The 56840-nt window shown below is 71.4% G+C and carries 58 protein-coding genes, 2 tRNA genes, 1 other RNA gene and 1 pseudogene (1 of these 62 running past the window's edge); 24 read left to right on the top strand and 38 right to left on the bottom strand.

All coding sequences use genetic code 11. The features are described from left to right. Positions 1-469: the 3' portion of a DNA repair helicase XPB gene (locus tag Val02_RS43000; protein WP_203905127.1), read on the top strand. The gene continues 1175 nt to the left of window position 1, outside the view; 469 of the gene's 1644 nt are visible here — the last part of the coding sequence; its start codon lies beyond the left edge, outside the window; the stop codon is at positions 467-469. Positions 470-484: 15 nt separating this feature from the next. Here Val02_RS43000 and Val02_RS42995 read toward each other — a convergent pair whose 3' ends face one another. The 5 genes from Val02_RS42995 to Val02_RS42975 all read right to left on the bottom strand — a co-directional run bounded on the left by Val02_RS42995 (position 485) and on the right by Val02_RS42975 (position 6436). Further along, entirely contained in the window at positions 485-1573 is a 1089-nt protein-coding gene (locus tag Val02_RS42995; protein ID WP_203905126.1) for a DUF5925 domain-containing protein, read from the bottom strand. Positions 1574-1614: 41 nt separating this feature from the next. Further along, the gene (locus tag Val02_RS42990) at positions 1615-2202 is read right to left on the bottom strand and encodes an acyl-CoA-like ligand-binding transcription factor (RefSeq protein WP_203905125.1); all 588 of its coding nucleotides are present in this window, start codon (positions 2200-2202) and stop codon (positions 1615-1617) included. A 4-nt stretch (positions 2203-2206) separates the two neighbouring features. Next, on the bottom strand, positions 2207-3658 hold the full coding sequence (locus Val02_RS42985) for an MFS transporter (protein ID WP_203905124.1): 1452 nt from the start codon (positions 3656-3658) through the stop codon (positions 2207-2209). A gap of 432 nt (positions 3659-4090) precedes the next feature. Continuing rightward, positions 4091-5155, bottom strand: a complete 1065-nt coding sequence (locus Val02_RS42980; RefSeq protein ID WP_203905123.1) for an aspartate-semialdehyde dehydrogenase — start codon at positions 5153-5155, stop codon at positions 4091-4093. Positions 5156-5170: 15 nt separating this feature from the next. After that, entirely contained in the window at positions 5171-6436 is a 1266-nt protein-coding gene (locus Val02_RS42975; RefSeq protein WP_203905122.1) for an aspartate kinase, read from the bottom strand. 198 nt (positions 6437-6634) lie between these two features. On the opposite strand from Val02_RS42975, the gene Val02_RS42970 reads away from it, so the two are divergent. The 4 genes and pseudogenes from Val02_RS42970 to Val02_RS42955 form a co-directional block, all read left to right on the top strand. Next, positions 6635-7357, top strand: a complete 723-nt coding sequence (locus Val02_RS42970) for a hypothetical protein (RefSeq protein WP_203905121.1) — start codon at positions 6635-6637, stop codon at positions 7355-7357. Between the two features lie 180 nt (positions 7358-7537). Further along, a complete protein-coding gene (leuA, locus tag Val02_RS42965) occupies positions 7538-9283 on the top strand; it encodes a 2-isopropylmalate synthase (protein ID WP_203905120.1) in 1746 nt (581 codons plus the stop codon). Between the two features lie 72 nt (positions 9284-9355). Beyond that, complete coding sequence (locus tag Val02_RS42960; RefSeq protein ID WP_203905119.1) at positions 9356-9994, top strand: HNH endonuclease family protein; 639 nt, start codon at positions 9356-9358, stop codon at positions 9992-9994. A 2-nt stretch (positions 9995-9996) separates the two neighbouring features. Further along, a pseudogene (locus tag Val02_RS42955) lies at positions 9997-10230 on the top strand (hypothetical protein); the annotation flags it as partial. Here Val02_RS42955 and Val02_RS42950 read toward each other — a convergent pair. Further along, positions 10208-10684 (bottom strand): hypothetical protein, encoded by a 477-nt coding sequence (locus Val02_RS42950; RefSeq protein ID WP_203905117.1) that lies wholly within the window; start codon positions 10682-10684, stop codon positions 10208-10210. The pseudogene Val02_RS42955 and the gene Val02_RS42950 sit on opposite strands and share 23 nt — an antisense overlap. 21 nt (positions 10685-10705) lie before the next feature. Next, complete coding sequence (locus tag Val02_RS42945; protein ID WP_203905116.1) at positions 10706-11155, bottom strand: MarR family winged helix-turn-helix transcriptional regulator; 450 nt, start codon at positions 11153-11155, stop codon at positions 10706-10708. 95 nt (positions 11156-11250) lie between these two features. Between Val02_RS42945 and Val02_RS42940 the strand changes: the two genes are divergently transcribed. Further along, positions 11251-11655, top strand: a complete 405-nt coding sequence (locus Val02_RS42940) for a DoxX family protein (protein WP_203905115.1) — start codon at positions 11251-11253, stop codon at positions 11653-11655. A 4-nt stretch (positions 11656-11659) separates the two neighbouring features. On the opposite strand, the gene Val02_RS42935 is transcribed toward Val02_RS42940, so the two are convergent. From Val02_RS42935 to ffs, 10 genes are all read right to left on the bottom strand, one after another. After that, the gene (locus Val02_RS42935) at positions 11660-12802 is read right to left on the bottom strand and encodes an ABC transporter ATP-binding protein (RefSeq protein ID WP_203905114.1); all 1143 of its coding nucleotides are present in this window, start codon (positions 12800-12802) and stop codon (positions 11660-11662) included. Continuing rightward, positions 12799-13785 (bottom strand): ABC transporter ATP-binding protein, encoded by a 987-nt coding sequence (locus Val02_RS42930; RefSeq protein ID WP_203905113.1) that lies wholly within the window; start codon positions 13783-13785, stop codon positions 12799-12801. Before Val02_RS42930 ends, Val02_RS42935 begins: the two co-directional genes overlap by 4 nt. A gap of 12 nt (positions 13786-13797) precedes the next feature. Next, on the bottom strand, positions 13798-14763 hold the full coding sequence (locus tag Val02_RS42925) for an ABC transporter permease (RefSeq protein WP_203905112.1): 966 nt from the start codon (positions 14761-14763) through the stop codon (positions 13798-13800). Then, positions 14760-15764 (bottom strand): ABC transporter permease, encoded by a 1005-nt coding sequence (locus Val02_RS42920; protein ID WP_203905111.1) that lies wholly within the window; start codon positions 15762-15764, stop codon positions 14760-14762. Before Val02_RS42920 ends, Val02_RS42925 begins: the two co-directional genes overlap by 4 nt. Before the next feature lie 90 nt (positions 15765-15854). After that, a complete protein-coding gene (locus Val02_RS42915) occupies positions 15855-17519 on the bottom strand; it encodes an ABC transporter substrate-binding protein (protein ID WP_203905110.1) in 1665 nt (554 codons plus the stop codon). 211 nt (positions 17520-17730) lie between these two features. Continuing rightward, complete coding sequence (locus Val02_RS42910) at positions 17731-18336, bottom strand: Uma2 family endonuclease (protein ID WP_203905109.1); 606 nt, start codon at positions 18334-18336, stop codon at positions 17731-17733. Positions 18337-18437: 101 nt separating this feature from the next. After that, positions 18438-19031 carry a recombination mediator RecR gene (recR, locus tag Val02_RS42905; RefSeq protein WP_203905108.1) on the bottom strand — a complete coding sequence of 198 codons (594 nt, stop codon included), beginning with the start codon at positions 19029-19031 and terminating at the stop codon, positions 18438-18440. 7 nt (positions 19032-19038) lie between these two features. Further along, a complete protein-coding gene (locus tag Val02_RS42900; RefSeq protein WP_203905137.1) occupies positions 19039-19371 on the bottom strand; it encodes a YbaB/EbfC family nucleoid-associated protein in 333 nt (110 codons plus the stop codon). 91 nt (positions 19372-19462) lie between these two features. Next, the gene (locus Val02_RS42895) at positions 19463-22636 is read right to left on the bottom strand and encodes a DNA polymerase III subunit gamma and tau (protein ID WP_203905136.1); all 3174 of its coding nucleotides are present in this window, start codon (positions 22634-22636) and stop codon (positions 19463-19465) included. A gap of 122 nt (positions 22637-22758) precedes the next feature. Then, an RNA gene (gene ffs / locus Val02_RS42890) (signal recognition particle sRNA small type) lies at positions 22759-22849 on the bottom strand. 54 nt (positions 22850-22903) lie between these two features. On the opposite strand from ffs, the gene Val02_RS42885 reads away from it, so the two are divergent. Then, a tRNA-Ser gene (locus Val02_RS42885) sits at positions 22904-22988 on the top strand. 82 nt (positions 22989-23070) lie between these two features. On the opposite strand, the gene Val02_RS42880 is transcribed toward Val02_RS42885, so the two are convergent. Continuing rightward, a complete protein-coding gene (locus Val02_RS42880) occupies positions 23071-23364 on the bottom strand; it encodes a hypothetical protein (protein ID WP_203905107.1) in 294 nt (97 codons plus the stop codon). 427 nt (positions 23365-23791) lie between these two features. Between Val02_RS42880 and Val02_RS42875 the strand changes: the two genes are divergently transcribed. The 5 genes from Val02_RS42875 (at position 23792) to Val02_RS42855 (ending at position 26969) form a co-directional block, all read left to right on the top strand. After that, the gene (locus Val02_RS42875) at positions 23792-24091 is read left to right on the top strand and encodes a hypothetical protein (protein ID WP_203905106.1); all 300 of its coding nucleotides are present in this window, start codon (positions 23792-23794) and stop codon (positions 24089-24091) included. Positions 24092-24274: 183 nt separating this feature from the next. After that, positions 24275-24460: a glycosyltransferase family A protein gene (locus Val02_RS42870; RefSeq protein WP_203905105.1), complete on the top strand. Its 186-nt coding sequence runs from the start codon at positions 24275-24277 to the stop codon at positions 24458-24460. A 302-nt stretch (positions 24461-24762) separates the two neighbouring features. Then, a complete protein-coding gene (locus Val02_RS42865; RefSeq protein WP_203905104.1) occupies positions 24763-25209 on the top strand; it encodes a hypothetical protein in 447 nt (148 codons plus the stop codon). Positions 25210-25543: 334 nt separating this feature from the next. Further along, positions 25544-26176, top strand: coding sequence for a hypothetical protein (locus Val02_RS42860; RefSeq protein WP_203905103.1), 633 nt, complete (start codon positions 25544-25546; stop codon positions 26174-26176). A 79-nt stretch (positions 26177-26255) separates the two neighbouring features. Further along, complete coding sequence (locus tag Val02_RS42855) at positions 26256-26969, top strand: hypothetical protein (protein WP_203905102.1); 714 nt, start codon at positions 26256-26258, stop codon at positions 26967-26969. A 61-nt stretch (positions 26970-27030) separates the two neighbouring features. On the opposite strand, the gene Val02_RS42850 is transcribed toward Val02_RS42855, so the two are convergent. Continuing rightward, positions 27031-27120, bottom strand: a tRNA-Ser gene (locus Val02_RS42850). Positions 27121-27186: 66 nt separating this feature from the next. On the opposite strand from Val02_RS42850, the gene deoD reads away from it, so the two are divergent. The 5 genes from deoD to Val02_RS42825 are packed head-to-tail and all read left to right on the top strand — an operon-like array spanning position 27187 to position 30903. Beyond that, positions 27187-27900, top strand: a complete 714-nt coding sequence (deoD, locus tag Val02_RS42845) for a purine-nucleoside phosphorylase (protein ID WP_203905101.1) — start codon at positions 27187-27189, stop codon at positions 27898-27900. A gap of 51 nt (positions 27901-27951) precedes the next feature. Continuing rightward, complete coding sequence (locus Val02_RS42840) at positions 27952-28473, top strand: SigE family RNA polymerase sigma factor (protein ID WP_203905100.1); 522 nt, start codon at positions 27952-27954, stop codon at positions 28471-28473. Further along, positions 28470-29756, top strand: a complete 1287-nt coding sequence (locus Val02_RS42835) for a hypothetical protein (RefSeq protein WP_203905099.1) — start codon at positions 28470-28472, stop codon at positions 29754-29756. The genes Val02_RS42840 and Val02_RS42835 overlap by 4 nt, the downstream gene beginning before the upstream one ends. 53 nt (positions 29757-29809) lie before the next feature. Next, entirely contained in the window at positions 29810-30448 is a 639-nt protein-coding gene (locus Val02_RS42830; protein WP_203905098.1) for a TetR/AcrR family transcriptional regulator, read from the top strand. A gap of 2 nt (positions 30449-30450) precedes the next feature. Beyond that, on the top strand, positions 30451-30903 hold the full coding sequence (locus Val02_RS42825; protein ID WP_239153775.1) for an acyl-CoA thioesterase: 453 nt from the start codon (positions 30451-30453) through the stop codon (positions 30901-30903). Here Val02_RS42825 and Val02_RS42820 read toward each other — a convergent pair. The 4 genes from Val02_RS42820 to Val02_RS42805 all read right to left on the bottom strand — a co-directional run bounded on the left by Val02_RS42820 (position 30847) and on the right by Val02_RS42805 (position 32649). Further along, positions 30847-31338, bottom strand: a complete 492-nt coding sequence (locus tag Val02_RS42820; protein WP_275415673.1) for a nucleoside deaminase — start codon at positions 31336-31338, stop codon at positions 30847-30849. The two genes, Val02_RS42825 and Val02_RS42820, sit on opposite strands and share 57 nt — an antisense overlap. Next, positions 31335-31868 carry a tRNA adenosine deaminase-associated protein gene (locus Val02_RS42815; RefSeq protein WP_203905135.1) on the bottom strand — a complete coding sequence of 178 codons (534 nt, stop codon included), beginning with the start codon at positions 31866-31868 and terminating at the stop codon, positions 31335-31337. Before Val02_RS42815 ends, Val02_RS42820 begins: the two co-directional genes overlap by 4 nt. Positions 31869-32011: 143 nt before the next feature. Beyond that, the gene (locus Val02_RS42810; RefSeq protein WP_203905095.1) at positions 32012-32179 is read right to left on the bottom strand and encodes a hypothetical protein; all 168 of its coding nucleotides are present in this window, start codon (positions 32177-32179) and stop codon (positions 32012-32014) included. A gap of 86 nt (positions 32180-32265) precedes the next feature. Then, the gene (locus Val02_RS42805) at positions 32266-32649 is read right to left on the bottom strand and encodes a hypothetical protein (protein ID WP_239153774.1); all 384 of its coding nucleotides are present in this window, start codon (positions 32647-32649) and stop codon (positions 32266-32268) included. A 1384-nt stretch (positions 32650-34033) separates the two neighbouring features. On the opposite strand from Val02_RS42805, the gene Val02_RS42800 reads away from it, so the two are divergent. Then, a complete protein-coding gene (locus Val02_RS42800; RefSeq protein WP_203905094.1) occupies positions 34034-34291 on the top strand; it encodes a hypothetical protein in 258 nt (85 codons plus the stop codon). A gap of 124 nt (positions 34292-34415) precedes the next feature. Here Val02_RS42800 and Val02_RS42795 read toward each other — a convergent pair whose 3' ends face one another. Further along, positions 34416-35537, bottom strand: coding sequence for an NHL repeat-containing protein (locus tag Val02_RS42795; RefSeq protein WP_239153773.1), 1122 nt, complete (start codon positions 35535-35537; stop codon positions 34416-34418). A gap of 138 nt (positions 35538-35675) precedes the next feature. On the opposite strand from Val02_RS42795, the gene Val02_RS42790 reads away from it, so the two are divergent. Then, positions 35676-36680 (top strand): prephenate dehydrogenase, encoded by a 1005-nt coding sequence (locus tag Val02_RS42790; RefSeq protein WP_203905092.1) that lies wholly within the window; start codon positions 35676-35678, stop codon positions 36678-36680. Between the two features lie 134 nt (positions 36681-36814). Here Val02_RS42790 and mtnA read toward each other — a convergent pair whose 3' ends face one another. After that, positions 36815-37747, bottom strand: a complete 933-nt coding sequence (gene mtnA / locus Val02_RS42785; protein WP_203905091.1) for an S-methyl-5-thioribose-1-phosphate isomerase — start codon at positions 37745-37747, stop codon at positions 36815-36817. Between the two features lie 33 nt (positions 37748-37780). Between mtnA and Val02_RS42780 the strand changes: the two genes are divergently transcribed. Together Val02_RS42780 and Val02_RS42775 are read left to right on the top strand one after the other, a co-directional pair. Continuing rightward, complete coding sequence (locus tag Val02_RS42780; protein ID WP_203905090.1) at positions 37781-38932, top strand: PHP domain-containing protein; 1152 nt, start codon at positions 37781-37783, stop codon at positions 38930-38932. Between the two features lie 96 nt (positions 38933-39028). Further along, positions 39029-40711, top strand: coding sequence for a DUF885 domain-containing protein (locus Val02_RS42775; RefSeq protein ID WP_203905089.1), 1683 nt, complete (start codon positions 39029-39031; stop codon positions 40709-40711). Here the strand turns inward: Val02_RS42775 and Val02_RS42770 are convergent. The 13 genes from Val02_RS42770 to Val02_RS42710 form a co-directional block, all read right to left on the bottom strand. Continuing rightward, positions 40708-41295 (bottom strand): nucleotidyltransferase family protein, encoded by a 588-nt coding sequence (locus Val02_RS42770; RefSeq protein WP_203905088.1) that lies wholly within the window; start codon positions 41293-41295, stop codon positions 40708-40710. The genes Val02_RS42775 and Val02_RS42770 overlap by 4 nt on opposite strands. 35 nt (positions 41296-41330) lie before the next feature. Beyond that, positions 41331-43772 (bottom strand): trypsin-like peptidase domain-containing protein, encoded by a 2442-nt coding sequence (locus Val02_RS42765; protein ID WP_203905087.1) that lies wholly within the window; start codon positions 43770-43772, stop codon positions 41331-41333. 152 nt (positions 43773-43924) lie between these two features. Beyond that, on the bottom strand, positions 43925-44557 hold the full coding sequence (locus tag Val02_RS42760; RefSeq protein WP_203905086.1) for a hypothetical protein: 633 nt from the start codon (positions 44555-44557) through the stop codon (positions 43925-43927). A gap of 70 nt (positions 44558-44627) precedes the next feature. Beyond that, positions 44628-46478: a DUF4012 domain-containing protein gene (locus Val02_RS42755; RefSeq protein ID WP_203905085.1), complete on the bottom strand. Its 1851-nt coding sequence runs from the start codon at positions 46476-46478 to the stop codon at positions 44628-44630. Positions 46479-46495: 17 nt separating this feature from the next. Then, entirely contained in the window at positions 46496-46882 is a 387-nt protein-coding gene (locus Val02_RS42750; RefSeq protein WP_203905084.1) for a holo-ACP synthase, read from the bottom strand. Then, entirely contained in the window at positions 46872-47507 is a 636-nt protein-coding gene (locus Val02_RS42745; RefSeq protein WP_203905083.1) for an acetyltransferase, read from the bottom strand. The genes Val02_RS42750 and Val02_RS42745 overlap by 11 nt, the downstream gene beginning before the upstream one ends. Then, the gene (locus Val02_RS42740) at positions 47504-48733 is read right to left on the bottom strand and encodes an acyl-CoA reductase (protein WP_203905082.1); all 1230 of its coding nucleotides are present in this window, start codon (positions 48731-48733) and stop codon (positions 47504-47506) included. The genes Val02_RS42745 and Val02_RS42740 overlap by 4 nt, the downstream gene beginning before the upstream one ends. Next, on the bottom strand, positions 48730-49788 hold the full coding sequence (locus Val02_RS42735; RefSeq protein ID WP_373318046.1) for a LuxE/PaaK family acyltransferase: 1059 nt from the start codon (positions 49786-49788) through the stop codon (positions 48730-48732). The genes Val02_RS42740 and Val02_RS42735 overlap by 4 nt, the downstream gene beginning before the upstream one ends. Positions 49789-49793: 5 nt before the next feature. Next, the gene (locus Val02_RS42730) at positions 49794-51176 is read right to left on the bottom strand and encodes an AMP-binding protein (RefSeq protein ID WP_203905080.1); all 1383 of its coding nucleotides are present in this window, start codon (positions 51174-51176) and stop codon (positions 49794-49796) included. Continuing rightward, on the bottom strand, positions 51176-51931 hold the full coding sequence (locus Val02_RS42725) for an SDR family NAD(P)-dependent oxidoreductase (RefSeq protein WP_239153772.1): 756 nt from the start codon (positions 51929-51931) through the stop codon (positions 51176-51178). The genes Val02_RS42730 and Val02_RS42725 overlap by 1 nt, the downstream gene beginning before the upstream one ends. After that, on the bottom strand, positions 51928-52164 hold the full coding sequence (locus Val02_RS42720) for an acyl carrier protein (protein ID WP_203905079.1): 237 nt from the start codon (positions 52162-52164) through the stop codon (positions 51928-51930). The genes Val02_RS42725 and Val02_RS42720 overlap by 4 nt, the downstream gene beginning before the upstream one ends. Positions 52165-52195: 31 nt before the next feature. Further along, on the bottom strand, positions 52196-52786 hold the full coding sequence (locus Val02_RS42715; protein WP_203905078.1) for a sugar transferase: 591 nt from the start codon (positions 52784-52786) through the stop codon (positions 52196-52198). A gap of 74 nt (positions 52787-52860) precedes the next feature. Next, positions 52861-53469: an arsenate-mycothiol transferase ArsC gene (locus Val02_RS42710; RefSeq protein WP_203905077.1), complete on the bottom strand. Its 609-nt coding sequence runs from the start codon at positions 53467-53469 to the stop codon at positions 52861-52863. Positions 53470-53532: 63 nt separating this feature from the next. On the opposite strand from Val02_RS42710, the gene Val02_RS42705 reads away from it, so the two are divergent. Genes Val02_RS42705 through Val02_RS42695 form a run of 3 tightly spaced genes read left to right on the top strand, consistent with a single transcriptional unit; the run spans position 53533 to position 56832 of the window. Continuing rightward, positions 53533-54678 (top strand): aminotransferase class I/II-fold pyridoxal phosphate-dependent enzyme, encoded by a 1146-nt coding sequence (locus tag Val02_RS42705; protein ID WP_203905076.1) that lies wholly within the window; start codon positions 53533-53535, stop codon positions 54676-54678. A gap of 8 nt (positions 54679-54686) precedes the next feature. Beyond that, complete coding sequence (locus tag Val02_RS42700) at positions 54687-55724, top strand: SDR family NAD(P)-dependent oxidoreductase (RefSeq protein WP_239153771.1); 1038 nt, start codon at positions 54687-54689, stop codon at positions 55722-55724. A 28-nt stretch (positions 55725-55752) separates the two neighbouring features. Then, positions 55753-56832, top strand: coding sequence for a polysaccharide biosynthesis C-terminal domain-containing protein (locus Val02_RS42695; protein WP_203905075.1), 1080 nt, complete (start codon positions 55753-55755; stop codon positions 56830-56832). Positions 56833-56840: the final 8 nt, after the last annotated feature.

Here is a 56840-nt window from a genome sequence, read left to right as displayed (position 1 = left end):
CGCGAGGACGAAGCTCCCGGTGGTGCGGGCCCTCGTCGAGCGGCACATCGGCGACCAGGTGCTGGTGATCGGCGGCTACATCGACCAGTTGCACCAGCTCGGGGAGTATCTCGACGCGCCGATCGTGCAGGGGTCGACGACCAACAAGGAGCGCGAACGCCTCTTCGACGCGTTCCGCTCCGGGGAGCTGAAGACGCTCGTCATCTCCAAGGTGGGAAACTTCTCGATCGACCTGCCCGAGGCGGCGGTGGCGATCCAGGTGTCCGGGTCGTTCGGCTCGCGGCAGGAGGAGGCGCAGCGGCTCGGCCGGGTGCTGCGGCCGAAGGCCGACGGTCGGCAGGCGCACTTCTACACCGTGGTCGCCCGCGACACGATCGACACCGAGTACGCCGCGCACCGGCAGCGGTTCCTCGCCGAACAGGGCTACGCGTACACGATCATCGACGCGGACGACGTGCACAGCGGCTGAGGCGTTCCCCCGGATCTACAGGTACATCCCGGTCGGCTCCGGCTCGGTCTCCACGGCGACCGGGTCGGTGCCGTCGCGCAGGGCGTACAGCTCGGCGAGCGTGGCACCGAGCGGGCCCACGCCCCGGTGCGGGCCACCCAGCCAGTCCTGGGCCTGCGTGGGGCCGAGGCGGTCCAGGTGGACCTGGCCGAGGCAGCGGCCGGGCCGGGTGACGGCGGGGTGCAGTTTGGCGACGTCCTCGTTGGTGGTGATCGCCACGAGCACGTCGCGGCCCTGGCCGAGCATGCCGTCGGTGACGTTCAGCAGGCGGGAGAGCGCCTGACCGGACGAGCGCTTGGCGTCGCCCATGATCAGCTCGTCGCAGTCCTCGAGCAGCAGCAGTCGCCAGCGGCGGCGTTTGCCCTCCTCGGGGTCGTCCTCGTCGCCCAGGGCCGCCTCGGCGAGGTAGCCCGGCGTGTTGAACAGCCGTTCCGGGTCGAGCACGCAGTCGAACTGGCACCACGCGCGCCACTCCCAGGCGAGCGTGCGCAGGAGCGTGGTCTTGCCGGTGCCGGGCGGCCCGTGCAGCAGCAGGATGCGGCCGGCGATGCGTTCCCCGTCGAACGCCGCCAACCGGTCGAGCGCCGCGACCGCCTCGTGCGAGTAGTTGCGGCGGATCGCCTGCCACGGCTGGGCGGTGATGCGGCGTTCGCGGCGGCTCGGGCGATCCCCGCCCTGCCAGAACCCGACCGGCACGGACACGTCGTCGAGCGGCCGCGGCTTGGCGGCGTCCTTCGTGGACTCGGCGAGCACCCGTTCGACGATCTCCGGGTCGGTCGACGTGGCCGTGAGGTACGCGTCCCCGCTCTTCCACCGGCGAACGAGCAGTGTCCACCCCGGACCCTCGTACATGTCGGTGCGGGTGCCGTTGGAGAGGGCCACCGAGCGGATCGGGGCCGCGCCGGGCGGGTGCAGCGGGGCGTCGGGCCGCGCGTCACCGACCCGGGCCTCCCGCGCGAACGGCTGCTCGCCCTCGATGAAGCGGTGCAGGATCAGGAGGTCGAGGGCGTCCTCCGGATCATGGCTCGGCTCCAGCCGGTACGCGAAGGAAGCCGGAATGTTCACCCAACGAGAATGGTCCAGGAACCCCTGCCGCACAACGGCTTTCAGCCGGTCAACCCGTCCAGTGCGGCGAGCGCGTCGTCGACCACGTCGCGCAGGTCCCCCGGCCCGTCGTCGCCGACCCAGCCCAGGGCGCCCGCCGTCATCGCGCCGATGAGCGCACCGGCCTGGGCGCGCACCCGCGGATCGGTGGCCGGGACGCCCTGCCGCCGCCCGAGCGGCTCGGCGAGAACGTCCACGCTGGCCATGATGTTGTCGATCGCGCGCGCCCGGGCGGACGGGACGGACACGATCATCCTCAGCCGGACCTTGATCGAGGCCAGCTGCTCCTCCGGCATGTTGCCGAACACGTCGCGCATCGCCTTGCGCACGGCCGCGACCGTGGGCATGTCCGGCGGGGCGGCGAGCAGCGCGGCGGTCAGCAGCGGGTCGTGGTCGTCCTGGATGAGCAGGTCCTCCTTGGTGGGGAAGTACCGGAAGAAGGTCGCCGGCGAGATCTCCGCCGCCGCCGCGATCTGCTCGATGGTGGTCGCGTCGTAGCCCTGCTCGGTGAAGAGCCGCAGCGCGTGCTCCTGGATCGCCGCCCGAGTGCGCTGCTTCTTCAACTCCCGCAGTCCCGCCACGGCTCCCATCGTGCTACCTCGGTGCGGCGACGGCCTCCTCGGGTCGTTCCGCGTCGCGCATCCATCGCGCCGTGCCGGCGGCGCCGAGCGCGCACACCGCCGCGCAGGCGACCAGCACCGCGGCCATCGCACCGGCGTAGTCGTCCCGGATCTCCGCGGCCAGCGTCGCGTCGCCGTTCGCCAGCGCCTCGGCCATCGCCCGGGTCACCCCTTCCTTCCGATGGAACGTCACCGAGCTGAGGCTGCCCAGCAGGGCCACGCCGAGCGCGGCGCCCACCTGGCGCATGGCCAGCGTGAGGGCGGCCCCGGAGCCGCTGCGCTCGGGCGGGAGTTCGCCCATGACGGCGTCGAGCGCGGGGGCCGTCGTCAGCCCCACACCGGCCCCGGCGACGGCGAGCCATCCCGCCACGAACCCGTATCCGCTGCCGGCCCGGGTCAGTGCGCCGACGGCGAGTCCGGCGGCGAGCAGCAGCAGGCCGGCCGTCATCGGCAGGCGGGCGCCGGTTCGGGCCGCCACGCGTTCGCCCGTCTTGGCGCCGATCATGAGACCTGCCATCATCGGCAGCAGCCGCACACCGGCCGCCAACGCGTCGTGCCCGCGCACCGCCTGCAGGTACAGCGGCACCACGAACAGCAGCCCGAACATCGCGAACGCGGCGACCGTCGCCGCCGTCGAGCCCCACACGAAGCGTGGCCGGCCGAACAGGGACAGGTCGATGAGGGGCGCGCGCTGACGCCGTTCCCACGAGAGAAAAGCGACCAGGAGCAGAACGCCGAGCGGGCCCGCGACCAGGACCCGCGCGGACGTCCAGCCGGCGGCCGGGGCGGCGATGACCGCGTAGACCAGGAGCACCAGCCCGCCGGTGGACAGCAGCCCGCCGACCAGGTCGACCGGCCGCGGCCGAGGGTCGCGCGACTGCGGCACGAGCACCGCGACGGCGATGAGCGCGACCGCCACCACCGGAACGTTCACCAGGAACACCGACCCCCACCAGAAGTGCCGCAGCAGGTAGCCGCCGACGATCGGCCCCAACGGCACCCCGGCGCCCAACCCGATCGCCATGAACGCCACCGCCCTCGGCCGCTCGTCGGCGGGGAAGATCCGGGTCACGACGGCGGTGATCGTCGGCGTGAGAACGGCCGCCCCGACGCCCATCAGGCAGCGCGCGGCGATCACGGTGGCCGCACTGCCGGCGAGGCTCGCCACGACCGACGCGGCACCGAAGAGTCCCAGCCCCACCACCAGGAACGTCTTGCGCCCGTAGCGGTCGGCGAGGGCGCCGGCGGGCAGGAGCAGACCGGCGAAGACGAGCACGTAGGCGTCGATGATCCATTGAAGGTCGTCGGTGTCGGCATGGAGCGCGGCGGCGAGCGGGTCGAGGGCGACGTTGAGGATCGTCGCGTCGAAGCCGATGGTCAGCAGGCTCAGCATCAGCGCGCCGAGCGCCCACCAACGGCGCTTCATGAGAGCAACCATAATTTGATAGTAACTCTCACTAGCTACCGACAGTCAACCCCGACCGGGACACACGGAACGGACGGCAGCGCCTAAACTTCCCGACGCGCCTCGGATTTCGCTTCGATCCACCTCCTGGACCCTCACCCAAGCGGAGGGGTGAGGGTCACCCCTCGTAGGGAGGAGGTGAAGTGGATGTCAGGCGTGACCGGCCCGCGTTCTACAGAGGCCGGCATCGACATCGACTCACGACGCGGCGGATCTTCGTCGCCGTCCTGGCGGCGAAGATCGCCGGGTCAATCGTGATCGAGTCGGTGAAAAAACTGTGGCTCCACTGAGCGCTAACTCGGTAGAGCCACAAACATAGAACGGCACGATCCCCGTGACTGGTTCCGCTACCACAAGCGGGGGTCGTGTCTAAACGGGGATCATCATACCGTCTTATGCCCGGGTGGTCAGCTCCGCGGCGACGAGTTCGGCGATCTGGGCCGTGTTGAGCGCCGACCCCTTGCGCAGGTTGTCCCCCACGACGAAGAAGTCCAACGCCCGCGGATCGTCGATCGAGCGCCGCAGCCGCCCCACCCACGCCGGATCCGTCCCCACCGCGTCGATCGGCATCGGAAACTCCCCCGACTGCGGCTCGTCCACCAGGATCACGCCCGGCGCGTGCCGCAGCACCTCCCGCGCGTCCTCGCAGTCGACCTCGGTCCCGAAGACGGCGTGCACGGCGACCGAGTGACCCGTGACGACCGGCACCCGCACGCACGTGGCCGAGATCTTCAGGTCCGGCAGGCCGAGGATCTTCCGGGTCTCGTTGCGGACCTTCAGCTCCTCGGAGGACCATCCGGCGTCGCGCAGCGATCCGGCCCACGGCACCACGTTGAGCGCCAGCGGCGCCGGGAACGGCCCCAGGTCGTCGCCGATCGCCTGCCGCACGTTGCCCGAACGCGAGCCGAGCGTGCGATCGCCGGCGACCCGCTGCAACTGGTCGAGCAGCGCGTCGACACCGGCCTTGCCCGCGCCGGAGACGGACTGGTACGAGGCGATGACGAGCTCCTTGAGCCCGTACTCGTGGTGCAGCGGGGCGATGGCCACGATCATCGCGAGCGTGGTGCAGTTGGCGTTCGCGATGATGCCGCGTGGGCGGTTGCGCACCTGCTCCGGGTTGATCTCCGGGACGACCAGGGGCACGTCGCGATCCATCCGGAACGCGCCCGAGTTGTCGACGGCGATCGCCCCGTGCTGCACGGCGATCGGCGCCCACTCGGCCGACACCTCGTCCGGCACGTCGAACATGGCGACGTCGACGCCGTCGAAGACGTCCGGTGCCAGTTCGAGAACGGGAAGCTCCGCACCCCGCACGAACAGCGTCCGGCCGACGGACCGCTTCGAGGCGACCACCCGAATCTCGCCCCAGACGTTGCGCCGGGACGAGAGCAACTCGCACATGACCGTGCCGACCGCCCCGGTCGCCCCCACGACCGCGAGCGTGGGTTGATCCCCCACTACCGAATCTCCGTCCTATCGACCGGTACCCGCGTAGACCACGGCCTCCTCGTCACCCCCGAGTTCGAAGGCATCGTGCACCGCGCGGACCGCCGCGTCCAGATCGGTGTCGCGGCAGACCACCGAGACCCGGATCTCCGAAGTGGAGATCATTTCGATGTTGAGGCCGGCCTGACCGAGTGCCGCGAAGAACTTCGCCGCCACGCCCGGGTGGGAGCGCATACCGGCTCCGATCAGGGAAACCTTGCCGATGTGGTCGTCGTACAGCAGCGTCTTGAACTTGATCAGATCGGACGCCTTGTTGAGCGCGGCCATCGCCGTGGGACCGTCCGCCTTCGGCAATGTGAACGAGATGTCCGTTCGCCCGGTTCCCTCGGTAGAGACATTCTGAACGATCATGTCGAGGTTGATCTCGGCGCCGGCGACGGTCTGGAAGATCTGCGCGGCGATCCCCGGCTCGTCGGGCACACCGACGATGGTGATCTTCGCTTCGCTCCGGTCGTGCGCGACGCCGGTGATGAGTGCCTGTTCCAACGCAAGATCCTCCATCGCTCCGGTGACCATCGTGCCGGGCTTCTGCGAGTACGACGAGCGCACGTGGATCGGGATCCTCGACCGCCGGGCGTACTCGACGCACCGCAGCATGAGCACCTTGGCCCCGCAGGCGGCCATTTCGAGCATTTCCTCGTAGGTGACCTGATCGATCTTGCGTGCGTTGGGGACGATACGCGGATCCGCCGTGAACACGCCGTCGACGTCGGTGTAGATCTCGCACACGTCGGCCTTGAGCGCGGCCGCGAGCGCCACCGCGGTGGTGTCCGAACCGCCCCGCCCGAGTGTGGTGATGTCCTTGGTGTCCTGGGAGACGCCCTGGAACCCGGCGACGATCGCGATCGCGCCCTCGTCGAGCGCACCGCGCAGCCGACCCGGCGTCACGTCGATGATCCGGGCGCGCCCGTGCGCCGACGTGGTGAGCACGCCCGCCTGCGAACCCGTGTACGAGCGCGCCTCGAAGCCGAGGTTGGTGATCGCCATGGCGAGCAGCGCCATCGAGATGCGCTCGCCGGCGGTCAGCAACATGTCCAGCTCCCGACCGGGCGGAACGGGACTGACCTGCGACGCCAGGTCGAGCAGCTCGTCCGTGGTGTCCCCCATCGCGGAGACCACCACCACGACCTCGTGGCCCGCCTTGCGCGCGGCGACGATCCGCTCGGCGACGCGTTTGATCCGCTCCGCGTCGGCGACGGAAGACCCGCCGTACTTCTGGACGATGATGGCCACGAAACCTCCCGGAACTGCGACGACCTCCCGCAAACCCACGACGACCGCCCGGATCGCGGCACCGAGCGTACCGGCGGCTGGGACGGCTCGGGAGTGGCGATCCCACGATCCGGCAGTGGCCTGGCTGACAATGGGGCGGTGAACGCCCGTCTCGTCCGAATTGCATCGTGCATCTCGGTGGCCCTCTGCGGTGCCGCCATGACGGGCTGTACGCCGGACGCGGCACCCGCGGCATCGACGAGTCCCTCGCCGTCGTCGGCGACGGGCAGCGCGGAGCCGCACGCCGACCTCGCCCGCCGGGCCGCCTCGGCCAAGGACCGCCGGTACGTGGCGAGCTATACCTGGACCGGCACCGGCGGCAAGCGCGCGGTGGCCGTGACGAAGGCGGGCGACGGTTCGTGGCGGATCGACCTGCCGCCGGGCGTGTACACCAACCAGGGCGCGGTCTCCGTCGTGGGGCGCCCGGAGGGCGTCTACCAGTGCGGCGGTTCGGGTTGCGTGCGCGCCGCGCGGACGCCCGGTGCCGTGCCGTCGGGGAGCGATCCGCAGGTGCATCACGCGTTCACGGACTGGCTGGATGTGCTGACCGACCGGCACGCGGCCGTGCAGGTGGTGACCGCGGGGCTGGAGGGCGCCTCCGGCGTCTGCTTCACCGTCGAACCCACCACCGTGGCCGTGGCGCCGCCGATCACCGGGGCGACCCTCTGCTTCGACGACTCGGGGCTGCTGACCGGCGTGAAGTCGAAGTTCGGGACGTTGTTGCTGGCCGGGCCGGCGGGCGAGGCTCCCGGGACGGTGTCGCTGCCGGGGCCGCTGACCGGCGGGCAGCCGTTCGTCACGGCGCCCGTTCCGGTGGCCAGCGGGCAGGGCGGCGGGGGCCGTACCACGCCGCGCAACCCCCCGGGTACCACCCGTCGGTGATCTCGCGTAGGCTCGGTCCGTCATGAATCGGCAGGCACTCCTTCTTGTCCGCCGCGGCGAGGCCCCATCCGGCCGGCACCTCGCCGCGGGGATGTCGCGCGCCGCCTGAGCAGTACCGCCCGCGCGCACCGCTGGTCACCCTCCTTCTTCACCTTTCATGACCTCAGGAGTCTGACCACCATGACCGATGCCGCCGTATCCGCCGATCCCATCGCCCGGCAAAACCCGTCCGCGATGCCGTTCGGGCGCTACAAGCCCTACTCCGACGCGTTCCAGGTAGCGCTGCCGGACCGGCAGTGGCCCGCGCGCCACATCGAGAAAGCCCCCCGCTGGTGCGCCGTCGACCTGCGCGACGGCAACCAGGCGTTGATCGACCCGATGTCCGTCGAGCGCAAGCGGCGGATGTTCCAGCTGCTGGTGCAGATGGGCTACAAGGAGATCGAGGTCGGTTTCCCGGCCGCGAGCCAGACCGACTTCGACTTCGTCCGGACGCTGATCGAGCAGGACATGATCCCGGACGACGTGACCATCCAGGTCCTGACCCAGTGCCGGGACCATCTGATCGAACGGACCTTCGAGTCGCTGCGCGGCGCCTCCCGCGCGATCGTGCACTTCTACAACTCGACGTCGGTCCTGCAGCGCCGGGTGGTCTTCGGGCTGGACCGCGCCGGCATCACCGACATCGCCACCAGCGCCGCGCGGACCGCCGTCAAGTACGCCGAGGCGATCACGCCGGACACCGACATCTTCTACGAGTACTCGCCGGAGTCGTACACGGGCACCGAGCTGGAGTACGCGCTGGAGATCTGCTCGGCCGTCATCGACGTCATCGACCCGACCGTCGACCGGCCGCTGATCCTCAACCTGCCGGCGACCGTCGAGATGGCGACCCCCAACGTGTACGCCGACTCGATCGAGTGGATGCACCGCCACCTGCCCCGGCGCCCGTCGGTGGTGCTGTCGCTGCACCCGCACAACGACCGCGGTACCGGGGTGGCCGCCGCCGAGCTGGGGCTGCTGGCCGGAGCCGACCGGATCGAGGGTTGTCTTTTCGGGAACGGCGAACGCACCGGCAACGTCGACCTGGTGACGCTGGGGCTCAACCTGTTCAGCCAGGGCATCGACCCGCAGATCGACTTCAGCCGGATCGACGAGATCAAGCGCACCGTCGAGTACTGCAACCAGCTGCCCGTCCACGAACGCCACCCGTACGCCGGCGACCTGGTGTACACGGCGTTCTCCGGCTCCCACCAGGACGCCATCAACAAGGGGTTCGACGCGCTGCAGAAGGACGCCGACGCGGCGGGTGTGCCGGTCGAGCGGTTCGAGTGGGGGGTGCCGTACCTGCCGATCGACCCGAAGGACGTGGGCCGCAGCTACGAGGCGGTCATCCGGGTCAACTCGCAGTCCGGCAAGGGCGGCGTCGCGTACATCATGAAGACGGAGCACCAGCTCGACCTGCCGCGCCGGCTGCAGATCGAGTTCTCCCAGGTGGTGCAGCGGGTGACGGACGGCGAGGGTGGCGAGGTGCCGCCGGAGAAGATGTGGCAGGTCTTCGCCGACGAGTACCTGGCCGAACGCCGCATCGGCCTGCGCGGGTTCACCGCGAACACCGGCCCGGGCGGGGTGGAGCTCAGCGCCGACGTGGTGGTCGACGGCGAGCTGCGCACGCTCAAGGGTTCGGGCAACGGGCCGATCGACGCGTTCGTGCAGGCGCTGTCGACGGTCGGCGTGGAGGTGCGGGTGCTCGACTACGCCGAGCACGCCCTGACCGCCGGTGAGAACGCGCGGGCGGCCGCGTACGTCGAATGTTCGGTGGGTGGCGAGACCCGCTGGGGTGTCGGCGTCGACGAGAACATCGTCACCGCGTCGCTGCGGGCCATCGCCAGCGCCGTCAACCGCTCGGACGCGCCCATTTCGGAGTGATCTTCGACGCGGTCCCGGCGACATCCCGCGTGGATGTTTCCGGGACCGCGCTTCTGGGCTCATGGTTACGGTATGCGTCCCCTTGGATTACTCCTCGCGCTCACGCTGTTGCTCACGGGCTGCGAGGTTCCCCCGCCTTCCACCGACGGCACGGCCGCACCCGCTGCACCTGCGGGCGCGAGCGGCGAGCTCGACTCATTGGCCGTCGCCGCGGAGGGCTCGATGGCGGGCTATTCGCGGGAGAAGTTCCCGCACTGGATCAGCCAGGGCGATGGCTGCGACACCCGGGACACCGTCCTGAAGCGGGACGGCAAGGACGTCAAGACCACCCAGGACTGCAAGATCACGTCGGGCTCCTGGTACAGCGTGTACGACAAGAAGTCGTTCACGGATCCCGGGGATCTCGACATCGACCACACGGTGCCGCTCGCGGCGGCCTGGCGTTCCGGGGCCAAGCAGTGGACCGACGAGAAGCGCTCGGAGTTCGCCAACGATCTGACCCGGCCACAGCTCATCGCGGTTAGCGCGTCGTCGAACCGGGCAAAGGGCGACCAGACCCCCGCGCAGTGGAAGCCGACGAACACCGCCTACCACTGCGAGTACGCGCAGCGCTGGATCGCCGTGAAGGCGTTCTGGAAACTGAGCGTCACGGAGAAGGAGAAATCCGTCCTCCAGGAGATGCTGGGAACATGCCGAAAGCAGAGCTCGTAACAGACGTGACCGCCGGTCCCGGCGGGGTGATGACGGACGAGGTGGGCGTCATCACCGGCGTTCTCACGCTGCGGACCGAACTGAACAACGGCAGCGCCCTCCTCCGCGTGCAGTACAAGGACGCGGAGGAGTGGTACACGATCACCGGCAGCAAGGTGCCGCTGAAGAATCCGGCGGACCTCGACGCGCTGCACCGCGTGGCGGTGGCGCTGATCAACCGGCCGGAAGAGGAGTAGCGGCCAGGGCGTCCCGTGCCCGGGCCAGCCGCTTTCGCGACGTGTGGATCGACGTGGCCACGGTGATCAGCGGCAACGCCCACATGAGGCCGATCAGGAAGACGGTCGCGCCGCTGCCGAACTCCAGCAGCAGGCCGACCACCGCCGGCACCATCCACCCGAAGCAGCTGATCCAGAACGCGGCCGTCACGATGCGCATCGCCGCAGCGAGCCGGTCCGGTCGGCCGGGGTCGCGCAGCGCGCCGTGCCCCAGCCAGAGGGCGACGGCGTTGAGCGCGGAGGGAACGAGGCCGGCGAGGCACCCGGCCAGCAGCAGCCAGAGGATGTCGTCGGGTCCCACGGCGTAGGTCCAGGCGCAGAAGCCCAGGAAGCCCAGGAACGCCACGGGGAACACCAGCGCCCCGAACCGGTGCAGGGCGAGTGTGCTTCGGATCGCGGCGACATCTGCGTTCATGACGGCCGATGTTAGCCAGGATCATCCACAGCCGGGGCCGCCGCCGTTCTCCTCGGTGTGCCGCTCGAACGCCGCCCTGAGCAGGCCACGGAGCTGGGTCTCCTCGTCGGCGGTGAGCCGCGACAGGACGGGCGCGTCGTCGACGAGGCGGCGGCGCAGTTCGGTCCGCAGGCGGCGGCCCTCTGTCGTCAGGACGAGCTGCTTGACGCGCCGGTCCCGGGGGTCCGGCTCGCGCGTGACGAGCCCGCGGCTCTCCAGCCCGTCGGCGATGCCGGTGACGTGGGACTTGTCGCAGTGCAGGGTGGCGGCGAGATCGCGCATCGCGGCCGGCTGGTCGAGGTTGAACAGGGCGCGCGCGTGCAGTGCCGAGACGCCGAGTTCGCCGGCGACGGTGTTGAAGTTGGTCGACAGGGCGTGCGAGAGCCCCATGAGCAGGTCGATCGTCTCCTGCCGGCCGTTCGAACGGGTCACCGGTCCATGGTAACGACGGTTGACCTACTCAACCTTCTCCGCTTATGGTTGCCTCGCCAAATCGTTTACTAGCTCAACGATCGGGGGAGTAAACCATGTCTACCGACACGCGGACGCGCACCTCACCTGTGCTGAACATCGGCCTCTGGCTGCTGCAGGTACTCCTGGCCGCCGGGTTCACCATGAGCGGCATCAGCAAGCTCGTGGGTATCGAGAAGAGCGTGCAGATCTTCGAGGAGATCGGCATCGGCCAGTGGTTCCGCTACGTGGTCGGCGCGCTGGAACTGGCGGGCGCCATCGGGCTGCTCGTCCCCCGCCTCGCGGGCCTGGCGGCACTCGGCCTCGTCGGGGTGATGTCGGGCGCGGTCATCACCGACGCCTTCATCCTCGACGACGGCGATCCGACCCCCGCACTGGTCCTGCTCGTGCTGGCCGCGATCGTCGCCTGGGGCCGGCGGGACCGCACGCGCGCACTGCTTCGCGGGCGGTCCGCCGAATAGAGAACTAGATGATCGAGGTGGGCTCCGACGGCGGGGCCACCTCGGTCGGCGTCTCCGCCTCCTGATGCACCAGCTCGGCCTTCACCTCGTGCGGCCGCAGCTTGCCGGTCGCGATGTCCTCCGCCCAGTGGCACGCCACCCGGTGGTCGGACCCCGTCTCCAGCCCCTCGACCGTGATCTGACGCAGGACCGGCCGCTCGTCGGCACACCTCGTCGGCTGCGCCCACGGGCACCGCGTGTGGAACCGGCACCCCTTCGGCGGATTGGCCGGCGAGGGCAGGTCGCCGGCGAGCAGAATCCGTTCCCGCTGATCCTCGACATCGGGGTCGGGGACCGGAACGGCCGACATCAACGCCCGTGTGTACGGATGCAGCGGAGCGGCGTAGATGTCGTCGCTCGGCGCCTCCTCGACCAGCGCACCCAGGTACATCACGCCGACGACGTCGGAGATGTGCCGCACCACCGCGAGGTCGTGGGCGATCACCAGGTACGTGAGGTTGAGCTGGTCCTGGAGTTCCTCCAGAAGGTTGATCACCTGGGCCTGGATCGAGACGTCCAGGGCCGAGACCGGCTCGTCCGCGACGATCAGGTCCGGGCCGAGGACCAGCGCCCGCGCGATGCCGATGCGCTGGCGCTGACCGCCGGAGAACTCGTGCGGGTAGCGCGACAGCGCCCACCGCGGCAGGCCCACGGCGTCGAGCGTCTCGGCGACCTTCTTGCGCCGCTCACCCCGGTCGGCGCCGATGCCGTGCGCGGCCAGGCCCTCGATCAGGATCGACTCGACGTTCTGCCGGGGGTCCAGGCTCGACAGCGGGTCCTGGAAGATCATCTGCATGCGGCGGCGCATCGACCGCAGCTTGCCCGGCGCGAGCTTCGTCAGCTCCTGCCCGTCGAACTCCACGCTCCCGCCCGTCGGCGGCGTGAGCTGCAACAACGCCCGGCCGAGCGTGGACTTGCCGCAGCCGGACTCGCCCACCAGGCCGTAGGTCCGTCCGCGCGGGATCGACAGGTCCACCCCGTCGACCGCCTTCACGTGGCCGATGACCTTGTCGAAGATGACGCCCTTCTTGATCGGGAAGTGCACCTTGAGGTCCTTGACCTCCACCAGCGGCGACGCCGGCGTCCCGTCCTTGGCGAGGCTCGTCATTTGGCCGTCTCCGCTTCCATCACCGGGTTGACGCAGCGGTACCCGTGCTGCGCCGCCGTCCACACCAACTCCGGCGGCCCGTCGACGCACCTGTCGACCCGGTTGAAGCAGCGCGGCGCGAACGCGCACCCCTCCGCCCAGGGCAGCACGTCCCGCACCGAACCGGTGATCGGCCGCAGCTTCTCCCCCTTCGGCGCGTCCAGGCGCGGGATCGAGCCGAGCAGGCCGACCGTGTAGGGGTGGTGCCGCTGCGCGAACAGCACCCGCCGCGGCGCCGACTCGACCCGCCGACCCGCGTACAACACGTTGATCGACTTGCACATCCCGGCGACGACGCCCAGGTCGTGGGTGATCATCAGCAGCGCGGTGCCGGAGTCGCGGACGAGGTCCTTCAGCAGTTCCAGGATCTGGGCCTGGATCGTCACGTCGAGCGCCGTGGTCGGTTCGTCCGCGATCAGCAGGCGCGGCGCGCAGGCCACCGCCATGGCGATCAACGCGCGCTGGCGCATCCCGCCCGACAGCTGGTGCGGATACTCCTTGAGCCGCCGCGTCGGGTCCGGGATGCCGACCCGTTCCAGCAGGTGCGCGGCCTCCTTCTTCGCCGCCTCACCCTTCATCCCCCGGTGCCGGGTGAGCACCTCCGTGACCTGCAGCCCGATCGGCACGACCGGGTTCAGGGACGACAGCGGATCCTGGAAGATCATCGCGACGTCGCGGCCCCGGATGTCGCGGAGCGTGCGCTCGTCCGTCTGCAGCAGGTTCATTCCGTCGAACGTCGCCTGCCCGCTGACGCGGACCCCGCGTTTCGGCAGCAATCCCATGATCGCCAGCGACGTCACACTCTTGCCGCAGCCGGACTCCCCGACCAGGCCCACCACTTCGCCCGCGTCCACGTCGAACGACACCCCGTCGACGGCGCGGACCTCCCGCTCACCCTTGCGGGCGAACACCACGGACAGGTCCTTGACCTCAAGCAACGCCATGTGTACTTCCCCTCACTTGCGCAGCTTGGGATCGAGGGCCTCACGCATCGCCTCGCCCAGCAGGGTGAAGCCGAGCGCGGTGATGATGATCCCGACCGCCGGGTAGATCGCCAGGCCCGGCCGCACGTCCAGGAAACCCTGCGCGTCGGCGAGCATGACGCCCCACTCCGGCGCCGCCGAGTCGGGATTGCCCAGCCCCAGGAACGACAGGCCGGCCGCCTCGATGATCGCCGTGGCGAGCGTGAGCGTGGCCTGCACCAGCACCGGGGCCAGCGAGTTCGGCAGCAGGTGCGACAGCGCGATCTTGTTGCGCTTCACCCCGAGCGCGGTCGCCGCGAGCACGTAGTCGCTGGACGACTGCGCGATCATCGAACCGCGCAGCAGCCGCGCGAAGACCGGCACCGACACCATGCCGACGGCGATCATCACCGACAGCAGGCTCCGGCCCAGGATCGCCACGATGCTCACCGCCAGCAGCAGGCTCGGCATCGCCAGCAGGATGTCCACGGTCCGCATGAGGAACCCGTCCAGCCGCCGGCCCCACTTGCCGCCCAGCCCGTACGACGCACCGGCGAGGCCGCCGACCAGCGAACCGACCGCCAGCCCGAAGAACGTCGCGACGACACCCACCCACAGCGTCTGCCGCGCGCCCACGATCATCCGGCTGAACTCGTCGCGCCCCTGGTGGTCGTAACCCAGCCAGTGCTCCCCGGAGATCCCCGGGATGATGCCCTGGCCGGAACGCACCTCGCCGTTGTCCACGCCGATCGGTTCGACCGGGTCGTGCGGCACGAGGAACGGCCCGAAGAGCGCGATCAGCACGAACAGCCCGAGGATGATCGCACCCGCGATCGCCGCCGGATTGCGCCGCAGCCGCTTGAACGCCTCCCGCAGCAGGCTCTGACCCGACTCCTCGGGCGCACCGGCCAGTTCGCCGAGGCGGTCGATCTTCTCTTTCTTGCGTCCGGTGAGGGTCATCGCACACGCACCCGCGGGTCGATCAACGAGTACGAGAGGTCAACCAGCAGGTTCACCAGCACGTATATGACAGCCACGATCATGATGAAGCCCATCAGGACGGGATAGTCGCGGCGGTCGATCGCCTCCACGATGAACGCGCCGATGCCGCTGAACGCGAAGACCGTCTCCGTCAGCACCGCGCCCGACAGCAGGCTGCCCGTGAGCAGGCCGATGGTGGTGGCGACGGGGAGCATGGCGTTCCGCAGAATGTGCCGACTGCGGACCGTCTGCTCGGTCAGCCCCTTGGCCTCGGCGGTCCTGACGTAGTCCTCCTGAACGACCTCGAGCACGCTGGCCCGGGTGATCCGCACGATGGACGCCAGCGGGATGCTCGCCAGCACGATGCCCGGCAGGATCAGATGCATGATGGCGTCGGCCGCGGCGTCCCACTCGCGGGTCAACAGCCCGTCCAGGACGAAGAACCCGGTCACCCGCGTCGCGTCGATCGTCACGTCCTGCCGGCCCGTCGTGGGGAACCAGCCGAAGTTGACGGCCAGCACCTCCTTGACGATGTAGCCCAGGAAGAAGACCGGGATGCAGATGCCGAGCAGCGCGCCACCGACCGAGAGCTGGTCGATCCAGGTGCCGCGCCGCCGCGCCGCGATGTAACCGAGGGGGATACCGATCCCGACGGCGATGATCAGCGCGGTGATCGTCAGCTCGACGGTGCCGGGGAAGCGTTCGAGGAACTCCGTGGTGACCGGGCGCTTGGTGCCGATCGACGTACCGAGGTCGCCGGAGAGCACGCGCTTCATGAACCGGCCGTACTGCACCCAGATCGGCTGGTCGAGGCCCATCTCCTCGCGGATGCGGGCACGGAGTTCGGGGGTGCTGCGCTCGCCGAGAATCGCGGTCTCGGGGCCGCCGGGAAGGCGGTGCAGCCAGACGAAGAGGAGAAGCGAGAGGCCGAACAGCGTGGGAATGAGCTGTAGGAGCCGCCGCACGATGAAGCGGAACATGGCCGCCTTCTTGATTGGTCATGTCCCACGACTGCCGGCCTCCGCTTGTGACGGAAGCCGGCAGTCGCAGGAATGGTGTGAGGGGGCGCCTTACTTGACTTCGGCCGTGACGAACCGCTCGTCGGTCAGCGGGCTCGCCTTGATGCCCGAGACGCTCTTGTTGAACACGAGCGACGGAGGTCCGTGAGCGATCGGGACACCCGGGAGGAAGTCCATGACCTGCTTGTTGATCTCCTTGTACTGAGCCGTCCGCTTGGTGGCGTCGGGCTCGGAGTCGGCCTTCTTGAAGGCCTCGAAGAGAGTCGGGTTGTTGAAGCCCCACTCGTCCTTCTGCCGGTCGAAGAAGGTGCCGATGAAGTTGTAGGCGTCACCGTAGTCACCGGTCCAGCCGAGCAGGTGCAGGTCGTGGTCCGCACCGGTCTGCACGGCGTTGAGGTAGTCCGGGTTCCACTTCAGCGGAACGGCCTCGGTGGTGATGCCGGCCTTGGTGAGGTCGGCGGCGATCAGCTCGTAGATGTCCTTCGGCGCCGGCATGTACGGCCGGGTCACCTCGGTCGGGTAGTGGAACTTGAGCTTCAGGTTGGTCACGCCCGCCTCGGCCAGCAGCTGCTTGGCCTTCTCGGTGCTGTACTCGTACTTGGTGACCCCGTCGTTGTAGCCCTCCAGGCCCGGAGGCTGGAAGTTGATCGCCACCGAGGAGCCGTCCGGGTACTTGGCCTTGACGATCGCCTCGCGGTTGATGGCGTGGGCGATGGCCTGGCGCACCTTCACGTTGCTGGTGGCCGCCTTGCCCGGACCCGACTGGTTGATCGCCAGGTACAGAACGTTGAACGCCGGCCGCGGCAGGATGTTGAAGCCGTCGGACTTGAGGCCCGGGATGTCGGCCGGGTCGACCAGGTCGTAGCCCTGGATCTCACCGTTCTTCAGCGCCTGCTTACGGGCGTTGACGTCGGAGATGGTCTTGAAGATGAGCTTCTTGACCTTCGCCTTTTCGCCGTAGTAGGCGTCGTTGCGCTCAAGCTCGACCGACTTGTTGGCGGTGTCCCACTTGACGAACTTGAACGGGCCGGTGCCGACCGGGTGTCCCGTCGCGTACTCGGGGTAGGTGACGCTGTCGGCGGTGCCGCCCAGACCGTCCGCGTTGTACTTCTTCAGCGCCTCGGGGCTGGAGATCGAGAACGCCGGAAGCATCAGCGCCGCCGGGAACTTGCTCGTCACCCGGGAGATCGTGATGACCGCGGTGCCGGCGTCCGGCGCCGAGCAGGACTTGAACAGGCTCTCCGGGAGCTTGTCCGACTCGTTCTTGGCGAAGCCGCCGAAGATGTCCTGCCAGTAGGCCGTCACGTCGGGGCTCTGCATGAGGCCCTTCGCGTTGTACCAGCGGTTGAAGTTGACGCAGACCGCCTCGCCGTTGAAGTCCGTACCGTCGTGGAACTTCACGCCCTTGCGGAGCTTGAACGTCCAGACCAGACCGGCGGCGTCAGAACTCCAGCTCTCGGCCAGGCCGGCGACCGGCTTGGTGCCGCCCTCCTCCGACCGCACGAGCCCTTCGTACATCTGACGCAACACACGGAACGTCTCGCCGTCACTGGCGAACGTCGGGTCGAGGACCTTCGCGTCGCCCGCCGCCCCGAAGACGAGAGTCTTGTCCGATCCACTGCCCGAGTCGTCGCGGTCGCTCTCTGCGCAACCCGCTACGACAAGGCTGGCAACCGCGGCGACCGCGAAAGCGGCCCTCAGCCTTGGTGCACGCATAAGGTTTCACCTCTGCCCTGAAGTGATGACTGTGGTCACCGATTGGGGGCACCTTAATCGGCGTTATACCTGCCGGTGAACGGGGACCGGCAGGCTTGGTATCGGATCGTGTCCTTACATCGCGGGCGTGTCGGTGAGGGCGCCCGACCTCCCGAGATCCGTCTACCGTCCCAACCAGTGAACACCACGGAGCGTGGTGTTCGGCGCGCACTTAAAGATCAACCAGAGTGCCCGGATCAAGCTGAATAGTGATGAGATCGTCGGCTTTCGGGCCGACCGCCACAGGTAGGTCGGCGACGGTCCCGGCGGCCGCCTCGACCGTCCGCCACCCATCCCCGTCCGCCACCCGCACCACCACGAGCGGTAGTGGCCCCTTGTACTTCCGGGTCGGCTTGAGCTCCACCCGCCAGTAGCACGGAATGCCCGCGTCGCCGTAGAGCGCCGGCTTGAGCGTCCGATCCATCAGGGTGCTCGACGGCGAGACCACCTCGACGGTGGTGTACACCATATCGAGCGGCACGGGCCCGCCCAGGTCGCCTGCATACCTGCCGATCACCGCGAGATCAGGAATCGGCCCGTCCTCGTCGCTCACCCGCACAGCGACTCCCGGCACAGAGAGTGCTCCCAGTGGCTCCACGATTGGCCCCAGAAGCCGATCAAGCTTACTGATCGCGATCTGATGCATCGTTGCCGGCGCCGGTGACACGTGGAGAGCTCCCCCGAAGACCTCGTAGCGGCGCCCGTCGTCGGGCATCGCAAACAGGTCGTCGACGGTGTAGGTCTCGCGCTTTTGCAGAAGCAACGCAGCTTCCGACATCGGATCACCTCCTTGACGGGAGCTCATGCTTTCACCATCCCAGACACCTCACGGTCCCGTCGTGGGGCGGAGGGAACCCTCCGCTTTCATATGGCGCGAAGTTATAGAACTCTGCGCCCCTCGAACGCCCGCCCGAGCGTCACCTCATCGGCGTATTCGAGGTCGCCACCGACGGGCAACCCGCTGGCCAGCCGCGTCACCCGCAACCCCATCGGCTTGACCAGCAACGCCAGGTAGGTGGCCGTCGCCTCGCCCTCGGTGTTGGGATCGGTGGCCAGGATCAGCTCCTTGACCTCCCCCGACGACAGCCGCGCCATCAGTTCACGGATCTTGAGGTTGTCCGGCCCGACGCCTTCGAGCGGATTGATCGCCCCGCCGAGCACGTGGTACCGCCCCCGGAACTCGCCGGTCTTCTCGATCGCGACGACGTCCTTCGGCTCCTCGACCACGCAGATCGCCTCGTCGTGGCGGCGCGGATCGCGGCAGATGCGGCACTGCTCGCTCTCGGCGACGTTGAAGCACGTGGTACAGAACCGGACCAGGTCCTTGACCCGGTGCAGCGCCGCCGCCAGCCGCTTCACGTCCGTCGGGTCCGCCGCCAGCACGTGGAACGCGATCCGCTGCGCGCTCTTCGGCCCGACGCCCGGCAGCCGGCCCAGCTCGTCGATCAGATCCTGGATGGCTCCCTCGTACACCGCTGCCTTACATTCCGGGGAGGCCGAGTCCGCCGAGTCCGGCGGTCAACGGGCCCATCTTCTGCTCGGTGAGCTTGCGCATGTTTTCCGACGCGGCCGTGAACGCCGCCGTGATCAGGTCCTCGAGCGTCTCCACGTCGGCCGGGTCGACGGCCTTCGGGTCGATCGACACGCCCAGGATCTCGCCGCTGCCGCTGAGCGTGATCGTCACGAGGCCGCCACCGGCGGTGCCGCTGACCTGAGCGCTGGCCAGCTCGGCCTGGGCGTTGGCGAGCTGCTGCTGCATCTGCTGCGCCTGCTGAAGCATCTGTTGCAGGTTGGGCGTTCCGCCTTGCACCAGGGCACTCCTTCGTCGGGGGCTGTCGCCACTGTCTTCGATGGCCGTTTCGCAGCCTAGTCGCCGCCCACGGGGATCGTCCGTGCCGACACTCTCAGTCGATGCGTTCGGCGCCGAGGTGCTCGCGGAGCAGGCGCATCGCCGTTTCCTCGCTGGTCTCGCGCGGCGCGGCCGAGCCGTCCTCGTCGTCGAGCGGCTCGTCGCCGGGATCGAAGCCGGGGTAGCGCGGGTCCGGTCCGGCGGCACCGTCGTACTCGGGGTCGTAGGGCGGTTCCTCGTCCCAGGTCTGTGCCGGGGGCGCCTCCGGCTGGCGGACGGTCGCCGTCCGCGCACCGACGGACGAGCGGGCCGCCGCCGCAGCCGCTCTTGCCGCCTCCGCCGCGCCGGACACCCGCCGGGCCTGTTTCGCGGGAACGCCCTTGTCGGGAACCGCCTTCACCGGAGCCGCCGGCCGGGCTGGAGCTGCTGGCCTTGCCGGAGCCGCGGTCGAGGCCGCCACCGCTGTGGGCTCGGCAGCCGGTGCGGTCGCCGGCGCGGAACGCCCGCCGGGCACCGCGGCAGCCGGCCAGTCCTCCTCGACGGCCGGCGCGGGTGCTGCCGCCTGCACGGACCGGCCCCCCGGAACGGCCGCCGCCGGCCACCCGTCGTCCCCCACCGGCGCGGAATGTCCCGCACCGTTGCCTTGGGCCGCACCGAGGCCGGAACTCGGCGTGTTGCCGGCGCCCGAGACGGCCCCGTAACCCGATGCCGAAGCGCCTCCGACGCCCGGAGCCGTCGCGGCGTGATCGCCCGCGGCCGCCGCGTGACCGGCACCCTGGGCAGCGTTGTGGCCCGGATCCGGCACGTGGCCGGCGCCTGACGACGGGGCGGTGTAGTAGCCCGAAGTCGGCGGCTGGCCGGCGCCGTCCGAAATGGCGGCTGCGTGGTGGCCCGATGCGGGCGCGTGGCCGGCGCCCGGGGCCGGAGCGGTGTAGTGGCCCGAAGCCGGTGTCTGGCGGGCGCCCGAGACGGAGGGGGCATGCTGGCCCGAATCCGGGGCGTGGCCGGTGCCCAGACCCGGGACCGCACCGTAGCCGCCTGACGCCGACGCGCCGGCGGCGGTCGGGGCCTGGGCCGTGCCGTGGTCCGAAGACGGCGCGCCACCGGGTGTCCACGTCGGCGCGCCGCCGTTGCCCGGGCCCGCCGGGCTACCGCCGGCCGGACCGAGTTGCCCGCCGGCCGTCGACGTGCCGCCCACGTAAGGCGATCCGCCCGGGTGCGACGCACCGCTTGGGTGCGACGCACCGCCCGGATATGGCGCGGCGCTTGGGTGTGGCGCAGCGCCCGGGTGTGCTGCGGCCGCCTGCGGGGCCGGCGAGGGATACGGGGCGGCGGAAGCGTGGGGTGCCGGGCCGGAGGGCGGTGCCGTCTGGACCGGGGTGGCCGACGCCCACGGGTCGGGTGGGGCCGTTCGGTCGGTGGGCTGGGCTGCTGGTGCCGGCGCGGGCGACGACGGGGGGCGCTGTTGGCGCACGGGTCCCGACGCGCCGCTGTCACCACCGGACGCACCGCCGACCTCGCAGCGGATCTGCCACGTGCCGCCGACGAGTTGGGCCACCGCGTCGGAGAGCGCCTTGGTGTTGTTGGCCAGCATCGTCGCGTGCACCTGGTGCTGGAACAGCAGGACCAGCGTGTTGCCGTCGACGTCACGCACGGTCGCCTCGCGCACCACGGCCCAGGCGCGCTGGCTGCTGCGCCGCACCGAGATGAGCACCTCGTCCCAGACCCGCCGGATGGCCGCCGCGTCGAGCGAGCCGGGTGCGGCGGGAGCCGCCGGAGCCGACGCGTATTCGGGCTGCCGCTCGGGTGCCGAACCCGGCTGCGCCGGCGGTCGCGCGACAGCCTGCGGGGCGCTCGCCTGGGGCGGGGCGACTGCCTGCGGCGGGGCGGTTGCCGGCAAGGGGGCGCTCGCCTGGGGCACAGCGCTCGGTGGTGGTGCGGCGGCCGGAGGCGCGGCGGGTGGTGCGCTCTGCGGCGGGGCGCTCACCTGGGGTGCTGCCTCGGGCGCGCGGGCGGGTGTCTGACGGGGAGCCGCTGCGGGCTCTGGGCGTTCCCCCGGAAAATCGGAGGCGGTAAGGCGGCGCTCCAGACGCTCAAGGCGCTGGAGCAACGCCCCGGTCGAGTCGTCGGCACCCGGCAGCAACATGCGGGCGCTGATCAGCTCCAACAACAACCGGGGCGCGGTCGTGCCGCGCATCTCGGTGAGTCCGTCGTGAACGAGGCCGGCGGCGCGGGTCAACGTCGCGGCGCCGATGCGGCTCGCCTGGGACGTCATGCGTTCGAGCTGGTCCTGCGGGAAGTCGAGCAGCCCCTTGGCCACGGCGTCGGGCACCTGCTGGAGGACGATCAGGTCGCGGAACCGCTCCAGAAGATCACTGGCGAACCGGCGCGGATCATGCCCCGCCTCCATCACCCGGTCGATCGCCCCGTACATGGCCGCGCCGTCGGTCGCCGCGAGCGCGTCGCACATCTCGTCGAGCAGCCCCGCGTCGGTGACCCCCAGCAGAGCGATCGCCCGTGCGTAACTGACCCCGTCCGGACCCGCCCCGGCGATGAGCTGGTCCAACACCGACAGCGAGTCCCGGGCGCTACCCCCGCCGGCCCGCACCACCAGCGGGAACACGGCCGGGTCGACCTTCACTCCCTCGGTGGCGCACAGCTGCTCCAGGTAGGGCCGCAGCACCCCCGGCGGGATCAGCCGGAACGGGTAGTGGTGCGTCCGCGACTTGATCGTGCCGAGCACCTTCTCCGGCTCGGTCGTCGCGAACACGAACTTGACGTACTCCGGCGGCTCCTCGACCAGCTTGAGCAGCGCGTTGAACCCGGCGGACGAGACCATGTGCGCCTCGTCGATGACGTACACCTTGAAGCGGCTGGAGACGGGTGCGAAGAACGCGCGTTCGCGCAGCTCACGGGCGTCGTCGACGCCACCGTGACTGGCCGCGTCGATCTCGATGACGTCGATCGACCCGGAACCGTCGGGCGCCAGCGCGACACAGCTGTCACACACGCCGCACGGCTCGGGCGTCGGGCCCTTCTCGCAGTTGAGCGAACGGGCGAGGATCCGCGCGCTCGACGTCTTGCCGCAGCCGCGTGGACCGGAGAAGAGGTAGGCATGGTTGAGCCGGCCCGAACGAAGCGCCTGAGCCAGCGGCTCCGTCACATGCTCCTGGCCGATGACCTCGGCAAATGTGCGCGGCCGGTATTTGCGGTAGAGCGCCAGCGCCACCTCGTACCCCCTCCCCTGCACGCCGGGCACTACCGTACCGCCCGGGTCCGACAGGAACACGAAGCGCCTGGGAGTCGTCCAGGTGTCATCCGTGGGTGGGTACGCAGCAGGTACCGAAAGAAAAAGGCCTCTCGTGCACCCGTCAGAGCCCGCGTACCCTTGCTGCCTTCCGGCCCTGGGGGGGTTTGCGGGATACACGCCGCACGAGAGGTGATTGGAAGTCTACCCCGTGCGCGGGAGCGGACGGCGATGGGTATCCTCTTCGACGGAGGATTCGCCTAGAGGCCTAGGGCGCACGCTTGGAAAGCGTGTTGGGTTCACACCCTCACGAGTTCGAATCTCGTATCCTCCGCACCGCCTGACCAGGCACAACGCCCGGACGGTCCACCTCGGACCGGCCGGGCGTCACTTTGTGGTCTCAGGCGGCCTGCGACTCAGCGGCCCGGCGCACGCCGGGCCCGGATCAGGTCCTGGAACGCCGCGATGGTCGCCGCCGACCCGATCCCCTCCCTGGACTCACCGGCGAGGTCGTGATCGAGAAGCCGAAGCGCACGCCGTAGCAGCACGACGCCGGCGGCCACCAGCGCGGCAGCGATCCCGACGAGCAGTGCGAAGCCCAGGTCCGAGCCGAGGTTCAGCGGCACCAGAGCGCAAGGCAGGATGGCGAACCCACCGGCGTACAGCCGGGCCGCCCTCAGAAAGCCCGGATACCCGGGTGCCTTACGCACCAGGTCAGTCTGCGATCGCGGCCCGTCCCCGGTAGTCACAGCCTCTGAGCCTTCCCCAGGCACGACCGCTCCGTTCCGATTTCCCCGGATCGGCCTTTGCACGTAGTAGGCAAAGCAACCGTCCCAGTACGGGGACGTTCGCATCTGGTCGCCGGACATCCTGCTGCCTGCTCAATGCGCCGGTCGACCGCGCCGTTCCGCATGGGATTCGCTCCATCGACCGCACAGCAGCCGGCCCTGCAATAGCATCGACAACAACCGATTGACGTGATCGAGAGGATCGCCGATGAGAACGCCCTCCCGAGGACGACGCAGACTGATCGCCGCGGCATGCGGCGTCGCACTCGCTGCCGCCGGCGGCCTGTTGCCCGGCATCAGCCCTGCCTCCGCAGCCACCCCCGGCCGATCCGTCGTATCGACGGCCACAGTGACGGAGATCTACATCGGGACCGTCTACAACCTCTCCGCGACGTTCCAGGTGAAGGTGCCGTGCGCCGGTACCTACACCATCGCGTACGAGATCCTGAACGGTTGGGCCTACTACAGCAGCTACTTCAACGGGTGGACGACGCCGCTCGGCTACGCCGGAGGCGGCCCCGGCCAGCGCTACTACAGCGGGAGCGACGTGGTCCTGACGGCCGGCGTCCACGAGGTTCGGATCGTCGGTCCGGAGGGGCGCGGCGACGCCAAGGTCTTCCTCGTCGCCTCGTCGACGCGGCCGGCCTGACGAGCCGCCCGAACGTACGGCGCCCGGCGGCCCACTCGCAGCCGCCGGGCGCCGCGGCGATCCCGCCGTCGTCGGGCGGACTGCCCGTGCCGCGCCGGTGGACGTCACCACTTTTGTCATCTCGGCTCGGCCGCCGGTTGACCCTGGGATGTGGCTCGTGCAGCGAACGGACTCGACGGTGCCGTGGTGAATCTGCTGCCTGACGAGCCCCGCCTCGGTTTCGGCCGTAGCCGGCACGGCGGCCCCGGCGTCGCCCGCACGGTCGCGCTCCAGCGCGCCGGAGGCGGTCTCGTGAAGGCGTTGGACGCCGACGACGCGTTGATTCCCGACGTCCTCGCGCGGCATCCGGACCATGCCGAAGGCCGCTGACCTGTTTCCGGTGGGCTCTACCAGGGGATGGGACGGGGACGAGCCTTTCGGAGAGATCGCTGACGGGTGAGGAGATGTTCGAGGCGTGGGTGTCGACCGCCGGCCGCCCTGGCGCTGGGCCGGTGGAATGGCTCTCCCGGTGTCGGATACGGACATGCCGCTCGCCGCGGGCGTCGTCAGCCCGGGGCATCGCATCGCCGGGACCGGCCTTCTGTATCGCGAATGACCGGCCCGGCCATCACTCAGCCGGTCCGCTGACCGGGCGCGGGCCTCGCGTTGCGGGACACACACAGGGGGATGATGTGAGCACCAACGGGGTTCCTACACCGACCGACGACGAACACCGGCGTCCGGACGGGCTCGACGACGCCACCGTCGACGCGCTGGGAAAGATAAGCAAGGCCCTGGAGACCATCGAACGGGCGCGCGGGCACCTGTACGCATGGCACCAGCTCACCGGCACCGCGGATTTCGAACTGGACGCCGCCGTCGAACTGCTGCGCCAGGCCGGGCACAAGGAATGGGCCGAGCGGATCGAACGCGAACTCATCGGCCGCAACGTGCTCGAAGGGCGGTGGACGTTCCAGGTGATGGAGGAGTACGACGACGGCTACTACAGCGCATTCCGCCACACCGAGAACGCCGTCCGCGACGACCTCGCCGGCGGGCGACGCCACCTGTTCGAGGCGGAACTCAAAATGAAGCGGCGCACCGAGGGGCAGCCCGGGCACGAGATCGGGCCGACTTAGTCCATTCGGGCAATCGATCCCCTTTAAAGGCTTTCATGAATGCGCTCGGCAGAATCGGCCGCCGCTGCATTCATAGCGCCATGGGCATGAATCTTCGGGGGCCCGTACCGGTCGCCGCGCTCTTCGCCGTTCTCACGGCCACCAGAGGCTGGACATCGTCGCGGTCGAGATCAATCCGGTCGGCGTCGATGAGACGCGACGGCGCCTGACGGCCGACCGTGCCGCCCGGCGGGTGGCATCAATCCGGGACTCGGCGACCTTGAGCGGGTGCTCAAATCGATGTACCTTCGTGTTGAGCACCCGCTCAAAAGCGCCCTGGAGCAGGAGGAATGCCATGACGATCACAGGTGACGTGGAAACCCGGTCCGGATCGCAGTCGGCGCTGGCGTGTCGACTCTCCGTCGCCGCCCTGGGGATGGGTGTCGTCGGCGGTGTCGCGACCGCGGCCCTGGCCCTGAGCTTCGGGGCGACCGGAGTCTCGCCCGTCGCGCGGATCCTCGTGACCGGTCTGCCCCTCGTGCTGCTGGTCCTGATCGGCCGGCGGCTGGCCGCGGACACGGTGGCGTCCGACAGATGGCTGGGCGGAACGGCGGTGGTGGGCGTTGTCGTGACCGCGCTCGTCCAGGCGTGGCCCGAGCTCGGTGCGTTCGACGACGACCCGCTCTCCAGCAGTGTCGCCACCCTGGGGATCATGTTCTACGGCGGCCTGTTCGGGCTGGCCGTGTCGCTCGTCGCGATCGTGGTGGGCGTTCCGGTGATCCTGCTGCTGCGCGGCTCGCGGATCCGGCTGAGCCTCACGGCGACGCACGTGGTGATGACCGCGGTCGCGATGGCCGTGGCCGCGCCGTTCGTCTACTGGGTCACCGACGCCATGAACGCCGGCATCGTCACCGGCATGTCCACCACGCTCGTCGGCGCCGGCGCGGCGATCGTCGGGCAGTGGTGCCTCATGGACCGTCCGGCGTGACGCCGGTACAAAAAGTTCTACCGGTGCCGTAGAACGAGGCCCACTGCGCTCATGCCACCGCTCCCGTGTACTGGCGGACATGGACATGACAATGCCGTTCCGGAAAATCTCGCTGGTGGTGGCGTGCGCCGTAATGGGCGCGGCGGCAGTAGTCCCGACCTCGGCGGTCGCCGCGTCGCCGGAGGTGCCGATATTCGCTTTCGACGACTGCCCCGCGATTCCCGCCGGCGCCGACCCGACCAGGTGGCGGTGCGAGGAAATGCACGCCTCGGGAACGATTCGGCTGGGCACCGTCACCGTTCCGATCGCTCTCAAAACCACGCACGCCGAGGGTCGCCTGCCGGACGATCCGCAGACCCGATTCATTTTCGGCGCCCTGCGCGCGGATCCGGTACGCATTCCGGGCCGGTCGGCAATCACGGTCGCGCCCGAATACGCCGGCCATATCGATTTCGTCGCCGGGCCGCCGATGGCCGAAATCCTGCATCTGCGGTACCGGGTGCGCGGCCGACACGTCGCTGGCAACTGCGCCATCGGCACCACGACAGATCCCATCGTCGTCGTGGGAGAAATCGTCGGGGAGCGGGTGCCCGTTCAGGAGGAGCCGCTGGTGCTGCGGTTCGCGGTGGTGGACGACGATTTGGCGGTGCCGGTGTCGTACGGGTGCGGGGCGTTCGGTGGGCTCGTCGACCGTCGGTTCGGGTTGCCGTCCGATGGGGAGTTGGCGTTGACGGTGTATTTCTCCGTCAGAACCTACGACCGGACAGGTGCGAAGCGGCACGAGCGCCCGTGAGACCAGACGCCACAACGCCCGGCCTGTCCGCGTGGACCTGCCGGGCGTTTGACCTGCTCAGTGGCGGTGGTGAAGGGATTTGAACCCTTGGAGGGCTTGCACCCTCACACGCTTTCGAGGCGTGCTCCTTAGGCCGCTCGGACACACCACCGGCGAGTACATTACCGGAACGCTCCCCGGCCTCGCCGCACCCCCTCCCCCTGGCAGGATCGAACCCATGAGCACGCATATCGGCGCGGCGCCCGGTGAGATCGCTCCTCGCGTTCTTCTGCCCGGCGACCCGCTACGGGCGAAGTGGATCGCCGAGACGTTCCTGACCGACGCGAAGTGTTACAACAACGTGCGGGGCATGCTCGGGTACACGGGTACGTACCAGGGCGTTCCGGTGTCGGTGCAGGGGACGGGTATGGGCATGCCGTCCGCGTCGATCTACACGCACGAGCTGATCAACGACTACGGCGTCCAGACGCTGGTGCGCGTCGGCACGTGCGGGGCGCTGGGCACCACGTTGAAGCTGCGGGACGTCATCGCCGCCAGCGGGTCGTGCACCGATTCGAACATGAACCGGATCCGCTTCGACGGGCTGATCGACTACGCGCCGGTGGCGGACTTCGGGCTGCTGCGCGCCGCGGTGGACACGGCCGAGGCGCGGTCGATCCCGGTCACCGTGGGGCCGATTCTCGCGGCCGACTTCTTCTACACGGATCGTCCCGATCTCTACGACCGCCTCGCGGATTACGGCGTGCTGGCCGTCGAGATGGAGTCCGCGGCGCTCTACACGATCGCGGCGCGGTTCAGGGCGAAGGCGTTGACGCTGCTGACGGTCAGCGATCAGATCACGACCGGGGAGAAGACGACCTCGCAGGAGCGTCAGGAGACGTTCGCCCAGATGGTCGAGGTCGCGCTCGACACCGTGGTCAAAGCCGGGTAGGGAGCAGCAGAACACCCCGTCCCGGGCGTCCCTGGTGCGAGGGGAGGTCCGGTGGATCCGAGTGAGAGTTTCGCCGAGTATGCCCGGGCGCGGGCGCCGAGCCTGGTCAGGTTCGGCTACGTCCTGACCGGCAACCAGCATGACGCCGACGATCTGGCGCAGGAAGCGCTGATCCGGCTGGGTGCCGCGTGGGAACGGGTGCGTCAGAAGGGCGACCCGGAGGGGTACGTCCGCACGATCATGGTGCGGCTGCACATCAGTTGGTGGCGGCGCCGGCGGCGGGAACGGCTGGTCGGCGCCGTTCCCGAGCGGGGATACGACGACGGCGGGCTGGCCGACGTCGACAGTCGCGGCGGCCTCTGGCAGGCCCTGCGCGGGCTGGCACCGCGGCAGCGGGCCGTCCTGGTGCTGCGTTATTACGAGCGTCTCTCCGACGAACAGGTCGCGGCCGTACTCGGCATATCGCGTGGGACCGTGCGCAGCACCGCGTTCCGGGCACTGGAGCGACTTCGTTCAGACCTCGGTGGAACGGGGTCAGCAGCCCGCTCTCTCCTGTCCCGGAGGTCGTCGTGAACACCGCTCTCGAAGAGGAACTCGCCCAGGCCATCCAGGAGGCCGGCGGGGCGGCCCGGGCGCCGCTTCCCCAGTTCTACACGGAAATAGAGCGCGGGATCGCGCGACGCCGCAGGATCAGGCGGATCCGGGCCGGGACGGCGGTCGCTCTTGTCATGGCTCTCGGAGTGGGTGCGGTGCCCCTGATCAAACGGCCCGCGCCCGAGCTCCGGCCGCCGCCGGTGGTGGTGGCCGCGCCGCTGCCCCCGACGGACGCCGCGCGACTGCCCGACTTCACGAACCCGCGCTCACCGGCGGAGATCTGGCCGGAGGCGGTGCGGCGGCTGCCGAGGCAGACGCCGGACGGGCACGGCTACACGCCGCTGGTGTGGCTGCCGGACGGCCGGCTCCTGATCCGGGATCAGCCCGGCAACCCGGCGTCCCGCTTCGTGGCCTGGGACGTGACGAACGGGGCGCGGACGCCGCTCAGTCCGGCCCTCGGCCCGGGCAGCGTGACGCTGCTGGGCGTGGTCGCCGGACGGGTGGTGTGGAGCACGGGTTCCATCGGCGTGCAGCTGCGGAACCCCACGGTCATGGCTTCGAAGCTGGACGGCTCCGGGACGGCTCCGGTCGCCGAGCTGACGGCGCCGGCGGGCGAACGGGTCAGCCTCGTGACGATCGCCGGCGAGTCCGTGGTGTGGGGCACTTCGAAGGGCGGCATGTTCACGTGGGAGGGCCAGTTCACCGGGCTGTGGCGGGTGCCGCTGACCGGCGGGACGGCCGAACGGGTGCCGGACGGCAACGGGTTCATCCCGTCGTGGCGCCTGCCCGGCGTCGTGAACACCACGCACTACGGAGGCGACGGGCCGCCCGACGGCACCGTGTGGGACCTGGTGTCGGGTCGGAAGGTGCGCTACACCCGCAGCCCGCAGCTGTCGCGCATGGCGTGCGGCACGGTGGAGTGGTGCGGCGGTTCGAGCACCGACGGTCACGCGGCGGTCCAGCGCATCGACGGTTCGGGTGTCGTCGTGCTGCCCGCGACCGGTGTCGTCACGCCGCTGATGGGTGGCCGGTTCGCGGAGGTGGTGTTCTTCCGGCCGCTCGCCGGCAGCCGTTCGAACGAAGTGGAGATCACGTCGGCGGCGTTGTGGGACGTCACGACGGGGAAGGTCGCCAACCGGATGATGGCCCGTGACGACGCGGGCCAGCCGCTGCCGCTCGTCGAGTCCGCGCCGAACCTGCTGCTCATGTCCTGGCAGGAGGGAGACGAGATTCTGCTGCTCGATCTGGCGCGGGTGGCTTAGCTCACTCAAAAACTAACGACCGGTCGGTCGCAATTGCGGGTACGGTGACCCGCATGGCTCCTTCCGACCCGCCGAGGCCCCGGGCACAGGCCCGGGGCCTTCGCGCACGCGAGGCGATCCTGCGCACCTCGATGACGATCGCCACCGTCGACGGGCTCGACGGGCTCTCCCTCAGCCAGCTCGCCGGGCGGCTCGGCGTCAGCAAGGCCGGGCTCTTCGCGCACTTCACCAGCAAGGAAGAGCTGCAACTGGCGACCGTGGAGTACGCCGTCACGCGGTTCCAGGAGAAGGTCGTCGCCCCGGTGCTCGCCGAGCCGGACCGGATGCTGCGCCTGTGGCGCGCGCACGAGGTGCACCAGGCGTGGAGCGTCGACGCCGAGGAGCAGCCCGGCGGGTGCTTCTTCACCAACGCCCAATTCGAGTTCGACATGAGACCGGGGCCGGTGCGCGACCGTCTGATCCGGGTTCTCGAGGAGTGGCTTCTTTTTCTGGAACGCCTCGCGGCAGCCGCCCCGCTCAAACCCGACGTGGAGCCGCGGCAGCTCGCGTTCACGCTCAACACGTTCGCCATCGCGTCGGTGCACCAGGCCCGCCTGGGCGACGCCGACGAGGTGAACGCCCGCTCCCGACGGGCCGCCCTGGACCTGCTGCGCAACGCGGCCGTCGACCCCACCGTGCTTCCCGAGGAGTGACCGTGCTGACCGAACCCGTGGAGATCCACTTCGACGACCTCGACCCGCAGGGGGTCGTGCACAATTCCCGCTACGCCCTTTTCATCGAACGCGTTCTCGGCGCCTTCTGGCGGCGGCACGGGTTCAGCTTCCGCGACGGCCGGCCGACGAAGCCTGACGTGTTCCACGTGGTGGCCGAGTTCGGGGTGCGGTACCTGGCACCGATTCCGGGCACCGGCACCGTTCACGTGCACCTGTGGCTGGAACACCTCGGCGGGTCCAGTGCGCGCTACGGGTTCCGGGTGTCCTCTGTGGACGGTTCCGTCACGCACGCCGAGGGGCACCGCGTGAACATCCGGGTCGACCAGTCGACGCGACGGCCCACGCCGTGGAGCGACGAGAGCCGCGCGGTCGCCTCGCTACTGCTCCCCGAGGGCGCCGCCGCGGGGGCCGTCCTCCCGGAAAAAGTCGCGTAGCAGCAAGGCGCACTCCGCCTCGAGCACGCCGCCGTAGACCTCCGGGCGGTGAAAGCTGCGGCGGTCGCGCACCACGTCCCAGAGCGAACCGACCGCACCGGTCTTCGGCTCCCACGCACCGAAGACGAGCGTGTCGATGCGGGCCAGCACCAGCGCCCCGGCACACATCGTGCACGGTTCCAGGGTGACGACCAGGGTGCAGCCGTCGAGCCGCCACGACCGTCGTTTCCTCGCGGCGGCGCGCAGCACCAGCACTTCCGCGTGGGCGGTGGGGTCGTGCGTGGCCTCGCGCTCGTTGCGGGCGGCTGCCAGTTCGGCACCGTCGGGCCCGTAGAGCACGGCCCCCACCGGGACGTCGTCGGGCGCGTCCACGCTCGTGGCCGCCTCTAGTGCGCGGCGCATCCAGCGTTCGTGGCGCTCCCGGCGTTCCGTCACGCGTCGCGCAGCTCCTCCACCTCGTCGCCGCAGCCGATCAACTGGCACACCTCGGCGATCACGTCAGCCGGAAGCATGCCCTCCCGCCCGCACAGGCTCAACAGCCGGGGTGCCGGAACGCCGAGATCGGTCAGCAGATCGGGATCCCCGACCGGGTCGGCGTCGGTGGCGACCGGCGTGTCCTCCTCCTGCTCCACTGTGGACGGTTCCTCGTCGGTGTCGTCCACGGCGACCGCGGCCGGTTCGGCGGTGGGTTCCTCGGCGTCGCTCAGCAGCAACGCCCCCAGACGTGACTCCGCGATGAACGCCGAGTCGGAACCGAAGACCCGCAGGTCCTCGCCCTCGTCGAGGCGCAGGATCGCGAGAAAGGTGTCGTCGGCCTCCACGAACAGCACCGACAGCGGGCTGTCCGGATCGGCGTCGCGCAGGCGGTCGGCGACGTCCTCCAGATCGGCGGCGCCGGTCAGGTCGAGTTCGGTGGCGGTCCAACCTTCGCGGTCACGGACCACGGCAGCGGCAAAGTGCGACACGGGATCCCCCGGGCGTTTTGTCATGTTCGGCGCTTCATTATGGGGATCCACACCCGCATGGAACGCGGGTAACGCGCCGAAGGCCCGTCAGGCTTAACCCGGCAGGGCCAAAGCCGCACCGGTGGTGCGACGGAGGAACGCGCTCAGCCGGCGAGGCGGCGTCGCGTGGCGATCAACTCGCGCAGCCGGTCGGCCTGCAGCCGGCGGGGAATCGCCCGCTCCCGCACCGCTTTCGCGCCGGCCAACTCCGCGATGATCGCGAGTCGCTTGCGGCGGCGGTCCGGGTCCAACCGTTCCAGCCTGAGAGCCATGTCGCCGAGGGTGAAGGAAGATCCGGGCATCCGTCAAGTCCCCGCGGACCCGGGAAATATGCCGATCACACTGGGGAAATCCGTGATCACCACAAAAGCCACTGACCGTCGCTCCACCGCATCGCCACGAGGAACCCGGCCACGCCCAGCCCGAACCCCGTCGCGATGGCCGCCCCCACGGCCACCCCCCGATCGCCGAACTTCGTCAGCACGGCCAGCACCGGCCAGGCGAGCACCGCCGCGATGATCGTCCACCACGCGTACGAGCGGGCCGAACTGCCCAGCAGACCGAAGATCGCCATCCACAGCGTGCCCGCGAGCAGGCCGACCGAGAAGCGGCCCGCCCGCACCGGGAACGGCTCCCGATAGGTGGGGCGCTGCGGGCCGCTCGGGAACAGGCCCGACGGCGGGCGCTGGGAGTGGGCCTGCTTGGCCGGGTCCCACGCCTCGGGTGCGTCGGACCTGCCCATCGGCCGGGTCGGGCCCGGGCGCGCCGGTGGAGGGCCTCCGGGGAGACCGATGCGCTGGTGCCCCGGCGCCGGCACCGCCGGGAACGCGGCGGTCGCACCGGGGGGAGGCGGGGAACCGGGGACGCGCCACTGTCCGGTGTGGACATTGGCCGGAGGATGTGCACCGGTCGGCTGTTGGTGTGCGGGGCCGCCGGCGGGATGCTGGCCGCCGGCCGGAACTGGACCCGTGGCCTGGCGGGGGCCGCCACGCGGAGCCGGACCGGGGCCGCCGGGTGGAATCGGGCCCGTGGCCGGGTGAGCGCCGGGGCCGCCGCGCGGAATCGGGCCCGTGGCCGGGTGAGCGCCCGGGCCGCCGGGTGGAATCGGTCCGGTGGTCGGATGGGCGCCGGGGCCGCCGCGCGGAATCGGGCCTGTGTGCGGATGGGCGCCCGGGCCGCCGGGAGGCAGCGGGCCCGCAGGCGGGGGAGCTCCGTGGCCGCCGGGAGGGACCGGGCCGCCCGGCGGGCGGGGACCCGTCGAGGGCATCGGGCCGGAGTAGGCGCCGCTCGTCGGGACGGGACCGGTGTAGGCGCCCGTCATCGGGTTGGGGCCGGTGTGGGCGCCGGAGGTCGGGATCGGGCCGGTCTGGGAGCCCGGCGGGTAGGGCGGATGCCCGGGAGCGCCGGGGTGGCGACCGGGGGCCGGCGGGCGGCCGGGACCGGCGGGGCCTGCGACGGTGGGAAACGCACCGGTCCGGCCGCCGGGAGCGGGCCTCGACTGCGGGCTGCCGGGCGGCGACGGGACGCGGGACGGGCCGCCGGGACCGGCATAGTGCGCGGGTGGCGGGGGCAGCGCGCCGGGTGGGACGGACGGTCCCCGTGGCGGGGTGAAGCTCGCCGCCTGGCCGGGTGGCACGGGCCGGCCCGCCGGTCCCGGGGCCGGGTGCTGCGGGCCGCCCGGCAGCGGCGCTGGGCGCTGAGGGCCGCCTGGGGGAGCCACCGGGCCGGGGCGGGCGCCGGGCCGGCGCAGGCCGGGGTGGCTGAGCGACGGGGGGAAGGGGCCGACCCGCTCGGGCTCGGCGTCGCCGGTGGGCCCGGCCGGCGAGGTCGGCGAGGTCGGCGAGGTCGGCGACGCAGGATCCGCGAGCGACGCAGATGCGGCGGGTAGGACGGGCCGCCCGGCCGGCGGGGCCGGCGACGCAGGAGCGGCGGGTGCCTCTGCGGCCGAGGCCGGCGAGGCAGATTCCCCGGCGGAGGAGTCCTGCGCGACAGGACCGGCAGCCGCTGCTGCGGGCGACACCGACCCGGCGGGCGGGACGGGCCGCCCGGCGGACGACTCCGGCACGGCGGGAGCGACGGACGACGCGGCCGGCTCCACGGCAGAGGAAGCCGGCGACGCAGGATCCGTGGACGACGCGGCGGGGGGGACGGGCTGCGCGGCCGAGGATGCGGACGACGCGGGACCGCTGGACGCCGCCAGAGGTGCCGGCTCGGCGGGCGACGCAGATGTGGAGGGCGAAGCGGCGGAGGAGCCCGATCCGGTCGGGGCCGACTCCGCACCGCTGGCGGAGTCCGACGACTCAGTGGGCTGCGCCGGTGAGGTCGCGGGGCCGGAGTCGGGCGGCTGCCACCCGGCCGCGCCCGGTTCGCCGTCCGGCCGGTGAGGCCGTGTCACACCCGTACCGTCCACCAGGCGAAGCCTATCTCGCGTTGCGCACGAATCGGGCGCACGGCCCGCAAGCCGTGTGCCCGATCGATCCGTGCACGTTCGTGGAGCGCGACGGCGGTTCAGTCGGTGAAGACCGCGAAGCGCTGCTGGCCCCGGCCGTCCACCGTGGTGAACTCCCCACCGGCGACGATCGCGTCGGCGGCCGGGGCGGCGGCCATGGCGAGCACGCCGCGGACGCCGTTGCCGTTCGGGGCCCAGGGGAGCAGTTTGCCGTCCACGCTGACCGCGGCGAACTTGATCCGCCGGACCGCGCCGTCGAGGCAGACGCCGTGGTCGCCGTTCCGGGAGGTGCGGCAGACGTTGTCGAAGTGGCCGCCGAAGTAGACGGCATCGCCGAGCACGGTGATCGCCTGCAGGTCGCCGTCGGTGGTGACGGCCCAGTTCGCGCGGCCGTTCGTGGAGTACGAGAGACCCTTGCCGCCCCGGCCGCCGAGTGCGGCGTAGACGCGGTTCTCGGTGACGGCCACGGAGTAGACCTCGGCGTCGGGTTGGGGACGGAACCCCAGGTCGACGGCGCCCGTGTCGGGCTTGACCGCGATGAGGCGGCCGGTGGAGCTGATGTCGTTCGTGCGGTGGAAGCCGCCGCCGAGGTAGACGCGGTTGGCGGTGACGGCGATCGAGTTGACGATGTCGTCGGTGCGCGGCGCCCAACTCGACAGTTGCCCCGTGGCCAGGGAGAACGCCGCCAGGTTGCGCCGGTTGGCGGAGTTCACGGTGGTGAAGAGGCCGCCCATGTACAGCCGGCCGTGCCCGACGGCCAGCGTGCGCGGGGAACCGCCGGAGATCTTGTGCGAGACGGGGTCGAGCGCGGCCGTGGTGCCGTTGAGTCTGGCCAGGCTGTCGCGGTTCTGCCCGTTGACGTACTGGAAGTCGCCGGCGATCCAGACGTTGTCGCCGTCGACGGCGATGGCGCGCACGGCGCGGTCGGCGGTGGGCGCCCAGCCGAGCAGGGCACCGGTGTTCACGTCGAGCGCGGCGAGGCTTCTGCGCGGTACGGACTTACCCCGGACCAGCGCCGCGGTGAACGTTCCCCCGACATAAACGATGTTGCCCTTGGTGGCGACGGCATGGACCGTCCCGTTGAACGTCGGCGTGGCGACCGGGTCGGCGGAAACCTCGGCGCTCGCCGGCGTGGCGGTGACCATGGCGAGGACGGCGGCGGCGATCAGACCGGACACCACGGCCAGACGCGCTTTAGTTCGTCGTGTGAGCACGTGGGGTACGTTACCCCCACAAATCACCCTTTTAGGACACTCTGGGCGAGATGCGCTGTTCGGCCAGGCGCGTCGGCCGGACGGCCGATGTGACACAGTTCTGGCGTGAACGGCGCGGAACCCCTCGACATCGCGGTCATCGGCCTCGGGCTGATCGGCGGTTCGGCGCTGCGGGCGCTCGCCGCCGCGGGACACCGGGTGCTCGGGTACGACGCCGACCCGACCACGCGCGCGACCGCCCGCACCGCCGCCGCCCGGGCCCCGCAGGGGGCGCGCTGGCAGGTCACGGGCACCGTCGCCGACGCGGTCTCCCCCGCCGACGTGGTGCTGCTCGCGGTCCCGCTCCCGGCCGTGGAGGCGATTTTCGGCGAACTGGCGACCTCCGGCTACAGCGGCCTCGTCACCGACGTCACCTCGGTCAAACAGCCCGTTCGGGAACTGGCCGCCAAGACGCTGCACGCCGCGGGCCAGTCCCTCGCCGGCTTCGTCGGGGGGCATCCGATGGCCGGCCGCGAACGCTCCGGGTTCGGCGCCTCCGAGGCGGAACTCTTCGACGGCTGCGCCTGGGTGCTGTGCCTGGAGGAGGGCACCGGGCTCGACGACTGGCTACGGCTGGCGGCGCTGTTCACGGCGATCGGGGCGCGGGTGGTGCCGACGACGGCCGACGAGCACGACCGCGCGGTGGCTGCCGTCTCGCACGTGCCGCACCTGCTGGCCGCTTCGCTTGCCGGCCACGCCGCGAACGACCCCCTCGCGCTCACGCTCGGCGCCGGCTCGTTCCGGGACGGAACCCGGGTGGCGGCGAGCCGGCCCGGGCTCGTGGCGGCCATGTGCGGCGGCAACGCCGAGGCGGCCCGGCACACGCTCGACGCGGTCATCGCCGACCTGCAGGCCGCCCGCGCGGCGCTGGACGGCCCGGATCCGATCGCCGCGCTGGAACCCTGGCTGACCCCCGGCTACACGGCACGTTCGCGGTGGCCGGTGACGCCCGGCACGCCGGAGCCGATGCGGGCCGACCCGTCGGCGCTGCGCGCGTTGGGGCGCGCCGGCGGCTGGGTGACGACGGTCGACGCCGCCCGCCGGACGGTGGTGGCGGTCCGCCCGGCCTGAGGCGCCGGGCACGCGGCCGGCGCGCGGACGGACGTCGGCGCCGCCGGCACGCCGATCTTGCAGTTGTGGTGGGCGCATATCACCCGCAGGTCGGACATGCCGGGCGCCACAACTGCAAGATCGGCGCGGGCCTACTATGGGCGGATCACTCTGGACTCGGTGACGATTGCCGTCACCAGCGACGCGGGCGTCACGTCGAAGGCGGGGTTCGCCGCGGGAAGGTCGCCGGCCACCTCGGCCGCGCCGCGCTCCTCGATCTCCACGTCCGCGCCGCTCGGCGTCTCCTCGTCCACTGTGGACTCGGGCGCCACCACGATGAACGGGATCCCCGCCGCCCGTGCGCCGAGCGCGTGGGAGTAGGTGCCGATCTTGTTGATCACGTCGTGGTTGGCGCAGATGCGGTCGGCCCCCAGGATCACCGCGTCGACCTCGCCCCGCGCCATGAGGAACGGTCCCGCGCCGTCGACCGCCACCCGGTAGGGCACGCCGGCGCGACGCAGTTCCCAGGCGGTGAGGCGGGCGCCCTGCAACAGCGGCCGGGTCTCGCTGGCGATGACACCCGCGAGCTGCTGCCGTTCGGCCAGCTCGAGCACCACCCCGAGCGCCGTGCCGATCTCGACCGCCGCGAGCGCACCGGTGTTGCAGTGGGTCAGCAGCTTCGGGCGTTCTCCGCACAGCTCGCGAACCAGGTCGGCGCCGCGCTTCGCCATCGCCACCGAGCTGGCGATCTCCTCGTCGCGGATCCGTTCGGCCTCGGCGAGCACCGCGTCGAACCCCTCGGGCACCCGCGCGGCGGCCCGACGCACGCCACGGGCCAGGTTCACCGCGGTGGGGCGGGCCGTGGCGACGGCCTCGATCGCCCGCGTGGGGTCGGGCTGCGTGGACACCGCGAGCGCCACGCCGAACGCACCCGCCACCCCGAGCGCCGGCGCGCCGCGCACCGCCAGGCGCCGCACGGCGTCGATGAGTTCGTCCACTGTGGACAGGCGCAGCACGGTGGTCTCCCCCGGCAGCGCGGTCTGATCGATGATCTCGATGACACCGTCGACCCAGTCGATCGTTCGCATGCCGGCCACGGTACTGCCCGCTAGCGTGTGCGCATGGCTCCGCGTGATCCGATCGCCGACCTGAACCGCATCGCGTTCCTCCTGGAACGGGCGCACGAGGCGACCTACCGCGTCCGGGCGTTCCGCGGCGCGGCGGCGACCCTCGGGAAGCTGGCGCCGGACGACCTCGCGGCGCGCGCGGCGGCCGGCACCATCGGTGACCTGCCCGGCGTCGGCGCGGTGACGGCGAAGTGCATCGCCGAGTCGCTCGCCGGCGAGGAGCCGGTCTACCTGCGCCGCCTGGAGTCGACGGCCGGCACCGACCTCGACGAGGCGACCGCGGCGCTGCGGGCGGCGCTCAAGGGCGACTGCCACAGCCATTCGGACTGGTCCGACGGCGGCTCCCCGATCGAGGAGATGGTGGCCGCCGCGATCGAACTGGGCCACGAGTACCTCGTGCTCACCGACCACTCCCCGCGGCTGACCGTGGCGCGTGGGCTGGACGCCGACCGGCTGCGCCGGCAGCTCGACGTCGTCGCGGCGATCAACGAGGGCCTGCGCGCGCTGGACAACCCGTTCCGGCTGCTGAGCGGCATCGAGGTGGACATCCTCGCCGACGGTTCGCTGGACCAGACCGACGAACTGCTCGAACGGCTGGACGTCGTGGTCGGCTCCGTCCACAGTGGACTGAAGGACGACTCCCCCACGATGACCCGCCGCATGGTCAACGCCCTGGGCAACCCGCACCTGGACATCCTCGGCCACTGCACGGGGCGGTTGCTGCCGCGTTCCTCCCAGCCGACGGCGAAGGAAGGCGAGGAGGAGTCGAAGGGCGGGAGGGGCGGCGAACGCGGCCGGCGGGGCGGCGGCAAGGGGCGGGCCGAGAGCACGTTCGACGCGGACGCGGTGTTCGCCGCCGCCGCGCGGCACGACAAGGCGGTCGAGATCAACAGCCGCCCCGAGCGGCTCGACCCGCCCAAGCGGCTGCTGCGCCGTGCGCTCGAAGCGGGCTGCAGGTTCTCCATCGACACCGACGCGCACGCGCCGGGTCAGCTCGACTGGCAGCGCTTCGGCTGCGAACGGGCGGTGGCCTGCGGCGTCCCGGCCGAGCGCATCGTCAACACCTGGTCCGCCGACGACCTGCTGGCGTGGACAGCGGCGCATCGATCGGGCGGGAAAAATCGAAAGATCATCCGCGAGCCGTAACGCGTCACCCGGGAGGCGTGAAACACCCTTTGGGCGACCCGCCCGACGGATGCTTTTCGACTCGCGGATCCCGGCACATACCGTATGGTCGCGATCGTGGGAGAAATCGATGAGATCGCCGACCGGTACGTCGACGAATGGGCTGCACTGGAACCGATCGGCGCGACATTCGTGGGCATCGCCGGGTACGACGACCGGCTGACCGACTTCTCCCCGGAGGGCTACGCCGCCCGCGCCGAGCACGACCGCCGCACGCTCGCCCGCATCGACGCCGTGCGCCCCGTCGACGAGCGTGAACGCGTCGCGCAGGAAGCCATGCAGGAGCGGCTCGGCCTCGCCCTCGCGATGTACGACGCGGGCGAGACCGAGAGCGAGCTGAACGTCATCGCCAGCCCGCTGCACTCCGTGCGCAGCATCTTCGACCTCATGCCGACCGACGGCACGCAGGCCGCCGCCGACATCGCCGCGCGGCTGGCCGGCGCACCCGGCGCGCTGGACGCCTGGCGGGTGACGCTGCGCCGCGCCGCCGAAGGCGGCCACGTGGTGGCCCGCACGCAGATGGTCGAGGTCGCCAACCAGTGCGACATCTGGGTCGACCGCGAGCGGGACAACTTCTTCCACGCCCTCGTGGACCGGGTCAAGCGGGCCAACCCGGGGCTGCCCGCGGCGCTCGTCGCCGACCTGGACCGGGGCGCCGACGCCGCGCGGGAGGCGACCGCCGGGATCGCCACGTTCCTGCGGCGGGACATGGCGCCGCTCGGCAAGGAAAATCAGGCCGCCGGGCTGGAGCGCTACCGGCTCAACTCGCAGTACTTCCTGGGCGCGAAGGTCGACTTCGACGAGGCCTACGCGTGGGCGTTCGAGGAGCTGGCGCGCCTGGAGGCGGAGATGCGCACCGTCTCGGACAAGATCGTCCCGGGCGGCACCATCGACGAGGCCGTCACGGCGCTCGACGCCGACCCGGCGCGCACGATCCACGGCAAGGAGGCGTTCCGGGACTGGATGCAGGCCCTCGCCGAGCAGGCCATGGCCGAGCTCAACGGCACCCACTTCGACATCCCGGAGCAGGTGCGCCGGATCGAGGCGTGCATCGCGCCCACCTCCGACGGGGCGATCTACTACACCGGGCCGAGCGAGGACTTCAGCCGCCCGGGTCGGATGTGGTGGGCGGTGCCGGAGGGCATCGACGAGTTCTCCACGTGGCGCGAGGTCACGACCGTGTACCACGAGGGCGTTCCCGGGCACCACCTGCAGATCGGGCAGACGGCGGTGCGCGCGGAGCTGCTCAACCGCTGGCAGCGGCTGCTGTGCTGGGTCTCCGGGCACGGCGAGGGCTGGGCGCTCTACGCCGAACGCCTCATGGACGAGCTGGGCTACCTCGCCGACCCCGGCGACCGGCTGGGAATGCTGGACGGGCAGGCGTTCCGGGCGGCGCGGGTGATCGTCGACCTCGGCATGCACCTGGAGCTGAAGGTGCCGGCCGACAACCCGTTCGGGTTCCACCCCGGGGAGATCTGGACGCCGGAGCTGGGTTGGGAGTTCATGCGGGCGCACTGCCGGGTGCCGGACGAGAACCTGCGCTTCGAGCTGTTCCGCTACCTGGGTTGGCCGGGGCAGGCGCCGGCGTACAAGCTGGGCGAGCGGATCTGGCTGCAGGCGCGGGACGAGGCGAAGGTCCGTAAGGCGGGCGAGTTCGACCTGAAGGCGTTCCACCGGGATGCCCTCAACCTCGGGTCGCTCGGCCTGGACGTCCTCCAGGCCGCCGTCGCCCGCCTCTAGAAGGTCTGGAACGGGACCAGCGCGTCGGCGGGTGAGTCGAGGTCGGTGCCGTCGGCGATGTCGTCGCAGGGCACGTGACGCACGAGCCGGGGGTGTCGGCGCAGGTACCCCCGGGCGCCCTCGTCGCCGTGCGCCTCGGCGATGATCGGCCCCCAGTGATCGCGCCCGAGCAGCACGGGATGGCCCGGCTCGCCGCCGTACGTGGCCGACACCAGCGCCTGCGGGCACTCGAACGCCGCGATCCGCCGCACCGCCTCGATGGTGATCCCCGGCGTGTCGACCAGCATGACGACCACCGCCTCCGCGGCCGTCGGGATCAACGCCTCCAGGCCGGCCCGCAGCGAGGAGGCCACGCCGCTGGTCCACTGTTGGTTGACGACGACCAGCGCCTCGCCCAGGTAGGCGCGGCGGACGACCTTCTCGGCGGCGGCGCCGAGCACCACGACCTGCGGCCGGCACTCGTCCAGCGTCTCCAGCGCGGTCTCGACCAGTAGCCGGCCGTCGCGTTCGACCAGGGCCTTGGGCGTGCCGTACCGGGTGCCCCCGCCCGCCGCGAGGAGCAGCCCCGCCGCCATGCCGTCCATGAGTTTCACGCTACCGATGGACGCCGCGCGCCGCCTCAGAACCAGCGGAACGATTCCGGAGCGGCCTTCGCCGGTGGTTTCCGGGGCGCGGGGGTGGGGGCGGGCGGCTGCGCGATTCGGCCCAGGATGTCGTCCAGGTCGGCGGCGGCGGTCCCGTCGACCGCGCCGCCAGGGGTCGCGTACACGAGCGGATCGGCCGCGATGAGCACCGTCGCCGGCCCGAACTCCCCGTGCTCGTCGCCGGCGTCGGCCAGCCCCCAGATGGGTTCGACGACCTGGCCGAGCAGCACCTCCAGGTGCTCCGGATCGGGTGCGGCGGCGCCCGGCAGCTGGCGCGGCGACAGGAACACCGAACGCAGGTGCAGCCGCCGCCCGTCCCGAGCCGCGGTCACCACGGGCAGGCGCACCCCGTCGTGGGTGCGTTCGGCGGCGAGGTGCCACCAGCGGCGCCGGCCGCCGTGGTGCGCGACGACGTAGATGAACACCTCGTCCGGCGGCTGTTCCCGCGGCGGGTGCAGGCCGCGCAGCAGCGGTTCCGGGTCGGGCACCTGCGCGGCGACGCGGCGGGCCACCGGGTGCAGTTCGGCCGAGCCGCTGACCAGCGCCGCGAGGAGGCCGGCGGTCGGGCCGTCGTGCGCGGCGACGCGGCTCAGCACGGTCAGCATCCGGTGCCGTTGGCCGTCCAAGGCGGCCGCCGCGACGGCGTTCAGCTGCCGGGCGTCCACGAGCGGGTCGGGGCCGCGCAGGGCGGCGCCGACCAGTTCCTCGGCGAAGCGCTCCGGGGTCAGCGGCTGCCAGTAGGCCCCGTCCGGCGACGGGTACAGCTCGTGCAGCCAGGTCGAGACCTTCTCGCGCAGCGTCCGGTCGGCCGGCATCATCCGCAGGGCGGCCAGCAGCCGCCGGGCCTCGTCGGCGTCCTGCGCCCCGCACAGCGCGGCGGCGCACACCGCCTGCAGGCGGGCCCGGTCACCCAGTTTGACGCCGTGCCGGGTGGCCGTGTCCCGCCAGTACTCGACCTCGTGGGAGAGCAGCCGGGCGGCCCAGCTCTGGCCCTCCGCGGTCGGGCGCACCGCGTCCAGCAGCCGGGTCGCGACCGCGGTCTGCACCGTCAGCGCGTGTGCGTACCGGGGATCCGCGAGGTCGTCGGGGTCGGGCAGGAGCATCGCGACCTCCGGCAGGCGTTCCGCTCCGGGTACGCCGTGCCGTGCGAAGACCCGGTGGAACGCGTCCGCGAGCTGCCACGCCACCTGCCGGTACGCCGCGGCGCGCAGGTCCGGTTCGGGGTCCAGCGGGCCGAGGGAGATCACGTGCGCGTCGCGCACCCGGGGGTCCTGCCCCGGGTCCCGCCACCAGCCGCCGGCCGAACGGGCCAGCAGCAGCACCCGCACCCCCGCGTCGGTGCCGCCGGTGATGTCGCGCAGGAGGTCGGCCAGTTCGGCCGGGGCGCACATGTCCGCGTTGTCGACGACGAGCAGCACGGATGCGGCGGGTTCGGCGAGTGCGGCCTGGGCGGCGGGGCCGAGCGCCGGGGGCGTTCGCAGGAAGCCGCCGACCCAGCCGGCGGAGAGCTGGTCGGCCAGCAGCTTGGCGGCGAGCCGCGTCTTGCCCTGCCCGGTCGGCCCGTGGATCAACGCGACGCGTACGCCACCGCCGCGGCACCACAGGTCGAGCGCGCCGAGTTCGGCCTCGCGGCCGTAGAACTCGACGGATGCCGCGGACGCGCTCAGCAGCGCGGCGGGCGACGGGGGCGGCGCTACGGGCTCCCGCAGGGCGGGGTCGAGCTCGACCGCGGTGGTGTGCGGGCCGGCGATGACCCGTTCGACGGCGGCGACGAAGTCCGGGACGCGCAGCAGCCGCCACACCGGTTCGGCCGCGAACCGGTCGGCCCGCCGGTCGGGCAGTTCGGCGACGACGAGCGCGAGCAGGTGCTGCGCGTCGGGCATCCGCGGGTCGGCGCAGATCACCGGGCTGCCGGGCGACCAGTCGGGCCGCGCTCCCCCGGGCCCACGGGCGTCCGCGCCCGGCCCGGCGAGCGTCACCTGATGCCGCGCCGAGGTCACGCTTCCCCGGCGGGAACGCCCGGGCAGTGCGGCCGCCGAGATGAGCGCCGGGACGGAGCCGCCGCCCCTGGTGCCGGGCAGCCCGAGCACGGAGGCACCGATCTCGCCGGTGCGCCGCAGGATCCGCCCGAACGGCAGGGGCGTAACGCCGCCCGGCGGTGGCTCCCACCGTTCGACCGGAATCTCCAGGAGCGCGGCGTCGAGCCCGCGCGCGGAACCGTCCCACGCGACGGACGCCGGCTGCTCGTCGGCCTGCAACGGGTCGGTGGCGCCGGACAGGCGCACCCACACCGGCCCCTCGCGGACCACGTGGGCGGCCGTCAGGATCAGCCGCTCGGCGACGAGAACGCCGGTGCCACGGGCGCCGTTGTTCCCGGCGGACACCTCCACCACACGATCCGTCAGCCGTCCGGCCACGCAGCCTCCCATTCGCTCCGTAGTCGAGTACTCACCATGGTCGCTGGAACGCGGCCGCGGCAAAACCCCGGATCGTCGGATTGCGTCCCCGTGGACGAACGTCGAGGGGTCCGACCGTGACGGTCGGACCCCTCGCTGCATCGACACCGCGTTTACGACTCGAACTGTCCGCGCCGGCGCTTGCGGAACGCGAACCAGACCAGGAACGCACCCACCGCGATCGCGGCGGCGCCACCGATCACCTCGGTGCCGACCCGCGGGTTGAGGCCGGTCACGGCGAGCTGCGCGCTCGAGGTGGTGGTAGCGGCGGCCGCGACGACCGTCACGGTCTCCGTGAGAACGGCACCCGACTGCGCGCCGGACGCCTTCAGGATGGCGGTACCCACCTGTTCCAGGTCCAGCATCACGGAGAAGCTGCCGTTGCCGTCGGCCTGCACCGAGGTGATGTAGTCCCGGGGCACGGGGAGGCCTGCGACGACGAACGCCCCGTTCGCGTGTTCCTTGAGCCCGGCGGTCGTCGACGTGAAGGTGACGTCGATGGCGATTTCCTCGAACGGCCAGAAGCCGGTGCCGCTGAACTCGATCTGACCCCCGGCGGCGACAGCCGGCTTGTCCACATTGGTCTGCGGCGTGTTGTCGGGGTAGGGGTTGGTGCTCGGGTCGGTGCTCGGCCCGACGCTCGTGTCGGTGCTGGGATCGGCGCTGGGCGCGGCACCGGCCGGTGCGGCGATGAACAGCGCGGTCGCGGCGGTGGCGAGAACAAGTAGTAGCCGATGTACCCGCAAGGCTCCCCCTCAGGCATCTCGGGACGATTTGCCCGATTTGTGGTTGGTGAATTTGCCGAAGATGAGGCTATTACGCACTCGCGCACTTGTCCGTATTTTTCACATTTACTGCCGCTTTTTCGACGGTTGGTGTAAGACGGAGCGTCGGTGTCCGCCAGCGTGCCGCCTCAGGCAGAGGCGCGGTGAGCAAGGTGATTTCGAGCGCTCTGGCCCCTCCCGCCGGCACGTCGACCAGCATCCGCCCGACCATCCGGTTCTGCTCCGTGCCGCTGCTGACCCGGATCGGCTGGCCGTCGAGGGTCACCGACTCCAAGGCCCCGCCGGTCGGGCTGAACGCGGACACGATCGTGCGGGCCGTGTACGGGTTGCCGGCCAGCCCGAGGCCCAGCACCGACGCGGGCAGGCCGGAGGTCGGCGCCTCGGAGGAGAGCTCGAAGAAGAGCGTGAGCCGCATCCGGCGGTCCGGCCGGCACTCGTAGCCGACCTCGGCGCGCTGGCGCAGGTAGTAGCCGAGCTTGGCGCCGCTGCCGTCGTTCAGGAACAGCCCGATCGTGGGCCGGTCGCCGTCGCGGGGCGGCAGGGCACCCTCCAGCGCCGTGCCGGCGATCAGGCTCTGCTCCTCCGGGCGCGCGCTCCAGATCAGGATGCGGCGTTCGGCGGTGGCCTGGCGCAGCGCCGCGACGAGGGCGGCCGGGGACGCGGCACCGCCGGCCAGCGCGGTGAACGCCGCCCGCGCCGCGGCACCGAAGTACCTGTTCTGGGCGTCGTCATCGTCGCCGAACACCCGGTACGCATCCGACAGCAGGGTCCGCACCGCCGTGTCCGCGGTGAGCGCCGGCCCGCCCGGCACCTCCACCGGCCCGGTCGCGCGGAGCAGGTAGCCGAGCACCACCGGATCGGTGACCAGCACACCGTCGACCGTGGTACCGGTGCGCAGGCGGAACATCTCCCGCAGGGTGTTCGCCGCGTAGGGGAAGTACGGCGTCAGGTTGACGTTCGCCGGGTAGACGGCGAGCTTGTCGGAGTAGAGGGCGCGCATGTTCGGCGCGACCGGCACGACCGGCGCCTCGAACGGAGGCAGCACGACCGCGGTGGAACCCTGGCTCGTCAACTCCATCCGGCCGGCATCCGCCCGCAGCACCACGAAGGAGCCGGGCATTCCGCCGGTCGCCCGCACCTCGGCGGGGTTCTGGAACATCGCGAGGTAGGTACGCGGCCCGTCGGCGCCGAGCATGCCCGGCAGCAGGCCGGTCAGCGTGACGGCCGCCGCGGTGATCCCCGCGGCCTTGTCGAGCCCGTCGCGCAGCCGGGTCACCGCGTCGCGCACCTGCGGGCGAAGCCCGGCCGGGTCGAGTGTCACCACCCGGTCGCGTGCGCGGCGGACCGCGGCGTCGGCCCGCGCCACGTGCGGCGCGGCGGCCCTCAGCCGGTCCACGTCGATCCGGCCGTCGCCGGCCAGAAGCGTCTCCGGGCGCAGCTCACCGGCCGCCTCCAGCAGCGCGGCCAGCCCGTCGTCGGCCAGGTCGTCAAGCGTGGCGGCGATCGTCCGGACGGTCGACGCGTCGTGACCGACCCACGGGAACCTCCCCGCCAGGCGCCACGTGGGGTCGTCGGCGCCCGCGCGCGCGGCGTTCGTGTGCCGCCGCAGCTCGTTCAGGGTGTTCCGGGCCTGCGCGGCGTCGCCGGTCTGCAACTGGAGCTGAAGCGCCGGGACGAGCTGAGCCGCCGCGAGCAGGTGGGTACGCGTGTCGCGCACCTGGACGGCCAGCCACAGCACCGGGGTTCCGGCGAGGAGAAGGAGACCGACGAGGAGGAGCGCGACGCTGCGCAGCCGCCGCCGGCGCCGCTCGCGGTGGGGTCGGGACTCAGGGGCGCCCCCGCCGCCTTCGGCGTCTATCGCATCGTCCAATCGGTCGATCACTCACATAAAGTAGCAATTCAGACACAGTCCGTGCGCGAAAGTGCCGGGACGGCTATCGCCACGGCGACGGCGATGCGTTCCGTGTGTGCGATGGAGAGTCGCACCGCGCCGTTCCACGGCACCCGCACGACCGGGGCACCACCGGCGGCCACGCCGATCTCGACGTCGCGCAGCGACACCCGGACGAACGGGTCCAGCGCCTTGACGGTCGCCTCCTTGGCACACCATCGGCCCGCGTAGCTCTCGGCCGGCCGCCCCATCGAGCGGCAGTGCGCGTGCTCCGCCTCGGTGAACAGGCCGCGTGGCGGGTCCGCCCACCGGTCCACCTCCTCGACGTCCACGCCCACCCCGAACCCGTCCGGGGCGGGCAGGCCCGTGAGCAGGGCCAGGGCGTCAGCCAGCATCGGGGAACATCACCCGGGAGCGGGCCGGGTTTCCGACCGCGAGCGCGCCGGCCGGCACGTCCCGCAGCACCACGGATCCCGCGCTCACCTTCGCGCCCGTGCCGACCCGCCGGCCCGGCGTCACGGTCGCGTGTGTGCCGAGGAACGCGGCCGCGCCGATCGACGCGTGGCCGTTCACGGCGGCGAAGGGCGAGAGCACCGCGTGTTCACCGACCGTCGCGTCGTGCCCCACGCTGGCGTGGATGTTGACGACGGCGTTCGCCGCCAGGTGTGCACCGGAGCCGACGAACGCGAACGGGCAGACCACGCAGCCCGGTTCGAGCCGGGCGCCGGCGGCCACGTAGGCGCGCGGGTGCACCAGTGTGCCCAACACTCCGCCGCGCCCGATGACGGCGGCGGCGAGTTTGTGCCGCAACGCCGGATCCCCCACCGCGACGATGAACCGCGTCGCCGGCGTGATGTCGACGGCGTCCACGGGTCCCAGCACACCCACCGGCAGCGTGAACCCGTCCAGCGCCCGCGGCTCGTCGTCGGCGAAGCCGGCCACCGGCCAACCGAGATCGGCGGCGTACGCGCACACCTCGCGGCCGAACCCACCGGCCCCGACGATCACGATCGGGTTCATCCGGGCAGCACCTCCGCCGTCGAGACGGTGACCCGCCTGGTGAACGCCTGCAACAGGTCGTGCCCGTCCCACACCCGCTGGAAGGTGAGCGCCTGGCCGAGCGGCACTATCCGGTCCACGCCGCGGCCGTTCAACGCACGCACGAGGCCGGTCAGCTCCGCCCCGGTGAACCCGTGGTGCACGATCGTCTGGTCGCGACGTTCGATGTGCGGCACGAGGTCGTTCAGTGCGTCCAGGCGCAGTTCGTGGAAGACGCCGCCACCGCAGTGCTCGCGGCGCGGCTGCCCGAACCGCTCCACCGTCAGCACCGCCAGGGCGTTGTCGTACCAGCGGCACGCCGACACAGGTTGGTCGAGCACCGCTCCGTAGACGTAGCCGAGTTTGCTGACCGCGAGCGAACCGTCGACCGGGTAGCCGCCCGCGCCGACCAGTGTCGCCAGCCGGCCGAAGAAGTCCTCCGAGGCCAGTGCCGCCTCGGCGCGGCTGCCCACCCAGACCACGAGGCGCGGCGAGGAGCAGGCCCGCTGGTCGAACATGTACGCGTCGGCCCGGAACCGCGAGACCAGCGCGTCGCGGTCCGGTGCGGCAAGGTACGCCGGTGCCCGCATCACGGCGAGCGAGAACCGGTCCGGAAACGTCAGCTCGGTCGCGTGCGGCGGCAGCGGACTGCGCCGGATGGTGTCCACAGTGGAGTCGCCGCCCCAGATGACCCGCAGGTCGCACGCCGCGGACAGCGCCGCCGTCCAGGTGTCGTCGTGGCCGTACCGCACGATGCGCAGCGCGTCGCGCACGCCGTCGAAGCCCTCGTCCAGCAACTCCCGCAGCAGCCCGACGATCAGTTCGGTGTGGCCGCCGGCGCGGTCCGACAGGCGCACGACGTTGCGGTTGCCGACCAGTGCCGACATCAGCCAGGAGTACACGAAAATGGTGTCCACATTGGACGGTGGAACGTGGAAGACGGTACCGCGCGGCACCAGCAGGCAACCGTCGTTCTCGAGCGCCGCGAAATCGGCCGCGAGCCGGCGGATCTCACCGGGCCGGGTCCAGTACGCCAGCGCCTGCAGTTCCGGGACCCGCCCGCCGGCCCGGCCGAGCCGCCGCGACAGCGCGCCCGCGAACTCCACCGTCTCCGCGTCGAACGGCCGTCCCGTGGGCGTCGCCCGCATCCACGCGGCCGTCCCGTCGGGTCCCGCCTGCGGCTCGGCGAGGACGGCCGGGGCGGTCATGCCGCCGCGCCCGTGTTGACGGCGTGCGTGTCGCCGCAGCCGCGCAGTTCGACCCTGGGCAGACGACCCACGACCGACAGCCGCGTGCCGCCCCAGCCGGTCGCCGGGTCGCCTGCGTCGTGCACCACGCCCAGGTCCTCGGTCAGGATGGCGTGTCCCGGGTAGCTCGTCGGCAACGCGCTGACCACCTCGAGGACGCCGACCGTGCCGTTCGGGGCGGGCTCCCAGGTGACCGGGTCACGCACGAGGACGTCCGCGAAGTTCGGCGCGTGCAGGTAGCCGTCGTCGCCCTCCAGGAAGACGCTGCCGACCTGCTCCACCATGCCGTAGAAGTTGTGTACGCGGGTCAGCCCGAAGCGTTCGCGCAGGACCCGCTTGAACGTCGGGTTGTCGACCGCCTGCGCCTGGAGCGCCTTCCACCCTCCACTGTGGACAAGCACTCCCCGGGAGAGATCCGCCTGGGCGCCCAGTTCCGTCACCAGGTGCCGCCACACCATGTACGTGAAGCCGAACATCAGGAACGGGCGGTCGCCGAAGCGTTCCAGGAAGCGCCGTATCGCGGTGACGTCGACCCGCATGTCGGTGTCGAGCGCGTAGGTGTGGTGACGACCGAGCGCGGCCATGCCGAGCACACCGGCGCCGCGCGCGCTCATCTGCCGCCGGTCGCCCACCACGGCGGGACTGTCCACGATGAGCATGGGCAACCGGTCGGGGCCGAGCACCGTCGCCATGATGGCCACGAGTGCCTGCGCCTGGCGTTGCGCGGTGGCCCGGTCCAACACGATGCGGCTCACCCGCTGGCCGGTGGTGCCGCTGGAGGTCATGGTCTTGAAGACCTCCGACTCCGGGACGCTCAGCAGCCGGTGCGTCTTGAAGACCGACACCGGCAGCCACGGCACGCCGGCGATGCCGGTCCCCCGCGCCGAACCGAAGATCGTGAGCAGGCGGCGGTACTCGGGGCAGTGCGCCCGGTGGTGTTCGGTGAGCCGGTCGAGTTCGGCGCGCAGGAGAAGTTCCTTCTCGGCCTGCGGCAGGCCGTACTGCGGAAGGTCCAGGAGGTTCACGACGCCGCCTGTTCGGCCAGCCGGCGGTAGTCGGTCTTGCCGCTGGCCAGCACCGGCAGGGTGTCGACGTGCACGAAACGCAGGGCCCGGGGTGGCAGCCGCAGCGTGCTGGCGAGGCTGCGCCGCGCGTCGGCGAACCGGGTCGGGTCGCCCCACGCGCAGAAGAGCGTCAGCTCGTCCGGCAGGGCGTTCACGGCGGCGACCGGTCCGTGCCCGTGCAGCAGCCCCTCGACCTCGTCCAGGTTGAGCCGCGTGCCGAACAGCTTGCCGATGCGGCGGGTCCGGCCGGTGACGTACAGGTAGCCCTCGTCGTCGAGGTGGCCGAGGTCGCCGGTGTCGATCGTGTCGCCCTGCACGTCGCCGAGGCTCAGGTCGGCGCGTTCGTGCGCGTAGCCGAGCATGACGTTCGGGCCGGTGTAGTGGACGGCGCCGGGTCGGCCCGCGGGCAGCGGCAGCCCGTCCGGGCCGCGCACGGTCAGCGTGCCGCCGGGCAGGGCCGGCCCCACCGAGCCGGGCTTGTCGGGCAGGCGTTCCGGGGGGAGGCAGGTCATCCGCGGCGACGTCTCGGTCTGCCCGTACATGACGTAGAACCGGCCACCGACGCGGGCGGCGAAGTCGTTGACGAGATCGGCGGAGAGTCGGCCGCCGGCCTGGGTCAGCGCGCGTAGTGCCGGCTGGTCGGTGAAGTCGAACCGCAGTCGGTGCAGGATCTCGTAGGTGGCCGGCACCCCGCCGAAGAAGGTGACGCCGTGCCGGCGGACCGTCGCCCAGAAGTCCGGGGAGAGCACGTCGGGCGGCGTGAGCAGGACGCTACCGCCGGACCACAGGTGGGAGTGCAGCACCGACATGCCGTAGCTGTAGTGCAGCGGCAGGCTGGAGACCGCGCGATCGGCCCGGGTCAGGCCGAGCGAGGCGGCGATGGCGGCCGCGTTGGACGCGATGTTCTCCCGGGAGAGCCGCACGAACTTGGGGCTGCCGGTGCTGCCGGAGGTGGTGAGCAGCACGGCGAGGTCCGGGTGCGGCGGCTCGCCCTGGGCGGTGGAGCGCGCGAGCCCGTCGCCCGCGGCGTGGTACCCGTCCGGCGGTGGCGTGCCCGGCGGATGCACCACGACCTCCGGCCGGTACCGCGCGAGCAGCGGCCCGAGCGGCGCGGAACCGTCCAGGAGCGCTACCGCGTGCCCGTTCTCGATCGCGGCGAGGTAGTGGACGGCGGTGTGCACGCTCGGGTCGGCGAACACGAAGACCAGACACCGCCGGCTGCCCAGAACCGGTGCGAGCCGCTCGACCCGTGCGGCGAGCGCGGCGTGCGTCAGGACCGCGCCGTCGACGCCGTCGATCAGCGCCGGCTCCAGATCGTCGAAGCGCACCAGGAGGGACATCAGATCCGCATCCCTCCGTCGACGCCGAGCACCTGCCCGGTGATGTAGGCGGCCAGGTCGCCGGCGAGGAACAGCACGGCGTTCGCCACCTGTTCGGGTGTGCCGACGCGGCCCATACCGATCCCGTCGACGAGTTCCCGGTAGCGCTCCGGCGGGATGCCGCGGGTCATGTCGGTGTCGATGAGGCCGGGCGCCACGGCGTTCACGCGGATGCCGTGCGGGGCCAGTTCCTTCGCGGCGGAACGGGTCAGGCCGACGACCGCGGCCTTCGCCGAGCCGTACACGGCCTGTCCGACGTTGCCGTGGGTGCCGATGATCGAGGTGAGGTTGACGATCGCGCCCCCGCCGTGGCGCCGCATGAGGCGGGCCGCCGCCTGAAGGTGGTGCAGCGGGCCGAACGTGTTGACCCGCAGCACCCGTTCGACCAGGTCGTCGGAGATCATCCCGATGAGGGCGTCCTCGAGGATCCCGGCGTTGTTGACCAGGATGTCCAGGCGCCGGTGGGTGCCGAAGATCCGGCGGTAGGCCTCCCGGATCTGTTCCGGGTCCGCGGCGTCACAGGCGAGAGCATCCGCGGGAACGCAATGTGCCTCGGTCAGCTCGGCGGCGCGGGCCTTGGCTGCTTCGGCGTCCGCTCGGGAGTTCACGATCACCGTGGCACCGTGAGCGGCGAGCGCACGCGCGGTGCACCAGCCGATCCCCCGGGTCGAACCGGTGACGAGCGCGACCCGGCCGTCGAGACGCAGGCCGGTCACGCGGCCACGCCGTGCTTGGACAGGATGTCGCGGGCGGCCGCGAAGCTGCTCATACCGAGCACGTCGGCGGTGTCGAGCATGACGCCGAACGCCTCCTCGATCTCACCGACGAGTTGCATGTGCGCGACTGAGTCCCATTCGGGGACCTTCCGGTACGCCAGGGCGGACCAGTCCACCTCGGCGGGAAGGCCGAGCGTTTCAGAGAAGACTGTCTGAAGCTTGTCCACTGCCATGCATATGAGGATATATCGGACAAGACTAGTTCTACCGGGCGTTGCCCAGGAACTCCGTCATGGTCGCCGCGCCCGGTGCGACCACGCCCTTCCGGCGTACCACCGCCACGGCGGTCTCGACGAGCACCCGCAGGTCCAGCCGCAGCGACCGGTGATCGACGTACCAGACGTCGAGGGCGAACTTCTCCTCCCAGGAGAGCGCGTTGCGCCCACGCGCCTGCGCCAGGCCGGTGACCCCGGGGCGCACCTCGTGCCGGCGGGCCTGCTCCGGCGAGTAGCGCTCGAGGTAGGACATCAGCAACGGGCGTGGCCCGACCAGGCTCATGTCGCCGCGCAGGACGTTCCACATGGTCGGCAGCTCGTCGAGACTGGTGGCGCGCAGGAACCGGCCGAGCCGGGTGAGCCGTTCGCCGTCCGCTCCCGGACCGGTGCGCATGGTGCGGAACTTGACCAGTTCGAACGGGCGGCCGTCCCGCCCGGGGCGCACCTGCCGGAACAGCACCGGCCGGCCCATCCGCAGCCGGATCACCGCGGCCACGCCCACCTGCACCGGAGCGCTCAACACCAGCACCGACGCGGCACCGACGACGTCGATCAGCCGTTTCCCGTAGTCGTATCCCATCGGAGCCCCCTAGTCCGATTTGCCACGGTAGCTCCATATATGAAGCTATTATTGGGCAATTCGGAAATAAGGAGCTAGTGAACGTGGATCGCTCCCGGTGCCACCCCGGTCTCGAACCGGGTCACCAGCACGTCCACCACGCCGTCGAGCACCTTGGCGCACTCCCGGAACGCCTCGATCGGCGAGTTCAGCGGGTCCTTGAGATCGTCCGCGTCGGTCGATCCCTGCTGCCGCGAACGGGCCACCACGATCTCGTCCATCAGTGCCGGCAGCCGCCGCAGCGGCGCGGCGACGGCCGGAAGTCGTTCCGGGGCAACCGCTTCGGCCAGCCGGGCGAACTGCCGCATCGTGAACGTCCGGCGCAGCGTGCTCGGCGCGATCGTGACGCAGTGCGCCCGCTGGGCGCGGGTGGCCGTCAGCACCAGGTCGGCGGCGGCCAGCAGGCCCGGCGTCGCGAGGCGCGTGGCGAACCGCTCCGGGTCGATGCCGCGTTCGCGCAGCACCGCGGCGCTGTGCTCGTGCATGGCCCGCCCGGGCGTCGCATGCGTGCCGGCGCTGAAGATCTCGGCCGCTCCCGCGCCCAGCCGCGCGGCGAACGCGTCCCGCGCGAGGCGTTCGGCCAGCGGCGACCGGCACACATTGGCGTGGCAGACCAGCAGCAGACGTAACGGACGCTCTTCCATTTGCCGCTCCCCCCGCTCGAAAAATGTATAAACCGGATCGTACCGGTCAAGGAGACAACAGAGATGGCCACGATGCACCTGTCGGCACCGAGCGTGGGTCCGCTCGAACGCGAGTACCTGCTGCGCGCGTTCGACTCGGGGTGGATCGCGCCGGTCGGCCCCGACCTCGACGCGTTCGAGCGGGAGCTGGCCGCCACCACCGGCGTGCGCGAGGCGGTCGCGGTCGCCTCCGGCACCGCCGCCCTCCATCTGGCGCTGGAACTGGTGGGCGCCACGGCCGGCCGTTCGGTGCTGGTGCAGAGCCTCACCTTCGTCGCGACGGCCAACGCCGTGCGCTACACCGGCGCGACGCCGGTCTTCGTCGACAGCCATCCCGACACGTGGACCATGGATCCCGAACTCGTCGCCGACTACCTGGCCCGGCATCGGGAGGACCCGCCCGCGGCCGTGGTGCCGGTGGACATCTTCGGCCAGTGCGCCGACTACGACGCCCTGCGCGAGGTGTGCGGGGCGCACGGCGTGCCGATCGTGCAGGACGCCGCGGAGGCGCTGGGGGCGTTCCACCGGGGGCAGCCGGCCGGGGCGCAGGGCGAGCTGGGCGTGCTGTCGTTCAACGGAAACAAGATCATCACCACGGGCGGCGGCGGGGCGCTCCTGACCGACGACCCGCGGCGGGCGGCCCGGGCCCGGCACCTCGCGACCCAGGCCCGCGAACCGGCACCGCACTACGAGCACACCGAGGTCGGCTACAACTACCGGCTCGGCAACCTGCCCGCCGCGCTCGGCCGGGCCCAGCTCGCCCGGCTCCCCGAGATCGTGGCGCGCAAGCGCGCGATCCGGGCCCAGTACGCGGCGTTCTTCAGCCAGGTGCCCGGCGTCGACCTGATGCCCGAGGCGGCCTACGGCACCGGCAACGCCTGGCTCACCGTCGTCACCATCGACCCGGTGCGCTGCGGCTCCACCGCCGAGGAACTCCGCATGGCCCTTGCCACGCACGGGATCGAGGCGCGCGCGGTGTGGAAACCCATGCACCTGCAACCGGTCTACGCCGCCGCGCCCGCGCTCGACCGCGGCGTGGCCGCCCGGCTGTTCCGGCAGGGGCTGTGCCTGCCGAGCGGCGCCGGGCTCAGTGAGGCCGACGTCGATTACGTGATCGAGGTGGTGGCCGGTGCGCTCAGCCGCCGTGCCCGCCAACTCGCCGACCTGTAGGGGGCCCAATGAAATCCGACATGCACGGACGGCGGTTCCTCATCACCGGGGGGACCGGGTCGTTCGGACGCACGATGGCGCGGCGGCTGCTCGCGCTCGGCGCCGCGGAGGTGCGCGTTCTCAGCCGCGACGAGGCAAAGCAGGACGCCATGCGCCAGGAACTGCGCGACGAGCGGATCCGCTACCACCTCGGCGACGTGCGCGACTACGACTCGGTGGTGCGGGCCAGCCGGGACGTCGAGTACGTGTTCCACGCGGCGGCGCTCAAGCAGGTGCCCTCGTGCGAGTTCTTTCCCGTGGAGGCCGTGCGCACCAACGTTCTCGGCAGCAGCAACGTCATCAACGCGGCCGAGCGCGCCGGCGTGAAGACCGTCGTCGTGCTCAGCACCGACAAGGCCGTCCGGCCGGTGAACGCCATGGGCATGAGCAAGGCGCTGATGGAGAAGGTCGCCCGTTCGCACGCGCGGAACCACCCCGGCAGCCGCACCACCGTCTGCGGCGTGCGCTACGGCAACGTCATGTACTCCCGCGGTTCGGTCATCCCGCTCTTCATCGACCAGCTGCGCGAGGGACGGCCGCTGACCGTCACCGACCCGGGGATGACCCGCTTCATGATGTCGCTCGCCGACTCGGTGCAGCTGGTCGAGCACGCCTTCGCGCACGGCCGGCCCGGGGACCTGTTCATCCGCAAGGCGCCCGCGTGCACCATCGGGGACCTCGCGGTGGCCCTGTGCAACCTGTTCGGGATCACCCTGGAACTGGAGGTGATCGGCATCCGGCACGGCGAGAAGTTCTCCGAGACGCTCGCCACCGCCGAGGAACTGGCGCACGCCGACGACTTCGGCGAGTACTTCCGCGTGCCGGTCGACACCCGGGACCTCAACTACGCGCTCTTCTTCGACCAGGGCGATCCGAAGGTGGCCCGCACCGACGACTTCGACTCGGCGAGCGCGCCACGGCTGAGCGTTCCCGAGATAGAGGCCCTGCTGCGCACGCTGCCCGAGGTCCAGGCGGAATTGACCCGCTCCCTGGTGGGTGTGGGATGAGCGGGGAGCAACTGAGCGGGGCACAGCGGTGAACGGGTGGGCGATCACCGGGGGCAGTGGGTTCCTCGGGTGGCACACGCGGGTCCTGGCGCGGGCGTTGGGCTGGCCGGAGCCGGTCGTGCTGCAGCGCGCCGACCTCGTGGACCCGGACCGGCTGGCGGCGCTGCTCACCGGCGTCGACCTGGTGGTCCACGTCGCGGGCGTCAACCGCGGCGACCCGACCGAGGTGGCCGCCGGCAACATGACGCTCGGCTCGTGGCTCGCCGCCGGCATCGAACGCGTCCCCGGCCCGCCGCCGGACGTGGTCTACGCCAACTCGGTGCAGGCCGACAACGGCACGCCGTACGGGGACGCGAAGGCGTTCGCCGCCGCCACGCTGGCGAAGACGACCACGCGCATCGGAGCCGGGTTCCGGGACGTCCGGCTGCCGAACCTCTTCGGGGAGCACGGGAAGCCCTTCTACAACTCGGTCGTGGCGACGTTCTGCCGGGTGTACGCCGAGGGTGGACAGCCGTCGGTCGGCGAGGACCGCAAGCTGGAGCTGTTGCACGCCACGGATGCCGCTTCCCTGCTGCTCGGCACATCCTCCACTGTGGAGAGTCGCCGGATGCACGTCGGCGAGCTGGCCGAACGGATCGGCCGCTTCGCCGCCGTGTACGCCGGCGGCGAGATGCCGGTGCTGCTGGACCGGTTCGACGTGCGGCTGTTCAACACGTTCCGGTCGCACCTGCCGGTGGTGCCGCGGCCGCTGCCCACGCACGCCGACGCGCGCGGTGAACTCGTCGAGACCGTCAAGGCGCACGGCGGGCCGGGGCAGTCGTTCTGCTCGTCGACGGTGCCGGGTGCGACCCGCGGGCAGCACTACCACCTGCACAAGATCGAACGTTTCGTGGTGGTCAGCGGCGAGGCCGAGATCCGGCTGCGGCGGGTGCTGCACGACGACGTGGTCACCCTGCGGGTCAGCGGGCGCGAGCCGGTCGCCGTGGACATGCCGGCGCTGTGGGCCCACAGCATCACCAACGTCGGCGGAGCCGACCTCATCACGCTGTTCTGGGCGAACGAGGTCTTCGATCCGGCCAGGCCGGATACCTACAGGGAGATCGTATGAGCGCGTTG

The sequence above is a fragment of the Virgisporangium aliadipatigenens genome (genome assembly GCF_016863615.1).
Classification (GTDB): Bacteria; Actinomycetota; Actinomycetes; order Mycobacteriales; family Micromonosporaceae; genus Virgisporangium; species Virgisporangium aliadipatigenens.
The sequence above is the reverse complement of the archived record's forward strand: the minus strand, read 5'-3'. Positions and strand labels throughout refer to the sequence as shown.

Bases quoted from the DNA above. Each gene is read 5' to 3' on its own strand.
- Val02_RS42985 (WP_203905124.1), bottom strand. From the start codon at position 3,658: ATGAAGCGCCGTTGGTGGGCGCTCGGCGCGCTGATGCTGAGCCTGCTG.
- Val02_RS42970 (WP_203905121.1), top strand. From the start codon at position 6,635: ATGACGGGCTGTACGCCGGACGCGGCACCCGCGGCATCGACGAGTCCC.
- Val02_RS42710 (WP_203905077.1), bottom strand. From the start codon at position 53,469: ATGGAAGAGCGTCCGTTACGTCTGCTGCTGGTCTGCCACGCCAATGTG.
- Val02_RS42805 (WP_239153774.1), bottom strand. From the start codon at position 32,649: ATGGGCAGGTCCGACGCACCCGAGGCGTGGGACCCGGCCAAGCAGGCC.
- Val02_RS42810 (WP_203905095.1), bottom strand. From the start codon at position 32,179: ATGGCTCTCAGGCTGGAACGGTTGGACCCGGACCGCCGCCGCAAGCGA.
- Val02_RS42705 (WP_203905076.1), top strand. From the start codon at position 53,533: ATGGCCACGATGCACCTGTCGGCACCGAGCGTGGGTCCGCTCGAACGC.
- Val02_RS42950 (WP_203905117.1), bottom strand. From the start codon at position 10,684: ATGAACGCAGATGTCGCCGCGATCCGAAGCACACTCGCCCTGCACCGG.
- Val02_RS42960 (WP_203905119.1), top strand. From the start codon at position 9,356: ATGCGTCCCCTTGGATTACTCCTCGCGCTCACGCTGTTGCTCACGGGC.
- Val02_RS42930 (WP_203905113.1), bottom strand. From the start codon at position 13,785: ATGGCGTTGCTTGAGGTCAAGGACCTGTCCGTGGTGTTCGCCCGCAAG.
- Val02_RS42830 (WP_203905098.1), top strand. From the start codon at position 29,810: ATGGCTCCTTCCGACCCGCCGAGGCCCCGGGCACAGGCCCGGGGCCTT.
- Val02_RS42780 (WP_203905090.1), top strand. From the start codon at position 37,781: ATGGCTCCGCGTGATCCGATCGCCGACCTGAACCGCATCGCGTTCCTC.
- Val02_RS42940 (WP_203905115.1), top strand. From the start codon at position 11,251: ATGTCTACCGACACGCGGACGCGCACCTCACCTGTGCTGAACATCGGC.
- Val02_RS42935 (WP_203905114.1), bottom strand. From the start codon at position 12,802: ATGACGAGCCTCGCCAAGGACGGGACGCCGGCGTCGCCGCTGGTGGAG.
- Val02_RS42745 (WP_203905083.1), bottom strand. From the start codon at position 47,507: ATGAACCCGATCGTGATCGTCGGGGCCGGTGGGTTCGGCCGCGAGGTG.
- Val02_RS42920 (WP_203905111.1), bottom strand. From the start codon at position 15,764: ATGTTCCGCTTCATCGTGCGGCGGCTCCTACAGCTCATTCCCACGCTG.
- leuA (WP_203905120.1), top strand. From the start codon at position 7,538: ATGACCGATGCCGCCGTATCCGCCGATCCCATCGCCCGGCAAAACCCG.
- Val02_RS42715 (WP_203905078.1), bottom strand. From the start codon at position 52,786: ATGGGATACGACTACGGGAAACGGCTGATCGACGTCGTCGGTGCCGCG.
- mtnA (WP_203905091.1), bottom strand. From the start codon at position 37,747: ATGCGAACGATCGACTGGGTCGACGGTGTCATCGAGATCATCGATCAG.
- Val02_RS42860 (WP_203905103.1), top strand. From the start codon at position 25,544: ATGACGATCACAGGTGACGTGGAAACCCGGTCCGGATCGCAGTCGGCG.
- Val02_RS42915 (WP_203905110.1), bottom strand. From the start codon at position 17,519: ATGCGTGCACCAAGGCTGAGGGCCGCTTTCGCGGTCGCCGCGGTTGCC.
- Val02_RS42855 (WP_203905102.1), top strand. From the start codon at position 26,256: ATGGACATGACAATGCCGTTCCGGAAAATCTCGCTGGTGGTGGCGTGC.
- Val02_RS42770 (WP_203905088.1), bottom strand. From the start codon at position 41,295: ATGGACGGCATGGCGGCGGGGCTGCTCCTCGCGGCGGGCGGGGGCACC.
- Val02_RS42910 (WP_203905109.1), bottom strand. From the start codon at position 18,336: ATGTCGGAAGCTGCGTTGCTTCTGCAAAAGCGCGAGACCTACACCGTC.
- Val02_RS42925 (WP_203905112.1), bottom strand. From the start codon at position 14,763: ATGACCCTCACCGGACGCAAGAAAGAGAAGATCGACCGCCTCGGCGAA.
- Val02_RS42700 (WP_239153771.1), top strand. From the start codon at position 54,687: ATGAAATCCGACATGCACGGACGGCGGTTCCTCATCACCGGGGGGACC.
- deoD (WP_203905101.1), top strand. From the start codon at position 27,187: ATGAGCACGCATATCGGCGCGGCGCCCGGTGAGATCGCTCCTCGCGTT.
- Val02_RS42740 (WP_203905082.1), bottom strand. From the start codon at position 48,733: ATGACCGCCCCGGCCGTCCTCGCCGAGCCGCAGGCGGGACCCGACGGG.
- Val02_RS42730 (WP_203905080.1), bottom strand. From the start codon at position 51,176: ATGTCCCTCCTGGTGCGCTTCGACGATCTGGAGCCGGCGCTGATCGAC.
- Val02_RS42990 (WP_203905125.1), bottom strand. From the start codon at position 2,202: ATGGGAGCCGTGGCGGGACTGCGGGAGTTGAAGAAGCAGCGCACTCGG.
- Val02_RS42720 (WP_203905079.1), bottom strand. From the start codon at position 52,164: ATGGCAGTGGACAAGCTTCAGACAGTCTTCTCTGAAACGCTCGGCCTT.
- Val02_RS42750 (WP_203905084.1), bottom strand. From the start codon at position 46,882: ATGCTGGCTGACGCCCTGGCCCTGCTCACGGGCCTGCCCGCCCCGGAC.